This is a genomic window from Pseudomonas parasichuanensis (assembly GCF_021601385.1).
Taxonomy (GTDB): domain Bacteria; phylum Pseudomonadota; class Gammaproteobacteria; order Pseudomonadales; family Pseudomonadaceae; genus Aquipseudomonas; species Aquipseudomonas parasichuanensis.
The window spans coordinates 1-56,369 of record NZ_BQHO01000003.1; the positions used below are offsets into that span (position 1 = coordinate 1).

At 64.0% G+C, this 56,369-nt stretch carries 51 protein-coding genes and 1 pseudogene (1 of these 52 running past the window's edge); 20 read left to right on the forward strand and 32 right to left on the reverse strand.

What is annotated here, in order from left to right:
- Positions 1–2,281, reverse strand: a 2,281-nt coding sequence (locus L6D77_RS02990) for a retention module-containing protein (RefSeq protein ID WP_236169965.1), incomplete at its 3' end; no start/stop codon positions are given.
- Positions 2,282–2,766: 485 nt separating this feature from the next.
- Between L6D77_RS02990 and L6D77_RS02995 the strand changes: the two genes are divergently transcribed.
- The 3 genes from L6D77_RS02995 (at position 2,767) to L6D77_RS03005 (ending at position 7,833) form a co-directional block, all read left to right on the forward strand.
- The gene (locus L6D77_RS02995) at positions 2,767–4,140 is read left to right on the forward strand and encodes a TolC family outer membrane protein (protein WP_232881015.1); all 1,374 of its coding nucleotides are present in this window, start codon (positions 2,767–2,769) and stop codon (positions 4,138–4,140) included.
- Between the two features lie 77 nt (positions 4,141–4,217).
- Positions 4,218–6,353, forward strand: a complete 2,136-nt coding sequence (locus L6D77_RS03000; RefSeq protein ID WP_232881072.1) for a type I secretion system permease/ATPase — start codon at positions 4,218–4,220, stop codon at positions 6,351–6,353.
- Between the two features lie 124 nt (positions 6,354–6,477).
- Positions 6,478–7,833 (forward strand): HlyD family type I secretion periplasmic adaptor subunit, encoded by a 1,356-nt coding sequence (locus tag L6D77_RS03005; protein WP_232881004.1) that lies wholly within the window; start codon positions 6,478–6,480, stop codon positions 7,831–7,833.
- A 14-nt stretch (positions 7,834–7,847) separates the two neighbouring features.
- On the opposite strand, the gene L6D77_RS03010 is transcribed toward L6D77_RS03005, so the two are convergent.
- The 6 genes and pseudogenes from L6D77_RS03010 to L6D77_RS03030 form a co-directional block, all read right to left on the reverse strand.
- Positions 7,848–8,366, reverse strand: coding sequence for a hypothetical protein (locus L6D77_RS03010; RefSeq protein ID WP_232881003.1), 519 nt, complete (start codon positions 8,364–8,366; stop codon positions 7,848–7,850).
- A 401-nt stretch (positions 8,367–8,767) separates the two neighbouring features.
- Entirely contained in the window at positions 8,768–8,995 is a 228-nt protein-coding gene (locus L6D77_RS03015; protein WP_232881002.1) for a hypothetical protein, read from the reverse strand.
- 464 nt (positions 8,996–9,459) lie between these two features.
- The gene (locus L6D77_RS03020; protein WP_232881000.1) at positions 9,460–10,065 is read right to left on the reverse strand and encodes a tRNA-uridine aminocarboxypropyltransferase; all 606 of its coding nucleotides are present in this window, start codon (positions 10,063–10,065) and stop codon (positions 9,460–9,462) included.
- Between the two features lie 236 nt (positions 10,066–10,301).
- Positions 10,302–11,330 (reverse strand): methyl-accepting chemotaxis protein, encoded by a 1,029-nt coding sequence (locus tag L6D77_RS03025; RefSeq protein WP_373870566.1) that lies wholly within the window; start codon positions 11,328–11,330, stop codon positions 10,302–10,304.
- A 234-nt stretch (positions 11,331–11,564) separates the two neighbouring features.
- Positions 11,565–11,909: pseudogene (locus tag L6D77_RS27460) on the reverse strand (PAS domain-containing protein); the annotation flags it as partial.
- 98 nt (positions 11,910–12,007) lie between these two features.
- Positions 12,008–12,901: a LysR family transcriptional regulator gene (locus L6D77_RS03030; protein WP_232880996.1), complete on the reverse strand. Its 894-nt coding sequence runs from the start codon at positions 12,899–12,901 to the stop codon at positions 12,008–12,010.
- A 226-nt stretch (positions 12,902–13,127) separates the two neighbouring features.
- On the opposite strand from L6D77_RS03030, the gene speB reads away from it, so the two are divergent.
- Both speB and L6D77_RS03040 read left to right on the forward strand, forming a co-directional pair.
- Positions 13,128–14,078, forward strand: coding sequence for an agmatinase (gene speB, locus L6D77_RS03035; RefSeq protein WP_110996363.1), 951 nt, complete (start codon positions 13,128–13,130; stop codon positions 14,076–14,078).
- A gap of 233 nt (positions 14,079–14,311) precedes the next feature.
- The gene (locus L6D77_RS03040; RefSeq protein WP_232880994.1) at positions 14,312–15,691 is read left to right on the forward strand and encodes a sodium:solute symporter family protein; all 1,380 of its coding nucleotides are present in this window, start codon (positions 14,312–14,314) and stop codon (positions 15,689–15,691) included.
- A 73-nt stretch (positions 15,692–15,764) separates the two neighbouring features.
- Here the strand turns inward: L6D77_RS03040 and L6D77_RS27265 are convergent, their stop codons facing one another.
- Entirely contained in the window at positions 15,765–15,893 is a 129-nt protein-coding gene (locus L6D77_RS27265; RefSeq protein ID WP_269807354.1) for a PA1414 family protein, read from the reverse strand.
- Positions 15,894–16,019: 126 nt separating this feature from the next.
- On the reverse strand, positions 16,020–16,913 hold the full coding sequence (ptrR, locus tag L6D77_RS03045; protein ID WP_232880992.1) for a putrescine utilization regulator PtrR: 894 nt from the start codon (positions 16,911–16,913) through the stop codon (positions 16,020–16,022).
- A gap of 107 nt (positions 16,914–17,020) precedes the next feature.
- Between ptrR and L6D77_RS03050 the strand changes: the two genes are divergently transcribed.
- Complete coding sequence (locus L6D77_RS03050; RefSeq protein WP_232880979.1) at positions 17,021–18,205, forward strand: MFS transporter; 1,185 nt, start codon at positions 17,021–17,023, stop codon at positions 18,203–18,205.
- Here the strand turns inward: L6D77_RS03050 and L6D77_RS03055 are convergent.
- Entirely contained in the window at positions 18,156–19,082 is a 927-nt protein-coding gene (locus tag L6D77_RS03055; protein WP_232880977.1) for a DMT family transporter, read from the reverse strand. The two genes, L6D77_RS03050 and L6D77_RS03055, sit on opposite strands and share 50 nt — an antisense overlap.
- Before the next feature lie 106 nt (positions 19,083–19,188).
- Entirely contained in the window at positions 19,189–19,581 is a 393-nt protein-coding gene (locus tag L6D77_RS03060) for a transcriptional regulator (RefSeq protein WP_232880975.1), read from the reverse strand.
- A gap of 159 nt (positions 19,582–19,740) precedes the next feature.
- Here L6D77_RS03060 and L6D77_RS03065 point away from each other — a divergent pair, with 159 nt between their 5' ends.
- The gene (locus tag L6D77_RS03065; protein WP_232881070.1) at positions 19,741–20,010 is read left to right on the forward strand and encodes a hypothetical protein; all 270 of its coding nucleotides are present in this window, start codon (positions 19,741–19,743) and stop codon (positions 20,008–20,010) included.
- Positions 20,011–20,022: 12 nt separating this feature from the next.
- On the opposite strand, the gene L6D77_RS03070 is transcribed toward L6D77_RS03065, so the two are convergent.
- The 3 genes from L6D77_RS03070 to L6D77_RS03080 all read right to left on the reverse strand — a co-directional run bounded on the left by L6D77_RS03070 (position 20,023) and on the right by L6D77_RS03080 (position 22,030).
- Positions 20,023–20,265, reverse strand: coding sequence for a BrnA antitoxin family protein (locus tag L6D77_RS03070; protein WP_232880973.1), 243 nt, complete (start codon positions 20,263–20,265; stop codon positions 20,023–20,025).
- Positions 20,237–20,521: a BrnT family toxin gene (locus L6D77_RS03075; protein ID WP_232880971.1), complete on the reverse strand. Its 285-nt coding sequence runs from the start codon at positions 20,519–20,521 to the stop codon at positions 20,237–20,239. Before L6D77_RS03075 ends, L6D77_RS03070 begins: the two co-directional genes overlap by 29 nt.
- A 186-nt stretch (positions 20,522–20,707) precedes the next feature.
- Positions 20,708–22,030 (reverse strand): DEAD/DEAH box helicase, encoded by a 1,323-nt coding sequence (locus tag L6D77_RS03080; protein WP_232880969.1) that lies wholly within the window; start codon positions 22,028–22,030, stop codon positions 20,708–20,710.
- Positions 22,031–22,174: 144 nt separating this feature from the next.
- On the opposite strand from L6D77_RS03080, the gene L6D77_RS03085 reads away from it, so the two are divergent.
- On the forward strand, positions 22,175–23,449 hold the full coding sequence (locus L6D77_RS03085) for a mechanosensitive ion channel family protein (RefSeq protein WP_232880961.1): 1,275 nt from the start codon (positions 22,175–22,177) through the stop codon (positions 23,447–23,449).
- A gap of 89 nt (positions 23,450–23,538) precedes the next feature.
- On the opposite strand, the gene L6D77_RS03090 is transcribed toward L6D77_RS03085, so the two are convergent.
- The 3 genes from L6D77_RS03090 to L6D77_RS03100 all read right to left on the reverse strand — a co-directional run bounded on the left by L6D77_RS03090 (position 23,539) and on the right by L6D77_RS03100 (position 25,666).
- Complete coding sequence (locus tag L6D77_RS03090) at positions 23,539–24,411, reverse strand: carboxylate/amino acid/amine transporter (RefSeq protein WP_232880959.1); 873 nt, start codon at positions 24,409–24,411, stop codon at positions 23,539–23,541.
- A 229-nt stretch (positions 24,412–24,640) separates the two neighbouring features.
- Entirely contained in the window at positions 24,641–25,240 is a 600-nt protein-coding gene (locus L6D77_RS03095) for an FMN-dependent NADH-azoreductase (RefSeq protein ID WP_232880957.1), read from the reverse strand.
- A gap of 111 nt (positions 25,241–25,351) precedes the next feature.
- Entirely contained in the window at positions 25,352–25,666 is a 315-nt protein-coding gene (locus tag L6D77_RS03100) for a 3-phosphoglycerate kinase (protein ID WP_232880955.1), read from the reverse strand.
- Between the two features lie 50 nt (positions 25,667–25,716).
- Here L6D77_RS03100 and L6D77_RS03105 point away from each other — a divergent pair, with 50 nt between their 5' ends.
- The 4 genes from L6D77_RS03105 to L6D77_RS03120 all read left to right on the forward strand — a co-directional run bounded on the left by L6D77_RS03105 (position 25,717) and on the right by L6D77_RS03120 (position 29,912).
- Positions 25,717–26,640 (forward strand): LysR family transcriptional regulator, encoded by a 924-nt coding sequence (locus L6D77_RS03105; protein ID WP_110995903.1) that lies wholly within the window; start codon positions 25,717–25,719, stop codon positions 26,638–26,640.
- 13 nt (positions 26,641–26,653) lie between these two features.
- Positions 26,654–27,466: an alpha/beta fold hydrolase gene (locus tag L6D77_RS03110; RefSeq protein WP_232880953.1), complete on the forward strand. Its 813-nt coding sequence runs from the start codon at positions 26,654–26,656 to the stop codon at positions 27,464–27,466.
- Positions 27,460–28,017 carry a peptidylprolyl isomerase gene (locus L6D77_RS03115; protein ID WP_125859592.1) on the forward strand — a complete coding sequence of 186 codons (558 nt, stop codon included), beginning with the start codon at positions 27,460–27,462 and terminating at the stop codon, positions 28,015–28,017. Before L6D77_RS03110 ends, L6D77_RS03115 begins: the two co-directional genes overlap by 7 nt.
- 62 nt (positions 28,018–28,079) lie before the next feature.
- Positions 28,080–29,912 (forward strand): ABC transporter ATP-binding protein, encoded by a 1,833-nt coding sequence (locus L6D77_RS03120; RefSeq protein WP_232880952.1) that lies wholly within the window; start codon positions 28,080–28,082, stop codon positions 29,910–29,912.
- Between the two features lie 50 nt (positions 29,913–29,962).
- Here the strand turns inward: L6D77_RS03120 and L6D77_RS03125 are convergent, their stop codons facing one another.
- Positions 29,963–31,090 (reverse strand): GNAT family N-acetyltransferase, encoded by a 1,128-nt coding sequence (locus tag L6D77_RS03125; RefSeq protein ID WP_232880950.1) that lies wholly within the window; start codon positions 31,088–31,090, stop codon positions 29,963–29,965.
- Positions 31,091–31,330: 240 nt separating this feature from the next.
- Between L6D77_RS03125 and L6D77_RS03130 the strand changes: the two genes are divergently transcribed.
- Entirely contained in the window at positions 31,331–32,575 is a 1,245-nt protein-coding gene (locus tag L6D77_RS03130) for a putative porin (protein WP_232880948.1), read from the forward strand.
- A gap of 185 nt (positions 32,576–32,760) precedes the next feature.
- On the opposite strand, the gene L6D77_RS03135 is transcribed toward L6D77_RS03130, so the two are convergent.
- Positions 32,761–33,882, reverse strand: coding sequence for a beta-ketoacyl-ACP synthase III (locus tag L6D77_RS03135; protein ID WP_125465084.1), 1,122 nt, complete (start codon positions 33,880–33,882; stop codon positions 32,761–32,763).
- A gap of 207 nt (positions 33,883–34,089) precedes the next feature.
- On the reverse strand, positions 34,090–37,995 hold the full coding sequence (gene hrpA / locus L6D77_RS03140; protein WP_232880946.1) for an ATP-dependent RNA helicase HrpA: 3,906 nt from the start codon (positions 37,993–37,995) through the stop codon (positions 34,090–34,092).
- A 502-nt stretch (positions 37,996–38,497) separates the two neighbouring features.
- Here hrpA and L6D77_RS03145 point away from each other — a divergent pair.
- Positions 38,498–39,862 carry a glutamine synthetase family protein gene (locus L6D77_RS03145; protein WP_232880932.1) on the forward strand — a complete coding sequence of 455 codons (1,365 nt, stop codon included), beginning with the start codon at positions 38,498–38,500 and terminating at the stop codon, positions 39,860–39,862.
- Positions 39,863–39,888: 26 nt separating this feature from the next.
- Positions 39,889–41,196, forward strand: coding sequence for an NAD(P)/FAD-dependent oxidoreductase (locus L6D77_RS03150; protein ID WP_232880930.1), 1,308 nt, complete (start codon positions 39,889–39,891; stop codon positions 41,194–41,196).
- Between the two features lie 95 nt (positions 41,197–41,291).
- Here L6D77_RS03150 and fadD1 read toward each other — a convergent pair whose 3' ends face one another.
- A complete protein-coding gene (fadD1, locus tag L6D77_RS03155; RefSeq protein WP_232880928.1) occupies positions 41,292–42,989 on the reverse strand; it encodes a long-chain-fatty-acid--CoA ligase FadD1 in 1,698 nt (565 codons plus the stop codon).
- Positions 42,990–43,412: 423 nt separating this feature from the next.
- Complete coding sequence (gene fadD2 / locus L6D77_RS03160; protein WP_232880914.1) at positions 43,413–45,101, reverse strand: long-chain-fatty-acid--CoA ligase FadD2; 1,689 nt, start codon at positions 45,099–45,101, stop codon at positions 43,413–43,415.
- A 202-nt stretch (positions 45,102–45,303) separates the two neighbouring features.
- On the opposite strand from fadD2, the gene L6D77_RS03165 reads away from it, so the two are divergent.
- Together L6D77_RS03165 and L6D77_RS03170 are read left to right on the forward strand one after the other, a co-directional pair.
- The gene (locus L6D77_RS03165; protein WP_232880902.1) at positions 45,304–46,248 is read left to right on the forward strand and encodes an alpha/beta hydrolase; all 945 of its coding nucleotides are present in this window, start codon (positions 45,304–45,306) and stop codon (positions 46,246–46,248) included.
- A 34-nt stretch (positions 46,249–46,282) separates the two neighbouring features.
- On the forward strand, positions 46,283–46,753 hold the full coding sequence (locus tag L6D77_RS03170) for a MaoC family dehydratase (protein WP_232880900.1): 471 nt from the start codon (positions 46,283–46,285) through the stop codon (positions 46,751–46,753).
- A gap of 68 nt (positions 46,754–46,821) precedes the next feature.
- Here L6D77_RS03170 and L6D77_RS03175 read toward each other — a convergent pair whose 3' ends face one another.
- The 5 genes from L6D77_RS03175 to L6D77_RS03195 form a co-directional block, all read right to left on the reverse strand.
- The gene (locus L6D77_RS03175) at positions 46,822–48,093 is read right to left on the reverse strand and encodes an RNA polymerase sigma factor (RefSeq protein WP_232880898.1); all 1,272 of its coding nucleotides are present in this window, start codon (positions 48,091–48,093) and stop codon (positions 46,822–46,824) included.
- Positions 48,093–48,578 carry an SRPBCC family protein gene (locus tag L6D77_RS03180; RefSeq protein WP_232880896.1) on the reverse strand — a complete coding sequence of 162 codons (486 nt, stop codon included), beginning with the start codon at positions 48,576–48,578 and terminating at the stop codon, positions 48,093–48,095. Before L6D77_RS03180 ends, L6D77_RS03175 begins: the two co-directional genes overlap by 1 nt.
- A gap of 15 nt (positions 48,579–48,593) precedes the next feature.
- Entirely contained in the window at positions 48,594–48,938 is a 345-nt protein-coding gene (locus tag L6D77_RS03185) for a YciI family protein (protein WP_232880894.1), read from the reverse strand.
- Between the two features lie 42 nt (positions 48,939–48,980).
- The gene (locus tag L6D77_RS03190; protein WP_232880892.1) at positions 48,981–49,406 is read right to left on the reverse strand and encodes a YybH family protein; all 426 of its coding nucleotides are present in this window, start codon (positions 49,404–49,406) and stop codon (positions 48,981–48,983) included.
- 105 nt (positions 49,407–49,511) lie between these two features.
- Positions 49,512–49,991, reverse strand: coding sequence for a GyrI-like domain-containing protein (locus L6D77_RS03195; protein WP_232880891.1), 480 nt, complete (start codon positions 49,989–49,991; stop codon positions 49,512–49,514).
- Between the two features lie 93 nt (positions 49,992–50,084).
- On the opposite strand from L6D77_RS03195, the gene L6D77_RS03200 reads away from it, so the two are divergent.
- Positions 50,085–50,894, forward strand: a complete 810-nt coding sequence (locus tag L6D77_RS03200) for a helix-turn-helix transcriptional regulator (RefSeq protein WP_232880889.1) — start codon at positions 50,085–50,087, stop codon at positions 50,892–50,894.
- Here L6D77_RS03200 and L6D77_RS03205 read toward each other — a convergent pair.
- Positions 50,858–51,502 carry a LysE family translocator gene (locus L6D77_RS03205; RefSeq protein WP_232880887.1) on the reverse strand — a complete coding sequence of 215 codons (645 nt, stop codon included), beginning with the start codon at positions 51,500–51,502 and terminating at the stop codon, positions 50,858–50,860. The two genes, L6D77_RS03200 and L6D77_RS03205, sit on opposite strands and share 37 nt — an antisense overlap.
- 78 nt (positions 51,503–51,580) lie before the next feature.
- Complete coding sequence (locus tag L6D77_RS03210) at positions 51,581–52,564, reverse strand: threonine dehydratase (protein ID WP_232880884.1); 984 nt, start codon at positions 52,562–52,564, stop codon at positions 51,581–51,583.
- A gap of 76 nt (positions 52,565–52,640) precedes the next feature.
- Between L6D77_RS03210 and L6D77_RS03215 the strand changes: the two genes are divergently transcribed.
- Positions 52,641–54,005: an aminotransferase-like domain-containing protein gene (locus L6D77_RS03215; RefSeq protein WP_232880882.1), complete on the forward strand. Its 1,365-nt coding sequence runs from the start codon at positions 52,641–52,643 to the stop codon at positions 54,003–54,005.
- A 188-nt stretch (positions 54,006–54,193) separates the two neighbouring features.
- On the opposite strand, the gene L6D77_RS03220 is transcribed toward L6D77_RS03215, so the two are convergent.
- Positions 54,194–54,451, reverse strand: a complete 258-nt coding sequence (locus tag L6D77_RS03220; protein ID WP_232880880.1) for a DUF2790 domain-containing protein — start codon at positions 54,449–54,451, stop codon at positions 54,194–54,196.
- A 258-nt stretch (positions 54,452–54,709) separates the two neighbouring features.
- Between L6D77_RS03220 and L6D77_RS03225 the strand changes: the two genes are divergently transcribed.
- Entirely contained in the window at positions 54,710–55,159 is a 450-nt protein-coding gene (locus tag L6D77_RS03225) for a GNAT family N-acetyltransferase (RefSeq protein WP_232880868.1), read from the forward strand.
- Here the strand turns inward: L6D77_RS03225 and def are convergent.
- The gene (gene def, locus L6D77_RS03230; protein WP_232880866.1) at positions 55,114–55,650 is read right to left on the reverse strand and encodes a peptide deformylase; all 537 of its coding nucleotides are present in this window, start codon (positions 55,648–55,650) and stop codon (positions 55,114–55,116) included. The two genes, L6D77_RS03225 and def, sit on opposite strands and share 46 nt — an antisense overlap.
- A protein-coding gene (locus L6D77_RS03235; protein WP_153785857.1) for a YihY/virulence factor BrkB family protein crosses the window boundary here: on the reverse strand, positions 55,647–56,369 show its 3' portion. Its footprint extends 237 nt past the window's final position; the window shows 723 of its 960 coding nt (coding positions 238–960); its start codon lies beyond the right edge, outside the window; the stop codon is at positions 55,647–55,649. Before L6D77_RS03235 ends, def begins: the two co-directional genes overlap by 4 nt.

Sequence of the window (56,369 nt, forward strand, 5' to 3'; positions counted from 1 at the left end):
CAGCATTGCCGACCAGGGTGAAGGTCAATGCGCCTACGCCACCGGTGACCGCATCGGTCAATGAACCCGACGCCGTCTCGGTGTTGGCGTGCGGGTCACTCCCCACCACGTTGCCACCGGCCAGGTCGTTGCCGTCCTTGCTCAAATCCAGGGCTTTCTCGTAGACCGTCACTTCACTGTCAGGGCCGGCGATCAGCTTGCTATCCAGCACGTTGATGGTGATGGTGGTGGTGCTCTCGTCGCCGTCAGCGTCACGGATGGTGTAGACGAAGGTATCGGTCGCCGACTGCGGCAGGTCGAGGTTCGGGGTGGCGTGATAGGTCGCATTACCTTGGGCATCCAGTGTCAGATACCCGTACTGGCCTTGGATCTGCTCGCCGACATGACCTGCTGCCGAGGTCGAAATATCGCTGCCGGCACGCACGCCCACCACGTACTGGCCGTTGGCTCGCACATCGGCGCCGATCACATCGTTGGCCAGCACATTAGCGGTGACGCTGCCACCTTCGGTGGCATCGGCGGCGTCGAAATGGGCCTTGGGCACATCGTCGACGATAGTGACCTGCAGGTTGCCGCTGACAGTGCTGCCATCGCTGTCTGTGGCGGTGACAACGAAGTGCTCCACCAGGTTATTGATGCCGTCGCCAGTGGCGTGGCTCTCGTTATCCAGCAGCGTGTAACTGTAACTGACCACCCCGCTGGCCGGGTCGTAGCCGGTAATGGTCAACGTATTGCCCAAGGGCGTAGTGATGGACTGCGGGAAGCCAGCCACCACCCCACCGCTGACCAGCGCAATGCCGCCCACGGTGAGCGTCTGCAAGCCATCCAGCGCGGTCACGCTGAAGCTTGAGCCCTGAGTCAACGCCGCCGGGTTCGGCGCGCTGCCATCAACCAGGTGCTTCTCGAACAGGGTCAGTTGGCCGCCTTGAGTGTCGAGACCACCCAGGGTTACCGGGTCGTTGATATTGCTGACGTTGAGGGTCAGGGTCGCACTGCTGGTATCGCCGTCGGCATCTTTGATGGTGTAGGTGAAGTGCTCCACCCCACTGCCACCACCCAGCAGGTTCTTGAAGTCCGGATCGCTGGTGTCGAGGGTGTAGGTGTAGGAGCCGTCCGCAGCCAGTACCAGCGTGCCGTAGGTACCTACGAACGTGCCGCCCTGCACGGGCCCGCCCGCGACGCGGTCGGCGCCTTGGGTGTCGTTGCTGAGCACGTTGCCGGTCAGTTCGGTGTGCTGCTCGGTGGCGGTGAAGGCATTGCTGTCGTTGACGGCCTTGGGCACGTCGTCGCGAATGACCACGTCCAGCGAACCACTGGCCACGTCGCCGTCACTGTCGCTGACCAGTACCGGGAAATGCTCGCCGAGGGTATTGCTGCCCGCGCCACCGGGGTGGTGCTCGGCGCCGTTGAGGGTATAGCTGTAACTGACCACACCCGTGGCCGGGTTGTAGCCGGTGATGGTGAGCGTGTTGCCAAGCGCGGTGATGATGGACTGGCCGACGCCGGTAACAGCCCCGGCGGTCACCACGTTGATCCCCCCGACACTGAGATTGAACACACCATCGGGCGCAACCACGGTGAAACTGCCGGCCTGGGTCAACGCCGCCGGGTTGCTGGCCGAGCCTTGCGCCAGGTGGGCTTCATCGAGCGTCAGTTCACCCGGCTGCAGATCGAGGCCATCGAGCGATACCGGGTGATCGGGCGGGGCAAGGGGCTCCGTTACAGGGGTATCCGGCGGGCTAACGGCGAAGGGCAAATTACCACGGTTACTGAGGTCCAGCTCACCGAGGTAGCGGTTGGCCAGTTCGGGGATGCCATTGAAGCCCGCCGTGGGGAAACCGATGGTGGGGTCGACCCGCGCAGCCACTTCGCTCAGCATCACGAAGCTGTGCCCGCCACCCAGTTCGCCCGACATGGCACCGTGCATGCCACCGGCCGCAGGCGCTTGCGCGACCTGGGTCGGGTCGGCACCGGCGGCGATGGCCTTCTGCAGATGCTCGACATCGGTGAGCTGGGCCGCGCTGGGTGTGGCACCTGGGCCCTGCCCAGTGGGCGCGTGGTGGGCCAGCAGGTCCGGGGTCATCGCCAGGCTGCTGTCGCGGCCCAATGTGAGCTCGGCGCCGTTGTGCAGCCTTACCGCCACGGCCCCGGCACTGCCAGTCTCCAGTTGCTCACCGGCAAACAGGCGATCGCCCTCCACCAACAAGCGGCGGTGACCGTCCCCCCCCACCGCGAATACCTGGCCTACCACCTTGCTGACCACGCCGATCAATTTGGCCATGAGCGCACGCCTCCCCTGCCGATGGGCTTTTCGCAGTCAGAAGCATGCTGGGTAAAACACACAACGCTCCATGTTCCCTGGCTGTCGGAACGTTGCTGTCACGCTCGTGAGAATCACGTTCCTTGTGACGGTTGCCGCGATAGCGGTTATGGGCAATGGCCATCAGTGCATGCCAATTTATTGTCGCCAAATTCCGCTTTCGCCTTCCTCCCCAGACTGCTTAGCCGCAAAAAATCTAAAACGTTATCCGAAGCCCGAAACCCGCGTCTCCCAGCCGGTTCGCCGAGCCACCTGTTTGCAACAATGTCGCGTATTCCTTAGACCTCATAAGTTTTTTTTCGCATATACCTTATGAAAAAATCTTCTTAGCTCGCGCGATAAATGTTCTTAGCTCTGATGTTACAAGCCTGAAACGGTTTGATTCTTATAAGTCGTCATTTTATTGACGGCAGCAGGAATTTTTTAAGACCAGGGAGAAGTACCCCATGCGCGTGTTAACCCCCATCACCAGTGCAATTTTATTGGCCATGGCGTGTGCCAATTCTCAGGCGATGTCGATCACCGAAGCCGTCCAGAACGCCGTGGACCAGCATCCCGAAATCGGCGCCAGCCGCAACAGCCGGCTGTCAGCCGATGAAGATGTGAAGTTTGCCCGCGGAGGGTACTACCCAACGGTCGACCTGGTAGCCGGCTACGGCCGCCAGCGCTCGGACAACACCAATACCCGTGGTTTCAATCCGGACGGCACCCGTAACCACAACAAGGAAACCCTCAACTACACCCAATCCGAGCTGCGTCTGCGGCAGATGCTGTTCGACGGTTTCAACACCGCCAACGAAGTCGGCCGTACCGAAGCGGTGGCCACTTCGCGCGCCTACTACACCCAGGCCACCGCCGAAACCGTGGCCCTGCGCACCGTCGAGGTGTACCTCGAAGTACTCAAGCGCCGCGAGCTGGTGACCCTGGCCAAGAACAACCTGCAGGCCCACCTGAGGGTCAACGACCAGATCGGCCTGCGCAGCGAACGCGGCGTGGGCAGCACCGCCGACCTCGACCAGTCCCGCGCCCGCCGCGCCCTGGCCGAAAACAACCTGGACACCGCCGAGGTTGACCTGGCCGACGCCGAAGCCAACTTTTTCAGCGTGGTCGGGCGCATGCCCGACGAGCTGGAAACTCCTGTGACGATCAAAGGCGAGATACCGGGCAACCTGCAGGATGCCCGCCAGGGCATGCTGGAAAACAATCCCTACCTCAAGTCGGCGCAGGCCGACGTGCAGTCCGCCGAGCAGCAGTACGAAGTGGCCAAGTCGCCCTTCTACCCACGCCTGGATGCGGTGCTGGCCACCGGCGCCAACAACAACCTCGGCGGCCAGAAAGGCCACGACAACAACGACTGGCAGGCCGGCGTCGAACTCAGCTACAACCTGTTCCGCGGTGGCAGCGACAAGGCCCGCCTGCAGTCCGACGCGCACAAGATCAACCAGGCCATGGACATCCGCAACAACGCCCTGCGCCAGCTCAACGAAAACCTGAGCCTGGCCTGGAACGCCATGACCAACGCGCGCAAGCAGACCCCGAGCGCCCGCGAATACGCCGAAACCACCCAACGCGTGCGGGCCGCCTACCAGGACCAGTTCGGCCTGGGCCAGCGCACCCTGCTCGACGTGCTCGACAGCGAAAACGAGCTGTACAACGCCAACCGGCGCTATACCGAGGTGCGCTATACCGAGGAGTTCTCGATGTACCGGCTGCTGGCGAACATGGGCGAGCTGCTGAACAAGCAGCGCATCTCGCTGCCGCCTGAAGCCATCGCCAAGACCGAAGTGCGCAACGAAGCCCGGCTGCCCGACATGCGCTAGGGCCTGACTTCACGCGGGGCGCCCTTGCCGGCGCCCTTTCCCGTCCAACGCGGCAGGGAGTGGCCATCGTGACCAGTATGCAAAGCGCGCAACCGCGCCTGGATGTGGATGATCCGTTGCTCGATGGCCTGCTGATCCTGTGCAAGCTGCATGGCTGCCCGGCCAGCCGCGCCAGCTTGTGCAGCGGCCTGCCCTTGGCCGAGCAGCGCCTGGGGCTCGCTCTGCTACCGCGCGCCGCCGCCCGTGCCGGGTTACAGGCACGCGTACTGCCACGCGAGCTGGGTGCCATCTCGGCACTCAACCTACCGGTCCTGCTGATCCTCAATGACGGCCGCAGCGCCGTGCTGCAACGCTGGGGCGAGAATGGCCGGGCGTTGCTGCTGCCCTGCGAAGCCGAGGGCGGCGAACAATGGGTCGAACGCGAGGCGCTGGCAGAGGCCTACAGCGGCCAGGCATTGTTCGCCCGCCCCCGGCATACCCTGGAAGACATTCGCGCACCGCTGCTACCCAGGGTCAACGCCTGGTTCCGCGATACGTTGCGCCACTCCCGTTGGTTGTATGGCGATGCGCTGCTGGCCAGCCTGCTGATCAACCTGTTGGGGCTGATGGTGCCGTTGTTCGTCATGCAGACCTATGACCGGGTGGTGCCCAACCAGGCGCTGTCGACCTTGTGGGTGCTGGTTGCCGGGCTGTTCATCGGCACCGCTTTCGAGCTGGCGCTGCGCATGGTCCGTGCCCATCTGCTGGACCAGGCCGGCAAGAAGACCGACCTGATTCTCTCCGCCACGCTGTTCGAACGCATCACCGGCATGAGCATGAAAGCCCGCCCGGCCACCATCGGGGGCTTCGCGCAAAGCATCCACGACTTCCAGGGGCTGCGCGAATTCCTCACCGCGGTCACCCTGACCAGCATCATCGACCTACCGTTCGTTGCCCTGATGTTGCTGGTGATCGGCATGCTTGGCGGATGGCTGGTGGTGATCCCGTTGGTTGCCTTCCCGGTTGCCGTGGGGCTGGCACTGTTCATTCAGGTGCGCCTGCGCGACACCGTGCAGAAAAGCCTGAGCCTGGGCGCCGTGCGCCAGGCCCTGCTGATCGAGACCCTCGGTGGCCTGGAAACCCTCAAGGCCTGTGGTGCCGAAAGCGAGCGCCAATACCAGTGGGAGCACACCAACGGCGCCATCGCCCGCCTTGATGCCCATGCCCGCAACCTGTCGTCGCTGGCTACCAACGGCACGCTGTTCATCCAGCAGTTCTGCGGCATGGCCACCATCGTCGCCGGGGTATACAGCATCATCGCCGGCAACCTCAGCGTCGGCGCACTGGTGGCCAGCTACATGTTGGGCAGCCGCGTGCTTGCCCCGCTCGGCCAGATTGCCGGGCTGATCACCCGCTATCAACAAGCGCAACTGACCATGCAGAGCACCGACGCGCTGATGAGCCTGCCGCAAGAGCGCCAGGCGCAACAGCAGGCGCTGGAACATACGGCACTGCACGGCGGCGTGAGCATCAACCACGCCAGCTTCCGCTACCCAGGGCAGGCTGCAGCGGCGCTCAACGACGTGAGCTTTACCCTCAAGCCGGGCGAACGCATCGGCATCATTGGCCGTAGTGGCTCGGGTAAAAGCACCCTGGCGCGGTTGCTGATGGGCTTCCATCACCCCGACGAAGGCCAGGTGCTGCTGGACAACCTGGACCTGCGCCAGCTGGATATCGCCGACCTGCGCAATCAGATCGGCTACGTCGCCCACGACCTGCCATTGCTGGCCGGCAGTCTGCGCGACAACCTCACCCTGGGTGCCCGCCATGTCAGCGATGCGCGCATGCTCGAAGTGGCCGAGCTGACCGGCGTCAGCGAACTGGCCCGGCAGCACCCGCAAGGCTTCGATCGCCCGGTGGGCGAGCGTGGCCAACTGCTGTCTGGCGGTCAACGCCAGGCCGTGTTGCTGGCCCGCGCACTGCTGCTGGAACCGCCGATTGTGATTCTCGACGAACCCACCAGCCACATGGACAACAGCAGCGAGGAACAACTGCGCCAGCGGCTGCTTGCCTGGGTGCCGGGCAAGACCTTGCTGCTGGTCACCCACCGCACGTCGATGCTCAGCCTGGTGGACCGGCTGCTGGTGCTGGACAACGGCAAGATCGTTGCCGACGGGCCGAAGGATGCGGTCATCGATGCGCTGCGCAAGGGGCGGATTGGCGCGGCGTTGTAGATCAGCAAGCGCGGCATCGTCTGTGTGGGAGCGGGTTTACCCGCGAAAGCGTCGGCAGGGCCACTGCCGCATTCGCGGGTAAACCCGCTCCCACAGGCTCACCACTCTCAATCGGAGGCAGCAGATGTCCATTAGCCACAGCATACGCAGCTACCTCCATGGCACCGACAAACGCGCCGAACGCGACTACCTGCCGGAACTCGCCAGTGCCACCTTGCAGGAAACACCGAGCCTGTCACGTCTGACCGTGTGGCTGGCCGCGATCCTGCTGCTGGTTGCCTTGATCTGGGCCAACTTCGCCGTGCTCGACGAGGTCACGGTCGGCGAAGGCAAGGCCATCCCCTCGAGCAAGGTTCAGGTGATACAGAACCTGGAGGGCGGGATCGTCACCGAGATCTTCGTGCGCGAGGGCCAGATGGTCGACAAGGGCGCCACCCTGCTGCGCCTGGACGACACTCGGTTCAAATCCAACAAGGGCGAAAGCGAGGCTGACCGGTATGCCCTCACCGCCCAGGTCGAGCGTTTGTCCGCAGAGGCCGAAGGCAAGCCGTTCGTGGTGTCCGACGAAGTGCGCGCAAAGGCACCCCAGGTAGCCGAAGACGAGACCTCGTTGTACGAATCACGCCAGCGTCGCCTGGCCAGTGAAAAACAGACCCTTAACGAGCAGCTGCGACAGAAGACTCAGGAGCTGGCCGAGTTTCGCTCCAAGGCCGACCAATACCGCTCGGCCGTGGGCCTGTTACAGCAAGAGCTGGACATGTCGTCACCCTTGGTGAGTAAAGGGGCAATCTCGCCGGTGGAAATCCTGCGCCTCAAGCAACGCAGCGTCGAAGCCCGCGGTCAGCTCAATGCCACCAACCTGGCCATACCCCGCGCCGAAGCGGCCATCGCCGAAATCCGCAGCAAGGTCCAGGAGTCCGATGCCAGCTTCCGCTCGGACGCGGCAAAAGACCTCAATGACAAGCGCACCGAGCTGTCGAAGATCACCGCCACCAGCATCGCCATCGACGACCGGGTCAACCGCACCACCGTGGTGTCGCCGGTGCGCGGCATCGTCAAGCTGCTCAAGGTCAACACCATTGGCGGCGTGGTGCAGCCCGGCAGCGACCTGGTGGAAATCGTGCCGATCGAGGACAACCTGCTGATCGAAGCCAAGGTGCGGCCACAGGATGTGGCCTTCCTGCACCCGGGGCAGACGGCGATGGTCAAGTTCAGTGCTTATGACTACACCATCTACGGCGGGCTCAAGGCCAAGCTGGAACTGATCGGTGCGGACACCGTCACCGACGACAAGGGCAATGCGTTCTACCTGATCCAGGTACGCACCGACAAGAATCACCTGGGTGGGGATAACAAGCCGTTGCTGATCATCCCGGGGATGGTGGCCACGGTGGACATCATCACCGGGCAGAAGAGTGTGCTGGATTACCTGCTCAAGCCGGTGTTGAAGGCCAGGACGGAAGCGTTGCGCGAACGCTGATCGAAATGTGCGACCTACATGGGTATAGGATCAGCCAGTAAGCCGTCGGGCGGGGACTGCAGATCGATGATCCTGACATTGAAGACCTGCTCGATAACTTGCCTAGGCCCCTGGTTCAAGCTCCAGGTGAACATCACCAACAACCCCAGCAGCAATACAAAGATCACCGAGGCAACCACGCCCTGTGAAACACCCGTCCAGTAGTTCGGCCTGTACCGCCTGATTTCCTCGCTCGCCTGCCCCGCCAGTCGATGCTCCAACTCTTGCGCCTGCCCCTCGAGCGAGGTGTTGAGGAAATCCTCTGCCAACTTGCCTGCCTGGTCCCGGTAAGTTTCCTGCTGGAAGCGGGAGTTGCTGATCGCGTGAAAATGCACGAGATCCGCCTCGTCGGGATCTTTGCCCTGCCGGTCCCGCCAGCCCTGAATGAATTCGATCTTTTGCCGCTTGTATACCGCGTAGGCAATCATTCCCAGAAGATCGACATCACTTTCCACCAGGTCCGTGTAGATGAAGTTGTAGCGTTCCGTCGCCATATTTCTTCAATCCTGATTCAACCTTCTCATTGCTGCTTCAAGTGCCGCCCTGATTTCTTCCCGGCTATGGCGCGTGTTGTAAAGAATGTCCTCCACGGCCCGTGGCCACCGACGCTCCCGCCCTGGCCATCTACCGGCCCGCCTCTCGCCAAGCCTGGCGTTGGCTTCGGCGATAAGGCGTTGTGAAAATATGACTTTGGAACTCACGGCATCACCCTCCTGGCCTATCACTGGAGGGCAACCTTAGCGCATCGGGTCGGCTGGGCATGTGCTGCGTGGTTTCAAGGGATTTCACGCACGTTTCGAGGTCGATGCGGCCCAATCGTTGAACAAGCCAGCGCCCATGGATCATGAGCTAATCCTGTGGAGCGGGCTTGCCCGCGATAGGGCCGTTACAGCTATCAATCGGGTACAGACATACCCTTCAGTTCATCCAGCTTCCCACACTGCTCACTGGCCAATCGGCTGATGATCCGAATGGCCTGGTGGATACCCGCCGTGCTCCGAAAGCTCAGCTGAGGGTTATGCTCACACTCCAACACCTCGTCATGCTGCACCAGCGCTTCACCCAGCAATTCAAGCGTGCAGATATAGCTCTGGATGTTCGACAAGCGTTCACGATCAATCATGGGGACACCTCCGGTTTCACGCGGTTGGCGAGTGCCTGACTATTGATGAGGTAGAAGTGATGGGCCGAGGCTGGTGCAACAGCCGGCCGGCGGAGAGCGGATGCGAGGATCCTGTACAGACGTTTGAAAGTCATGCATGAGACTCCAAGTTTTCAGGTTGGAGCTGCCGCAATGCTTCCTACGGGATTAGGTGGCAGCCATGTGTGGGGTAGGAATACCGGCAAACTTGGAAACCGGCCAGGCCGAAGCCTGCCCACACACAGCCGCCATGACACAGCACAGCAGGCACAAAAAAGCGCCTGCTGCAATGACGGCGCTTGATGCGTGCGCCAAGTTTACCAGCGGGTTCCTACACCCGGTCACGGTTTTCGCCGCGACTCAGGAAATCTATCCGTGGAAGTTGGCTATCACAAGCGGCGGAACAGTGGGAAAAATCTCTGAATCCAGTAGGAATTAAACTCGAATTAGTCTGATCCCGTGTTGTGATTGCGCTCGAATGTCTCCATCCCCATCGCCCTGATCTGGCCCTCGATAAGGGCCTCGAAGGGTCGCAACACTGGATCGAACCGGCCCGTGCCCTCCAGCACATTCAAAGCCTGCACCACCGCCTCGATGGTCGACAACGCCCCCGGCTCCGGCGCCTTGCGCAACCGGTAGCGTGAGGGCGCCACATCACCGAGCGTCACCCGCGGCAGCGCCTCCAGCAGCGGGTTCAGGTACAGCATCTTGCGTGCCTTGCGCCAGGTGCCATCGGGGACGATCAACAGCAGCGGCAGGTCGCTGCCTTCGCCATAGGCTCGCAGAACTTCGGCACCCTCACCGGGGAACAGCAGCGCTGGGCGGTACCCCGGTGTCGTCAGCAGCGCTTCGAGGTCATCGAAAACTTCCCCCACCCGCAGCTCGGCATTGATCAGCCCGAGGGCTGCCAGACGCGCAGTATTCAGGGCATGCGACGTTTCGCTGGGGTGCTGCAACACGACCACGCGCGTGCGGCTGTCGAGGCTGGGAATCAGCGGGCAGAGGCAGTGGGCGATCGGGCGCTGGCAGCGTTCGCAGCGAGGTCTGGGCATGGTGGGCTCCTTGGGGCGCGCAGTGTGCCACAGGGGTGAAGCGATGGGGCAAAGTCACCCAAGCTTACAACCCATCGCAGGTTGTCACCTCACGGGATTACACCGAGCTGAAAACCTGCACATGACCTGTGGGAGCGGGCTTGCCCGCGAACACCGGCAACGCCGGTGCCATCCACCGCGTCGCTTACATTCGCGGGCAAGCCCGCTCCCACAGGTTCAGCGGGCGCTCTCCGATTTCAGCGGTTGAACCGCTCCGCCAGGCTATGCAGGTACTCCGCCATGCGCTCCAGGTCCTGGCTGATCTCGGCGCCCTGCCTGGCCTGCCCGGCACTTTCGTCACACAGGTGGGCAATGCGCACGATCTGCTGGTTGATGTCTTCGGCCACATGGCTCTGCTGCTCGGACGCCGTGGCCATCTGCTGGCTCATGCCGGTGATGCGGCTGACCGCCTGGGCGATGCCGGACAACGCTTCCTGCACCGCCTCGACACTGTGCACGCTGTCACTGGAGATCTGCTGGCCGCGGCTGGCACTGGCCACCGCACGGTCGGCCCCGGTGCGCAGGCCGGCGATGATGTGGTGAATCTCCTCGGTGGAGGCGCGGGTACGCTGGGCCAGCGAGCGGACCTCATCGGCGACCACGGCAAACCCCCTGCCCTGCTCGCCGGCGCGGGCGGCTTCGATCGCGGCGTTGAGCGCCAAGAGGTTGGTCTGCTCGGCAATCGAGGTGATCACGTCCACCACGCTGCCGATCGATTGGGTTTGCTCGGCCAGGGCATTGACCGCCTGGCCGATATCGCTCACCGCCTCGCTCATGCTGCCCATGGCGCGCAGGCTTTGCTGGGCCAGGTCGCTGCCCTGCTGGGCCAGCTGATCGGCGTCGCTGGCGGCATGGGCGGTGCTCTGCACGTTGTGGGTAACTTGTTGGATGGTCGCGGCCATCTGCGCGATGGCGGTGGCTGACTGGTCGGTTTCGCTGCGCTGGCGGTCGAGCATCTGCGCCTGGGCGTCGGACAGGTCGGCGGACTGCGCGGCCCGTGACTTGACCCCGACCCCGGCGTCCACCAGGCGGGTCAGCGCGGTCTGCAGCCGTGCCTCTTCACTGAGGATCGCCAGGTCGAGCTGGCCTTGCAGGCCAGGGTTGTCGCTGTAGGTCAGGGCCACCAGCGGGCTGGTGAACGCTTTGGGATGCTCCTGCAGGGTGCGGCGGATGGCCTGGTTCTGCCGGTGCTCGACCAGGTACCAGGCCGCCAGCAGGCTGGCCATCAGCACCCCCAGTGCGGCGTACTGGGGCAACCACAGGTAGCCGGCGGCCGATAGCAGCCCGGCACCGATCAACGGCCAGCCGTGACCGATGCCATGGCCCAGGCGCGCGGCCAACGCCACTGGCGAGCGGCCGGCGCGCAGGCGGGCGTAGAGCGCTTCGGCACGGCGGATCTGTTCGCGGGTGGGCACCGAACGCACCGACTCGTAGCCACTGATGCGGCCGTTCTCGTAGATCGCCGTGACATAGGCGCTGACCCAGTAGAAATCGCCGTTCTTGGCGCGGTTCTTGACCACGCCCATCCAGGGTTTGCCTTGCTTGATGGTGTCCCACATATGGCCGAAGACCGACGGCGGCATGTCCGGGTGACGCACCAGGTTGTGCGTCTGCCCGACCAGTTCGTCGTAGGTGAAACCGCTGATGGCCACGAATGCGTCGTTGCAATAGGTGATGCGGCTGTTGAGGTCGGTGGTGGAAATCAGCCGCTGGTGGTTGGGAAAGGTTCTTTCGTGTTCGGTGACGGGCAAATTCATGCGCATCGTTGGCGGTCCCTTGCTTATCCAGATGAGTGGGAAATTCATCAAAGCAAGTAGATGTTTAGCAGAAGGCCATTACGTCAGTGGTCAAGTTTTGCAGGATTTTTTACCGACCTGACGGAATGAGCTGAAAACGACATGGATCAGCCCACGTTGAGCTGGCTTTTGAGCAGGTCGCGGAACGTCTGGATCAAGGGTTCCCGGCTGCGCCCCCGGCGAATGATCAACGAGAACGGCGCCTGGTAACCGAAGGTGGCCGGCGACAATACCCGCAAGTCGCCCTTGTCGACCCAGGCCTGGGCGTAATGCTCGGGCAGGTAGCCGATGTAGGCGCCGGAGAGAATCAGGATCAGCTGCGCCTCCATGCTCTCCACCGTCGCCGCGCTGTGCTTGAAGCCGTGTCGGGCCAGCTCGGCCTGGCTCCAGTAGCCGCGCCCGACCATGCGCTGCTGGGTGATCACCGGCTCCGGGATGCGTCGTTCAACGAACAGCGGGTGGCGGCTGCTGCAATACAGCCAGTGCTGTTCGCGGTACAGCGGCTGGTACACCAGGCCGCTCATGCGTGAAGAGAAGGCGCCGATGGCCAGGTCCAGGCGGTTGTCCTGCACGCCCAGCTGCAATTCGTAGGGGCTGGAGACCGACAGGTGCAGGTGCACCCCCGGGTGCTCCTGGCTGTAGGCACCGATGGCCTCGGCCAGCGGCAGGGCGCGATCGCCCACCGTGGAGTCGATCACCCCGAGGTTGAGGGTGCCGCGCAATTCGCCCTTGAGCGCCGCCGCGTACTGCTCGAAGCCGTCCAGTTCGCCGAGCAGGCGCAGGGTCTCCTGATGGAACAGCTCGCCCTTGCTGGTCAGGCTGAAACCGCCACGGCCACGGTGGCACAGGACGATACCCAGGGCGCCCTCCAACTGGCTCATGTAGGTGCTGATGGCCGAGGTCGACAGGTTGAGGTCGCGCTGGGCGTTGGCGAACCCCTGGTGGCGCACCACGCTGGCGAAGATACGCAGCAGTTTCAGGTCGGGCAGCGATGAGGCCATGGGGCGAGGGTTCCGCGGGCTGGAAATCGCCTGAGTCTAACGCGCCTTCAAGCGGATAGTTCAGAAATTCCTGAAGTAAGTATTTGTCGGTAGCGATTCTTCCGCCGCACTACCTTGCGCAGACTGCGGCGAAATGTCCCTGCCCGCCGGCCCCCATCGTGCCTGGAGGCGCGCGGCGGTACAGGTTCGAACAAACATAACAATCGACCGACTGATGAGGCCCACCGTGGACAAGACTCTCCACCAACCACTGGGCGGCAACGAAATGCCGCGTTTCGGCGGCATCGCCACCATGCTTCGCCTGCCCCACCTGCAAAGCGCCCAAGGCCTGGACGCCGCCTTCATCGGCGTGCCGCTGGACATCGGCACCTCGCTGCGCTCGGGCACCCGCTTCGGCCCACGGCAGATCCGCGCCGAGTCGGTGATGATCCGCCCGTACAACATGGCCACTGGCGCGGCCCCGTTCGACTCGCTGTCGGTGGCCGACATCGGTGACGTGGCGATCAACACCTTCAACCTGCTCGATGCCGTGCGCATCATCGAAGAAGCCTACGACGAGATCGTCGAGCACAATGTCATCCCGCTGACCCTGGGCGGCGACCACACCATCACCCTGCCGATCCTGCGCGCGCTGCACAAGAAGCACGGCAAGATCGGCCTGGTGCACATCGATGCCCACGCCGACGTCAACGACCACATGTTCGGCGAGAAGATCGCCCACGGCACCACCTTCCGCCGCGCCGTGGAAGAAGGCCTGCTCGATTGCGACCGCGTGGTGCAGATCGGCCTGCGCGCCCAGGGCTACACCGCCGACGACTTCAACTGGAGCCGTCGCCAGGGCTTCCGGGTCGTCCAGGCCGAAGAGTGCTGGCACAAGTCGCTGGAGCCGCTGATGGCCGAAGTGCGTGAGAAAGTCGGTGGTGGCCCGGTCTACCTGTCCTTCGACATCGACGGCATCGACCCCGCCTGGGCACCCGGCACCGGCACCCCGGAGATCGGCGGCTTGACCACCATCCAGGCGATGGAGATCATCCGCGGCTGCCACGGCCTGGACCTGATCGGCTGTGACCTGGTCGAAGTCTCCCCACCTTACGACACCACCGGCAACACCTCGCTGCTGGGCGCCAACCTGTTGTTCGAAATGCTCTGCGTGCTGCCGGGCGTGGTACGCCGCTGACCTGAGCAAATACCTGAGGCGGCCTCATCGCTGGCAAGCCAGCCCCCACACCTCAACCTGTGGGAGCCGGCTTGCCGGTGATGGGATCGACACCATTGCAAAGATGAAACACCCCCGGCAGGAGCCATTCGGGAGGGCCATAGAGGCCCGCCAACACAAGACAGAACCGCCGGGCGCGTGAACCCGCCCGGACGGCCGATCTCGCCATAATAAAGATAATCGGGAGACCCCCAATGGCCTTGGACATCATCGTTGTACTGATCTATGCCGCCGGCATGCTTGCGCTTGGCTGGTACGGCATGCGACGTGCGAAGACCCACGAAGACTACCTGGTGGCCGGGCGCAACCTCGGCCCGACCCTGTACATGGGCACCATGGCCACCACCGTGCTCGGCGGTGCGTCCACCGTTGGCACCGTGCGCCTGGGTTACGTGCATGGCATCTCGGGCTTCTGGCTGTGCGCCGCACTGGGCCTGGGCATCATCGCGCTGAACCTGTTCCTCGCCAAACCGCTGCTGCGCCTGAAGATCTTCACCGTCACCCAGGTGCTGGAGCGCCGTTACAACCCGATGGCGCGCCAGGCCAGTGCGGCGATCATGCTGGCCTACGCGCTGATGATCGGCGTGACCTCGACCCTGGCCATGGGCACCGTGCTGCAGGTACTGCTCGACGTGCCGTTCTGGATGGCGCTGCTGTTCGGCGGCGGCGTGGTGGTGGTGTACTCGACCATCGGCGGCATGTGGTCGCTGACCCTGACCGACATCGTCCAGTTCGTGATCAAGACCGTAGGCCTGATGTTCATCCTGCTGCCGGTGTGCCTGTACAAGGCTGGTGGCTGGGACGCTCTGGTGGCCAAGCTGCCGGCGGCCAGCTTCAGCTGGACCACCATCGGCTGGGACACCATCATCACCTACTTCCTGATCTACTTCTTCGGCATCCTGATCGGCCAGGACATCTGGCAGCGGGTGTTCACCGCCCGTGACGAGAAGGTCTGCCAGCGCGCCGGCACCACCGCGGGCGTCTATTGCGTGCTGTACGGCCTGGCCTGCGCCTTGATCGGCATGTCCGCCCATGTGCTGATGCCGGACCTTGCCAACCCGAACAACGCCTTTGCCGAGATGATCAAGGGCCAGTTGCCAGAAGGTATCCGTGGCCTGCTGATGGCCGCCGCCCTGGCCGCGATGATGTCCACCGCCAGTGCCGGCCTGTTGGCCGCCTCGACCACCCTGACCGAAGACCTGCTGCCCAAGCTGCGCGGCGGCAAGCAGTCGAGCCTGGGCATCAACCGCCTGTTCACCCTGCTGACCGGCCTGGTGGTACTGGGCATCGCCCTGGCGGTGAACGATGTGATCAGCGCCCTGACCCTGGCCTACAACCTGCTGGTGGGCGGCATGTTGATCCCGCTGATGGGCGCGATCTTCTGGAAGCGCGCGACCACCGCCGGGGCCATCGCCAGCATGTCGCTGGGCTTTGTCACCGCGCTGTTCTTCATGTTCAAGGATGGCCTGGATGCCAACTCGCCGATCTACTACAGCCTGGCCATCGGCCTGGTGAGCTTCGTGGTGGTCAGCCTGGCGTCGCGCAAGCCGGCTGCGGCAGTCAACCTGGCCTGACCCGCGCTTCACAGCTCCATTAACGCCAAAGGCCGCCGCATCTTGTCGATGCGGCGGCCTTTGGCTGCGTGTATCAGCGACGACGCGGCTGGCGCTTGCGCTGTTCTTCGTCGGTAGGGATCGGCACCGGCTGTAGGGGTGGCGGGAGCAAGCCCAGAGCGACGGCTAGGTCGTGGAGCCAGTTGTACATGCGTTCTTTCATAATGCCCCCTTTGACGGGTTCAGCCTCACGGTCAATCAATCCTGCGATGCGTCATACAGATCATAGTCCGATGTCCTGTATTGCGCATGCCTCTGTTCTTACAGATATGGGCGATTTTGACCCGGATCAAGCGCAGGCGACAGCTTCCGACGGTCGGTCAATCGTTTCGCTTTGTTGCAGTTCGATCCACGCCTGCAGATTGGCCCCGCGCATGCCCTCGCGCCACATCAACCAGGTGAACGCCTGGTCGAACGGCTTTTGCAGGCGGTGGGCACGCACCCGGTCGCGCCCCGTCAGGCTGTCGAGCGTCGATCGCGCCATCAGCGCCACGCCGGCGCCCGCGATCACGCAGGCGAGCATGCTCTGGTACGACTCGATTTCCATCACCCGCCCCATCGGCGTGCGGGCATGGGCATACCAGGCCTCCAGGCGCACGCGGTAAGAGCAGCCCTGGCGGAAGGTGAACACCGCCTCGCCGGCCACATCCCGGGCAGTGTTCACCGGTGGATGCTGAGGGCTGGTAATCAGCACCAACTCCTCCTCGCACAGGGGCACGCCATCCAGCCCTGCCAGGCTCGGCGGCCCGTCCACCAAAGCCGCATCGAGCCGATGGTTGAGCAGCCCCTCCAGCAACTCGCCGCTGGGGCGAGCCTGGACTTGCAGGTTCACCGCCGGGTAGGCCTGGTGATAGCGCGCCAACAGCGCCGGCAAATGGACTGCCGCCGTGCTGTACATGGTGCCCAGCACGAAATCGCCGCCCGGCTGCCCGCCGTGCACCGCAGCAACCGCTTCGTCACGCAGGGCTGTCAGGCGGTTGGCGTACTCCAGCAGCACCTTGCCCGCAGGCGACAGCAGCAGGCGCTGGCGCTCACGCAGGAACAGCTCGACGCCCAGTTGCTCTTCGAGCTGGCGCAGGCGCGTCGACAGGTTCGACGGCACCCGATGCATGCGTTCTGCGGCACGGGTGATGGAACCCTCCTCGGCCACAGCCTGGAAGATGCGCAGTTGGCTGAACTCCATGACATTCTCCAAAACAGAATAACTTGATCATCATTATTCAATTTTATTGAAAGTCAATGCGCCCTACCCTGCCATCCATCGCAACCTTTCGAGCAGGAGACGCCTCCATGTCGCCCTTCGTGCAACTGCTGGCCAGCGCCGTGGCCCTGATGATGGCCATGGGCATCGGCCGTTTTTCCCTCACCCCGCAACTGCCCCGGCTGATCGCCGAGGGCCAGTTCGACCTGACGGCAGGCGGCCTGGTCGCTGCCGCCAATTACCTGGGTTATTTCCTCGGCGCGGTGGACGGCATGTTCGCCCGCCAGCCGGCCCAGGTGCGCCTGCGCCTGCACGGCGGCCTGTGGCTGTGCGTGTTGCTCACCCTCGCCTCGGCGGCCGCCGATGGTTTCTGGAGCCACCTGTTGCTGCGCTTCGGCACGGGCGTAGCCAGTGCCTGGGTATTGGTGATGATCACCAGCCTCAGCCAGCAACTGGCCAACGCGCATGGCCGTCAGCGCCTCGGTGCCCTGGTGTTCGCCGGGCCCGGTGCCGGGATCGCCGCCACCGGCCTGCTGGCACTGGGCGCGCACCTGCTGGGGCTCGGCTCGGCGGCGCTGTGGCTGATCTACGCGATGGCCGCGCTGGTGATGCTGCTGGCCGTGCTGCGGTGGTTGCCACGGGCCCAGGAGCCTGCGCCTGTCGCGGCCACCAGCAACAGTGGCCCGACACAGGGCAACGGTATCGGTCGCCTGGGCCTGGTGTATGGGCTGTACGGCATCGGCTATATCCTGCCGGCCACCTTCCTGTCACAGATGGCCAACCAGCAGTTCCAAGGGCAGTGGATGGCCGATCTGTTCTGGCCTGCATTCGGCCTGTCGGCGGCGCTGGGCGTGGTCGTGGTCAGCCTGCGTCGCCCAGGGCGCACCTCGGCTTGGCTGACCGCCACGCTCTGGCTGCAAGGCCTGGGGGTGCTGGCCTGCCTGCAAGGCGGCGGTATCGGGCTGGGCCTGGGGGTAGTGCTCTGCGGGGGGCCGTTCCTGGCCTGTATGCAACTGGTGATGCAGCGTTCGCGGGAACTGGCGCCCCATGCGACCCAGCGCAATGCCGGGCTGCTGACCGCGTGCTTTGCCCTTGGGCAATTGAGCGGGCCGCTGCTGGCGGCCTTGAGCAGCCACTTCAGTGGTGGCTTGCAACCGGCGCTGGTGATGGCAGCTGCCGGGCTGGGGCTGGCTGGGGCGCTGGCATTGACGGGGCGTGCGCCGTCTATCCCAAGACCCTGCGCAGTTGCCGTCGCACCCACGCCTCGGCGCTGACCATGATCACCCCCACCAGCACCAGCACAGCGCCAAGTACGAAGTTCAGGCTCAGCGGTTCGTCCAGCAGCACGACGCCAAAGGTCACCCCAAACAGCGGCGTGATGAAGGAGAACACCGCCAGGTTGGAAGCCAGGTACTTGCGCAGCAACCAGAACCAGGTCAGGTAGCTGACGAACGACACCACGATGCCCTGGAACAACACGCTGCCGACCGCCAGCGGGGTCAACGAGAAATCGGCGATCTGGCCGCTCACCAGGGCCATCAACAGCAGCCCGGCGAAGCCAACCGCCAACTGGTAGAACAGCGTCAGGGTTGCCGGCGCCTCGGACAACCGCGAGCACCGCACCACCACCGTGGTCGCGCCCCAGGCCAAGCCGCCCAGGATAGCCAGGGCGTCACCCAGCAACATGCGGCCATCGAGCTGCTCGAGCGAGACACCCCCGGCGAATGCCACGGCGATGCCCGCAAACGCCAGCAGGATGCCGAGCCACTGCAACAGGCGCAGGCGCTCGCTGGGGATCATGAAATGCAGCCCTAACGCGGTGAAGATCGGCGCGGTGTAGAGGAATACCGACATGTGCGCCGCCGAGGTCAACTTGAGCCCCTCGGCGATGAACAGAAACTCCAGCCCGAACAGCGCACCGGCCAACACACCGGCACGCCAGGTGCTACCCACCTGCCCCCAGCCACCTTTGAAGCAGACCAGCAACCCGACCAGTACCGCGGCGATGCCATTACGGAACGCCGCCTGCATCACCGGGGCGATGTCGACGGCGGCCGACTTGATCAGCACTTGCTGGCAGCCCCAGATCAGGCACAGCCCCAGCATGACCTGCAGGGCAAAGGCGTCAGGGTTCTTGCGGGCCTCGCTCATGAGCAGGCCGCCTTGTTTTCTACAGACATGATCGAGGGCTCGGCAGTGGCAGACGAACGGCGATTATCAGCCGTTCAGCCCGCCAGTTGCCAGCCTCAATACGACTTCAAGCGATCTGCGCGTTTGCCGAGACCTGATCGAAAGCGTGCTCGTCCAGCGCGTCCTCCTGCTGGTCAAGGATTTCTCGCGGGTGCCCGAAACCCGGGATGCTGCTGTCGATCAGGCTGAGCAGGCGTGAGCCACGCTCGGTCAGCACGAAGTTCTCGCCGTTGCCGCCGTCCTCTTCAGGCCGGCTGGCGATGAAGCCACGTTCGAAGAGAAGCTTTTCGTACTCGCAGGCACGGGTTTTCAGATGGTCCAGGTCGCCCGGTGCCTGGCCATTTGCAGCGAGCGCTGCGGCGTGCTGTTCGGCATAGGGGCGTGGCGTGAAGCTATGACCGGCGCCGTTCTGCACCTCGTGCAGCAAGCGCTCGATCAGGTCCCAGTCGTAGCGGCTCATGGAATGGCCTCCTGCTATGAACGGATGGGTTACACAAGCTGGGACCGACAGAAGCAGACCAGCGTTCAGATCGGCAAGCTGCCCATGGCATCCCAGGCAATCTGAACTTTCAAATTGCCCCGCCCCTCACACGTAGCAGGATCACCAGAGGCCAAGATGATGAAAACCCTCTACCGCGCCGCAATGCTTGCCAGCCTGGTGTGCGCCTTGCCCGCCTGGGCCTGCACGCCGGAAGAAGCCACGCACAAACGCGAGGAACTGGCCGGGCTGGTTGCCCGGCTGACCGAGCAGAATCCGCAGAAAGCCAAAGAGATAAACGACGAACTGCAAGGCATGGAGCTCGGGACGGCGAGCAAGGACTTGCCTGACAAGTGCCAACTGATCGACAAGCGGATCATGGAGTTGAAAGAAGCCGAGAAAAAGACCTGAGCCGCACCTGATTCAGCGGCGCTGCTGGGCCAGCATGTATTGGCGCAGCAGCTGGTTGATACGCGTCTGGTAGCCACTGCCTTGGTCCTTGAACCAGGCCAGCACGTCAGCGTCGAGGCGTATGGTCACGGTTTGCTTGGCCGGTAAGCGAAGCTCGGCCTGGCGGAAGAAGTCGTCGCCTAACTCGGGGATATCCGAGGTGTCGATCGCCCCGCGACCGGCGTGTTCATCGCTGTTCCTGGATGGTTTCGACATAGCGCATTTCCTCGCGTCGGGTAGCTCTTCTGGCGGAGATGACTCGGATCACACCCCCTTGCCGTTCGGTGTAGGCGACCACGCTGACGCAGGCGTTGATCCAGCCCATGCTGATCCAGCGTGCCTCTTCGTAATCAAACCGCTCATCCTTGAGCACCAGCATCGGGTGCCGGAACATGTCGGGCACTTCGTTGAAGTCGATACCGTGCTTGCGAATGTTCAGCTGATTCTTTTCCTCGTCCCATTCAAAACGCATGGGACTTTCGTATTTACAGTTGTACATACGCTACTCCTGCCAGCGAAAACATGCCAGAGGGAGTCTGGAAGCCAGGCAGCAAAATGCCTGGGCTGAGGAGCAGTTTGGGAAATGGGCTACGCACGCTTGGGGAAAGCGCGAAATCACCCGCCACCGTTGCAGTGGCGGGCTTGCATCAGATAGCGCTTACTCAGCCGCTGGCTTGCGCTTCTTCAGCGGCGCCAGGCCATCGGCGCTGGCCAATGGCGCATTGGCCTTTGGCTTGGCGGTCGGCTTGCGCTTGGCGGTGCCCTTCTTGTCACCGGCTTTTTTCTCGGTCTTTTTCTTCTTGGTGCCAGCCGCCTTGCCCGAGGCCTTGACCTTCTTCGGCCCGCTGTAGGTCCCCTTGACCTCCTTGATGACGCGGCGCTCGAACTGCTGCTTGAGGTAGCGTTCGATGCTCGACATCAGGTTCCAGTCGTTGTGGGTGATCAGCGAGATCGCCAGGCCTTCGCCACCGGCACGGCCGGTACGGCCAATACGGTGCACGTACTCGTCGCCGCTGCGTGGCATGTCGAAGTTGATCACCAGGTCCAGCCCGTCGATGTCCAGGCCACGGGCAGCCACATCAGTGGCTACCAGCACCTTGGAGCCGCCTTCCTTGAAGCGGTCGATGGCCAGTTTGCGGTCCTTCTGGTCCTTGTCGCCGTGCAGCACGAAGGCTTTCACGTCCTTGGCCACCAGATGGCCGTAAATGCGGTCGGCCAGTACGCGGGTATTGGTGAAGATGATCGCCTTCTGGAAGGTCTCGTTGGCCAGCAGCCACTGCACGATCTGCTCTTTGTGCTGGTCGTGGTCTGCGGTGATGACTTGCTGGCGGGTGCCTTCGGCGAGCTGCGAAACGCTGTTGAGCATCAGGTGCTCAGGGTCTTTGAGCACCTTGCCGATGATGTCGCGCAGGGCTGCGCCGCCGGTGGTGGCGGAGAACAGCAGGGTCTGCTTGCGGTTCTCGCACTCTTTGCACAGGCGCTCCATGTCTTCGGCAAAGCCCATGTCGAGCATACGGTCGGCTTCGTCGAGGATCAGCACGTCCACGTGGGACAGGTCGAGGTTGCCGGCATTGAGCTGCTCGAGCAGGCGGCCCGGGGTGCCGATCAGCACGTCCGGCACCTTGCGCAGCATGGCGGCCTGTTCCTTGAAGTCTTCACCGCCGGTGATCAGGCCCGACTTGATATAGGTGAACTGGGAGAACAGCTTCACCTGCTTGAGGGTCTGCTGGGCCAGCTCGCGGGTCGGCAGCAGGATCAGCGCGCGGATTTCCACGCTCGGGCCGCTGCGATCGACCAGGCGGTTGAGCAGTGGCAGGACGAATGCAGCGGTCTTGCCGCTGCCGGTCTGTGCCGTCACCCGCAGGTCACGCCCTTGCAGGGCCAGGGGAATGGCCGCTGCCTGCACCGGGGTCGGCTCGACAAATTTCAGCTCGGCCACGGCTTTGAGCAGGCGTTCGTGCAGGGCGAATTGGGAAAACACGGGGGTAACCTCGGGCAAGTGCGAAAAATTCAAGTTGCATAGGGTAACGTTTTCCGCCGCCAGAACCGAATTTCTTTTGGCAACTTTGCGCCGATCCACGCTCTAATGCCGCTTCGTACCGCAACACAGACCGCTTCTACGCTTATGGACCTTCAACGATTCTGGCGCGATGCCCTCGACCTCTGGGGCACCCTCGACCAACACCCGCTGCTGCACGCCGCCCTTGGCCTGGCCGTGCTGCTGCTCGTCTCGCTGCTGATCGGCCGCCTGGCGCGCTTTTTGATCCTGCACGCCAGCCGCCTGCTGGCCCGGCAACCGGCGCTCAAATGGCTGGACGACCTGCGCCACAACAAGGTGCTGCACCGCCTGGCCCAGACTACCCCGTCGCTGGTGGTGCAGTTCGGCCTGAAACTGGTGCCGGAACTCTCGTCCACCGCCCAGCACTTTCTCGGCAACCTCGCCCTGGCCATCACCCTGCTGTTCATGACCCGCGCGTTGTCGTGCCTGCTCGACGCGCTGCTGGACATCTATGCTCGCACCGAGCATGCCCGCACCCGCTCGATCAAGGGCTACATGCAACTGGCCAAGATGATGCTGTGGATCTTCGCCGCCATCGTCATCGTCGCCACCCTGATCGACCGCTCGCCACTGTTGCTGCTGTCGGGTCTGGGTGCCATGTCGGCGGTGCTGCTGTTGGTGTACAAGGACACCCTGCTGTCGTTCGTCGCCAGCGTGCAGTTGACCAGCAACGACATGCTCCACGTCGGCGACTGGATCGAGATGCCCCAGGCCGGGGCCGACGGCGATGTGGTGGACATCACCCTGCACACGGTCAAAGTGCAGAACTTCGACAAGACCATCGTCTCCATCCCCACCTGGCGCCTGATGAGCGAGTCGTTTCGCAACTACCGCGGCATGCAGCAATCCGGCGGGCGGCGGATCAAGCGCAGCCTGTTCATCGACGCCGCGGGCGTGCGCTTCCTGACCCAGGAAGAAGAACAGCGCCTGGGCCAGGTGCGCCTGCTCGGCGACTACCTGGCTGGCAAGCGCCAGGAGCTGCGCGAATGGAACGAGGCCCAGGGCCACAACGCCGGGTTGTCGGCCAACCGCCGGCAGCTGACCAATATCGGCACCTTCCGCGCCTTTGCCCTGGCGTACCTGAAAAGCCACCCCAACGTACACCCGAACATGACCCGCATGGTGCGCCAGCTGCAGACCACTGCCGAAGGCGTGCCGCTGGAGATCTACTGCTTCACCACCACCACGGTATGGGCCGAGTACGAGCGCATCCAGGGCGACATCTTCGACTATCTGCTGGCGGTGCTGCCGGAGTTCGGCCTGAGCCTGTACCAGCAGCCGAGCGGCAACGACATGCGTGCCGGGCTGGCGGCCAGGGCCAGCCATCGCGAAACGGCTTGAAAACGCAATCGCGGGGCAAGCCCGCTCCCACAGGTGGCGCCTTCGTGGGAGCGGGCTTGCCCCGCGATGAGGCCGCTGGATTTACCGCTTCAACGTGACACTGGCAATGCCTTGCCCTGTACGCCCAACCGGCTCAGCCACACCGACGCAAGAATGATCGAGCCGCCTATCGCCAAGCGCCCCAGCGGCTCGTGCTGATTCCAGATCAGCAGGTTCAGCAGCAGGCCCACGGGCACATGCAGGTTGTTCATCACCGCCAGGGTGCCGCCGGAAACCAGGCAGGCGCCCTTGTTCCACCAGTACAGGCCAAGCGCCGTCGGGCACAGCCCAAGGAACAGCAGCACCAGCCATTGGGTGTCGGTGCTTGGCAGGTGCTGAGCATTGCCGAACAGCAGGAACGCCGGCAGCACGACAATCAACGCGCCCAGGTAGAAGTAGCCGAAACGCTTGTAGTGCGGCAGGTCGCTAGGGTGACGGGCAACCAGATGGCGGTACAGCACCTGCCCGGCGGCATAGGTGAAGTTGGCCAGCTGCAACAGCAAGAAGCCCACGAAGAACTCACCCGTGACACTGTCGAAACGGATCACCGCCGCACCGGCCACGGCCACCAGCGCAGCCAGCAACGCCCAGGGGTTGAAGCGGCGGTTCAGGGCATCCTCGATCAGGGTGACGTGCAGCGGCGTGAGGATGGTGAACAGCAACACCTCAGGCACGGTCAACACGCGAAAGCTCAGGTACAGGCACACGTAGGTAATGCCGTACTGCAGCGCGCCGATCAGCAGCATCGAGCGCATGAAGCGCGGCTCGACCTGGCGCCAGCGCGTCAACGGCAGGAACACCAGCCCGGCCAGCACCACCCGGGCCAGCACGGCAAAGTAGCTGTCGACGTGGCCGGCCAGGTATTCGCCGATCAGGTTGAAGGAGTACGCCTGGATCAGCGCGACGATTATCAGGTAGCCCATGGTGGCCTCTCGGGGGTCAAGGCGGCGACCTTAGCGGGTTGGGTCCGGGCAGTTCAACCATGAGGTTTGTATGGGTTGTGCCGGCCTCTTCGCCGCTGCGATCCACCCGCGAAGAGGCCGGCATAGCTACTTGCTGTGTCCCAGCCATAAAAAAGCCCGGCCATCGCAATGACCGGGCAGGCACACCCAAAGGAGCAACAAGGTGTCAGGGTTGGGAATCCGTTGAGCCTCAGGCCACCGCGGCCAGCTTGGCCTTGGCCTGGTTCAGGCCCTTCTCGTGGAACTCGCCGCTCATGTTCAGGCCCTCGGCGTGGATGAAGTCCACCTCATGGATGCCGATGAAGGCCATCACCTGGCGCAGGTAAGGTTCCTGGTGATCGCTGCTGGCGCCGGCATGGATGCCGCCACGGGCGGTCAGGACGATGGCGCGCTTGCCGGTCAGCAGGCCTTGTGGGCCGGTCGGGGTGTACTTGAAGGTGATACCGGCGCGCAGCACGTGGTCGAGCCAGGCCTTGAGCGTGCTGGGGATGGTGAAGTTGTACATCGGTGCCGCCATTACCAGGACGTCGGCGGCCAGCAGTTCGTCGGTCAGCGCATTGGAGCGGGCCAGGGCCTCCAGTTCAGCGGCGCTGCGCTGTTCTTCAGGCTTCATCCAGCCGCCCAGCAGGTTGGCATCCAGATGCGGCACCGGGGCCACGGCCAGATCACGGACCTTGATCTCGTCAGCAGGGTGCGCCGCTTGCCATTGCTGGATGAAATCCTGGGTCAGTTGACGGGAAACGGAATCCTGCTGGCGGGCGCTGCTTTCGATGATCAGTACGCGGGACATGGGGTGCCTCCATCGGCGGTAAAGGGTGGCGATTCGATGGAGGTGAGATTAAGGGTTGACCTATCGATAAAAAAGCGTAAAAAGTGGGACCAACCTATCGACTAATCCGTTTTATTCCGCTTTGCAGTCCACCTGGATGCGCAATTTGAGAATTTCGCGGTTGAACTTCGCCGTCACATCGGCGCGTTTGCCCGCCGGCACGTTGACCCGGCGTACACGCGGCGCCTCGGGGCCATTGCGGAACGTTACCTTGCACGCCGCCGGCACCTGCCCATAGTTGTTGAGGGTGATAGAGCCGATGTCGTAGGCAGTGTCATAGGCGGTGTAGTCGACCTTGACCCCGTCCGTCTCTTTCTCCACATCGATGGGGTAAGCCATGGCCACGAGGGGCAGGCACAGCAGCACAGCCGCACAACATTTCTTCATACCGGCGCTCTCCTTGAGAAGAGCGCAGCTTAGGACAACAGGAGCCCTGGATGAAAGCGCCGCGCGTAACCCTGGATCAGTGGCGGACCCTGCAGGCGGTGGTCGATCACGGCGGTTTCGCCCAGGCTGCCGAGGCGCTGCACCGCTCGCAGTCGTCGGTAAGCTACACCGTGGCGCGCATGCAGGAGCAACTGGGCGTGCCGCTGCTGCGCATCGACGGGCGCAAGGCGGTGCTGACCGAGGCCGGCAGCGTGCTGCTGCGCCGCTCGCGGCAGCTGGTCAAGCAGGCCAGCCAGCTGGAAGACCTGGCCCACCACATGGAACAGGGCTGGGAGGCCGAAGTGCGCCTGGTGGTGGACGCGGCCTACCCCAGCGCCCGCCTGGTGCGCGCCCTCAGTGCGTTCATGCCGCAGAGCCGCGGCTGCCGGGTGCGGCTGCGTGAAGAAGTGCTGTCCGGGGTCGAGGAGGTGCTGCACGAAGGCATCGCCGACCTGGCCATCAGCAGCTTCAACATCGGCGGTTACCTGGGCACCGAGCTCAGCCCGGTGGAGTTCGTCGCCGTCGCCCACCCCGAGCACGCCCTGCACCGCATGGGCCGTGAGATCACCTTCCAGGACCTGGAAAGCCAGCTGCAGGTGGTGATCCGCGACTCCGGCCGCGCCCAACCGCGCGACGTCGGCTGGCTGGGCGCCGAGCAGCGCTGGACGGTGGGCAGCCTGGGCACGGCCACCACCTTCGTCAGCAGCGGCCTGGGCTTTGCCTGGCTGCCCCGGCACATGATCGAGCGCGAGCTGCGCGATGGCGTGCTCAAGCCCTTGCCACTGGATCAGGGTGGCAGCCGCCACCCGCTGTTCTACCTTTATTCGAGCAAGGAAAAGACCCTGGGCCCGGCCACGCAGATCCTCATCGAGTTGCTGCGCAACTTCGACACCGCGCCGCTGGACGTGCCCTTCGCAGCCCCCCCGCAAGCCTGAGAGGACCGCGCCCATGGCCTGTTTCGAACATGACGGATGCCTGTTGCATTACGAGGAACACGGCCAGGGCGAACCCCTGGTGCTGCTGCATGGGCTGGGCTCGAGCAGCCAGGACTGGGAACTGCAGGTTCCCGAGTTCAGCCGCCATTACCGGGTCATCCTCATGGACATCCGCGGCCACGGCCAATCCTCCAAGCCGCGGCGTGGCTACCACATCAAGACCTTCAGCGACGACCTGCTGGCCCTGCTCCAGCACCTTGGCACCGGCCCCGTGCACTTCGTGGGCCTGTCGATGGGCGGCATGGTCGGTTTCCAGTTCGCCGTCGACCACCCCGCCTGGCTGCGCAGCCTGTGCATCGTCAACAGTGCGCCCGAAGTGAAACGCCGCACCCGCAGCGACTGGGTCTGGTGGCTCAAGCGCTGGGGCCTGGCGCGCCTGCTCAGCGTCGAAACGGTGGGCAAGGGCCTGGCCGCCAGGTTGTTCCCCAAACCCCAGCAGGCCGAACTGCGGCGCAAGATGGCCGAACGCTGGGCACGCAACGACAAACGCGCGTACCTCAAAAGCTTCGACGCCATCGTCGACTGGGGCGTACAGGAACGCATCGGGCAGATCACCTGTCCTACCCTGGTAATCGCCGCCGACCACGATTACACACCGATACAACTCAAGGAGCGCTACGTCGCCCTGATGCCGCAAGCCCGGCTGGCGGTCATCGAGGATTCCCGGCACGCTACGCCCCTGGACCAACCCGCAGTCTTCAACCGTACCCTGCTGCCCTTTCTGGCAGCCGCTTCCACCTCTCAAGGATCTTTGAGCCCATGCTGAAAAAACTCCTGCTGACCGCCTGCTCGGTCGCCTTCGCCACCAGCGTCATGGCCTCCGACAAGACGCCACACGTGTTGCTGGATACCAGCTTCGGCCAGGTCGAGATCGAGCTGAATGCTGAAAAAGCACCAATCAGCACGAAGAATTTCCTTCAATACGTCGACAGCGGTTTCTACAACAATACGATCTTCCACCGCGTGATCCCGGGCTTCATGGTCCAGGGCGGCGGCTTCACCGACCAGATGGTGCAGAAGAGCACCAAAGACCCGATCCGCAACGAAGCCAGCAATGGCCTGCAGAACACCCGTGGCACCTTGTCCATGGCCCGCACCTCCGACCCGAATTCGGCCACCAGCCAGTTCTTCATCAACGTGGCCGACAACGACTTCCTCAACCCGGGGCGTGACCGTGGCTACGCGGTGTTCGGCAAGGTCACCAAGGGCATGGAAGTGGTCGACCAGATCGTCAACTCGCCGACCACCGTCAAGAAAGGCATGCGCGACGTGCCAGCCGACCCGGTGTACATCAAGTCAGCCAAACGCATCGACTGACCGCAGGCTTCACAAGGATGTGAACCGCCTGAGGGTCGGATGGAACAGGAGTTATCTCACCCATGCTGTACCGTCGTTTCGAGCAATTGATCGACATCTTCCGCGAGGCGCCGAGCGAGGCGCCCCCCGGCAAGGTCTGGCCCTTCTACCTCTATTACCTGCGCCAGGTGTGGCCGAGCTTCCTCGCCCTGCTGATCGTCGGCCTGTTCGCCTCGCTGATCGAGGTGGCGATGTTCAGCTACCTGAGCCGGATCATCGACCTGGCCCAGGGCACGCCCAACGCCAACTTCTTCAGCGCTCACGCCGGTGAGCTGGCCTGGATGCTGGTGGTCATCCTGCTGCTGCGGCCGCTGTTCTTCGGCCTGCACGACCTGCTGGTGCACCAGACCATCAGCCCGGGCATGACCAGCCTGATCCGCTGGCAGAACCACACCTACGTGCTCAAGCAGAGCCTGAATTTCTTCCAGAGCGACTTCGCCGGGCGCATCGCCCAACGCATCATGCAAACCGGCAACTCGCTACGCGACTCGGCGGTGCAGGCGGTGGACGCGCTGTGGCACGTGCTGATCTACGCCATCAGTTCGCTGGTGCTGTTCGCCGAAGCCGACTGGCGGCTGATGCTGCCGCTGCTGGTGTGGATCGCCTGCTACATCGCTGCGCTGTACTACTTCGTGCCCCGGGTGAAAGAGCGCTCGGTGATCTCCTCCGATGCCCGCTCCAAACTGATGGGCCGCATCGTCGACGGCTACACCAACATCGCCACCCTCAAGCTGTTCGCCCACACCGACTACGAACAGCAGTACGCCCGTGAAGCGATCCGCGAGCAGACCGAAAAAACCCAACTGGCCGCACGGGTCGTCACCAGCATGGACGTGGTCATTACCTCGCTCAACGGCCTGTTGGTGGTCACCACCACCGGGTTGGCGCTGTGGCTGTGGAGCCAGTCGCTGATCACCGTCGGCGCCATTGCCCTGGCCACGGGCCTGGTGATCCGCATCGTCAACATGTCGGGCTGGATCATGTGGGTGGTCAACGGCATCTTCGAAAACATCGGCATGGTCCAGGACGGCCTGCAGACCATTGCCCAGCCGGTAACGGTCAGCGACAAGCCCGATGCGCCGACGCTGAAGGTCAGCCAGGGCGCGGTCCGTTTCGAGCACGTGGACTTTCACTATGGCAAGGGCAGCCAGGTCATCGATGCACTGAACCTGGACATCCGCCCCGGCGAGAAGATCGGCCTGATCGGCCCGTCCGGTGCAGGCAAGTCGACCCTGGTCAACCTGCTGCTACGCCTGTACGACGTGCAGGCCGGGCGCATCCTCATCGACGGCCAGGACATCGCCGAGGTCAACCAGGCCAGCCTGCGCGCGCAGATCGGCATGATCACCCAGGACACCTCGCTGCTGCACCGCTCGATCCGCGACAACCTGCTGTACGGTCGCCCGGATGCCACCGACGAGGAGGTCTGGGAGGCGGTGCGCCGGGCCCGGGCCGACGAGTTCATCCCGCAACTGTCGGATGCCCAGGGCCGCACCGGCTTCGATGCCCATGTCGGCGAGCGCGGGGTCAAGCTCTCCGGCGGCCAACGCCAGCGCATCGCCATTGCCCGGGTGCTGCTGAAGAACGCACCGATCCTGATCATGGACGAAGCCACTTCGGCGCTGGACTCGGAGGTCGAGGCGGCAATTCAGGAAAGCCTGGAGACATTGATGCAGGGCAAGACCGTAATCGCCATCGCTCACCGCCTGTCGACCATCGCCCGCATGGACCGCCTGGTGGTGCTGGACAAAGGGCACATCGTCGAAAGCGGCAGCCACAGTGAGCTGCTGGCCCAGCGCGGGTTGTATGCGCGGTTGTGGCATCACCAGACCGGTGGGTTTGTCGGGGTGGATTGAGTCTGCCGCTCCTACAGGAATAGCGCGTGCTATTTCTATCGCCAGTTACTTCAAATCTGGCGATACGGCAACATCTCACGCGCCTCCTCGGCATAGGCCCTGACCCCCGCCCGTTCCTGCTGCAGGAAATCCTCCACCGCCCGCCGCAACCCCGGATGCAGCAGGTAGTGCCACGAACGGGTAATCACCGGCTCGAACCCACGAATCAATTTGTGCTCGCCCTGTGCCCCGGCATCGAAACGCTGCAGCCCTTCGCCAATGGCAAAGTCCATGCCCTGGTAGAAACAGGTCTCGAAGTGCAGCCGGTCGAACTCATCCAGGCAACCCCAGTAGCGTCCATAAAGGCTGTCGCCCCCGATCAAACTCAGGGCCATGGCCACCTCGCGGCCACCCTGCCGAGCGATCACCACCCGGATCGCCTCGGGCATGCGTGCGCCAATCAGGCTGAAGAACTCACGGGTCAGGTAGGGTGAACGGCGGCGCACGGTATAGGTGTTGGCGTAGCACAAGTAGACGAAGTCCCACTGCGCCTCACTCAGTTGATCGCCCCGGTACCACTCGAACTCGATGCCATGCGCCGCCACCTGCTCGCGCTCCTTGCGCATCTGCTTGCGCTTGCGCGAGCTGAGCGTGTCGAGGAAGTCCTGGAAGTCGCGGTACCCTTGGTTGCGCCAGTGGAACTGGCACCCCAGGCGCTCCATCCAGCCCGGCAGGCCCGCCACCGCCTGGTCCAGCGCGCTGTCGGTGAAGTTGATATGCGCCCCGGACAACCCACCCTTGCCCAGGTATTCCGGAAGCGCCTGCAACAACAGCAGGGCGTCGCCGGGCTCGGCGCTCAACAGGCGCGGCCCGCTGACCGGGCTGAACGGCACAGCCCCAAGCAGCTTGGGGTAATAGGCGATGCCAGCCCGCTCACAGGCATCGGCCCAACCATGGTCGAACACGTACTCGCCGAACGAATGCCACTTGCGGTAGGCCGGCAGCAGTGCGCGCACCTCACCGTCGCGTTCCAGCACCAGGTGTTCGGCGGCCCAGCCGTTGCCCGGCGCGACACTGCCGCTGTCTTCCATGGCACTGAGAAAGGCATGGCGCAGGAAGGGTTGGCCATCGGGCACCAGTGCATCCCAGGTGGTCGCCGGCAGGTCACGTAGATGGGCAAGGCTGTGAAGACTGATCACGGTTCCGACTCGCTGTATTGAGGCAGGCAGTATTGCCAAACCCGCCGCGACACTCAATTGAACTGCTGTTCACTTAACAACAGTGCCACTAATTAGACATTATTCTGTCATTCCTCCCCGCAATACTTGCGCCTGTTTTCCGGAACCCCAGAACCTGTCTAGTCAGGCCTTTTCCGAAGACATGCCAACTCGGGGGCGGGCGCTTTAAGCCTCCCCACTTTATTCAACAGGGAGAACCTTATGCGTCTTGTTTCTACACTTACTGGAGTGAGCCTCACCGGCATGATGCTGGCTCTGAGTACTCCAGCCAGTGCTGCTGTCGACGCCAAGCTGCTCGAAATGCTCCGCGCCAACGGTTCGATCAACCAGGCGCAGTACAACGAACTGCAGGGCGACCTGGCAAAAGAAACCAAGGAAAAGGCCGACCAGAAAGCTCAGTCCGAACGTATGAGCTCCTTTGAACAAAAAGTGGCATGGGCCGCCAAGACCCAGATCAAGGGTGATGTGCGCCTGCGTTACGAAGACGTCAACGTCGACAACCCGATCTCGCGCAGCCCTAACCAGGACCGTGAGCGCGTGCGTGCCCGTGTCGGCTTCTACAGCGAGATCAACCCGCAGGTCGACGCCGGCGTGCGTGTGGCCACCGGCAGCAGCGCCGATGCCCGCTCGACCAACCAGAGCCTGGACAACTACTTCGAGAAGAAATCGCTGTGGGTCGACCTGGCCTACCTCGACTGGCACCCGACTGCGGTGCCGAACCTGCACCTGATCGGCGGCAAGATGCTGCAGCCGTGGGTGAGCATGGGCGACATCATCTGGGACAGCGACATCAACCCGGAAGGCCTGGCCGTTACCTACAAGACCAACCTGGGCCCTGCCGAAGTGTTCGGCAGCCTCGGTCACTACAACCTGAAGGACAACGTCGACGGCGACGGCGTGCAGTTCAAGCACGACGCACAGCTGTACCACGGCCAGTTGGGTACCAAGTTCAATGCCGCCGACACCCTCAAGGTTACCGTGGGTGGTAGCGTCTACGGCTACGACAACGACAAGGAATCGGCGCCACTGCGCTCGCTGGGCAACACCACCAACGAGTTCAACCTGGTGGAAGGCTTCGGCCAGCTGGACTTCACCGGCTTCGCCATCCCACTGTCGGCCTACGGCCAGTTCGTCAAGAACACCGAGAGCACCGATGGCAAGGACAAGGCCTGGCTGGCCGGCCTGAAGACCAAAGTGGGTGCCTGGAGCATGGACTACAACTACCGCGACGTGCAGCGTAACGCCGTGGTCAGCCTGTTCACCGACTCCGACTTCGGCAACGGCTTCACGGGTTCGCGTGGCCACAAGTTCAAGGTCGGCTACGAGATCGACAAGAACTTCGCCCTGGGCGCGGCCTACATGATGGCCAAGACCGACTACTCCAACCTGCCCAACAGCGATGCTGACGTAGACACGCTGCAGGTGGACCTGGAAGCCAAGTTCTAAGCGACACGCGCCTTTCGTTTCACCCTGAGGCGGGAAATGCTGACCCCATCCAGCATTTCCTGCATTTTTTTGCCTGTCAGAAATGCGTCGGCCCTATCGCCGGCAAGCCGGCTCCCACAGGGTAAGTCTCACCCCTGTGGGAGCCGGCTTGCCGGCGATAGGGCCGATACAGGCGAACCCGAAGATCAGCGCTTGCGCAGAATCACGCTACCAATCGAGTACCCCGCACCAAACGAACTCAACACCCCCAGCGAACCCGGGGCCAGGTCATCCTGGTACAGGTGGAAGGCAATCACCGAGCCTGCCGAACTGGTGTTGGCATAGCGGTCCAGAATCACCGGTGCCTCTTCCTCGGCCACCTCGCGCCCCAGCAGCTTCTTGACGATCAGGTGGTTCATGCTCAGGTTGGCCTGGTGCAGCCAGAAGCGCTTGACGTCGTTGGGCTGCAGATCGTTCTCTTCGAGGTGCTGGCCAACGATCTCGGCCACCTTCGGGCACACCTCACGGAACACCTTGCGGCCTTCCTGGATGAACAGTTTGTCCGCTGCGCCCTCGCCCTCCTCCGCCGCACGGTTGAGGAAACCGAAGTTGTTGCGGATGTTGTTGGAGAACTCGGTCCACAGCTTGCTGCTGACGATGTCGAACTGGTGCTTCGAGGTGGCCTGGTCGGCACGCTCGATCAGCACGGCCGTGGCGGCGTCGCCGAAAATGAAGTGGCTGTCGCGGTCGCGGAAGTTCAGGTGGCCAGTGCAGACTTCTGGGTTGACCATCAGCACCGCACGCGCCTGGCCCAGCTGCACGCTGTTGGCGGCGGTCTGGATGCCGAAGGTGGCCGAGGAACAGGCCACGTTCATGTCGAAGGCGAAGCCCTGGATACCCAGTGCCTGCTGCACTTCGATGGCGATGGCCGGGTACGGGCGCTGCAGGTTGGAACAGGCGACGATCACCCCGTCGACATCGGCGGCGGTGCGGCCGGCGCGCTCCAGCGCCTGGCGGGCGGCGGCCACGGCCATTTCGCACAGCACCGAAGGCTCGTCGTTGCTGCGTTCGGCCAGGCGCGGCTTCATGCGCTGTGGGTCGAGGATGCCGGCCTTGTCCATCACGAAGCGGCTCTTGATGCCCGAGGCCTTCTCGATGAAGGCCGCGTCGGACAAAGGCGCCGCCTCGATTTCGCCGCGCTCGATGGCCGCGGCGTTGTCCTGGTTGAACTGCTGCGACCAGGTGTTGAAGGATTCCACCAGTTCTTCGTTGGAAATGCTCTGGGCCGGGGTATACAGGCCGGTGCCGCTGATCACGACGTTGTGCACGGTCGTTCCTCTGGTCAAAGGCCATCGCCATGCGGCGCAGGCCGGGAAAAGGGCAACATAATGGCACCTTGGTGCCAATTTACAGGCGAGGGCTGCGCCCTCGATCACTGGCAAGCCAGCTCCCACAGTTCATGTGGGAGCGGGTTTACCCGCGAACGGCCGCACAGCGGCCGCAAATTCCGTCAAGTTTGCCACAACTTGCAATGGTTAGGCTTCCACCTGACTCCACTGCTTGCTCAGTCGTTTGTCGGAAACCGGCACCTTGGTCCCCAACTGCTGGGCGAACAACGACACCCGGTACTCCTCCAGGAGCCAGCGGTACATCACCAACTGCTCGTCACGCTTGCCCTCCTGGGCATGCTTGTCGGCACGGGCCTTGTACTGCGCCCAGCAATTGGCCAGTTCACCGCTCCACACGCGGTCCTTCTGCACCTGCGACCCCAGTTTCTCCAGGCGCAGCTCCACCGCCTTGAGATAACGCGGCAACTCCTTGAACCAAACCCCGGGCGTCTCACGCACGAACCCCGGATAGACCAGGTTGGCCAGTTGCTGCTTGATGTCGTTCAGCGCCACCGCCTGGCTCAGGTCGATCTTGCCCTTGAAGCGCTTCTGCAGGCCATGCCACAACTTCAGCACCTCAAGGGTCAGGCGCGCCAGACGCTCGGCATGCTCGGCCCAGCTGCCGCGCTTGCGCTCGGCCAGCGAGGCCAGGCCGGCACCGTCGCGGGGCAGTGGCGCTTCACCTTCGAGGATGCAACTGTCTAGGCTGGCCAGCAGGATGTCCTCCACCAACGCCTCGACCCGCCCCAGCTCACGGTACAGCAAGCCCAGCTCGGTCAGCCCCGGCAGCTTGCCGCGCAGGAACTTGGCCGGCTCGGCCAGCTGCTGCAGCAACAGGCGCTGCAACGCGCGGCGGTGCTGGAACTCGGCTTCGGCCTGGGTGGAGAAACGCCCCTCGCGCACAGTGCCGTTGTCCTCGACCAACGCCGGGTAGACGGTCATCGACAGCCCGGCAATCTTCTGCTGAGCGGTCTGCGCCACCTGGGTGAAGGCCTTGGCCTGCACCGGCTGCTCGGCCTTCTCGTTGCGCGGCAAGGCCAACGCGGCCTGGCTGGCGGCGGCGAAGCGCGCGGTCAGCTCGGCCAGGTCACGGCCCTCACCGAGGAACTTGCCCTGCGCGTCGACCACTTCGATGTTCATGCGCAGGTGGCCTTCCACTGACTCGGCAGCTTCAGCCCAAGCCTCGTCGGACACCCGTGCTCCCGTCATGCGCAGCAACTCCTGCCCCAGCGCCTGGGGCAGGCCGCCCTGGCCGAAGGTCATGCGCGACAGCGCCGCCTTGACGAAGTCCGGCACCGGCACGAAGTTCTTGCGCAGGGCCTTGGGCAGGTTGCGCACCAGGGCAATGCACTTGGCCTCCAGCAGCCCCGGCACCAACCATTCCAGGCGCTCGCCCGACAAGTTCGGCAAGAGCGGCGCCGGCACCCGCACGGTCACGCCGTCACGCGGGTGATTGGGCTCGAAGTGATAGCTCAGCGACAGGCGCAGCTCGCCCACTTGCAGGTGGTCCGGGTATTGCGCGGCGGTCACCTCGCTGGCCTCGCGGGCCAGCACATCTTCCTCGCGCATGATCAGCAGGTTGGCATCCTTCTGGCTGGTCATCCGATACCAGGCATCGAAGGTCGCAGTCTGGTGAATCTCTTGCGGCAGGCGCGCCTCGTAGAAGGCGTACAGCGTCTCTTCATCGGCAAGAATGTCGCGCCGACGGGCCTTGGCTTCCAGCTCGTCGAGCTGCTCGAGCAAGCGTTTGTTGGCCGCCAGGCACTTGGCCCGCGACTGGATTTCGCCGCCGACCAGGCCTTCGCGGATGAACAGCTCCCGTGAGGTGGCCGGGTCGATCGGGCCGAAGTGCACCGGCCGGCGGCCGACCACGATCAGCCCGTACAGGGTGATCTGCTCGTAAGCCACCACCTGGCCGCGCTTCTTCTCCCAATGGGGCTCGAAGTGATTCTTCTTGACCAGGTGGGTGGCCAGCGGCTCGATCCAGTCCGGCTCGATCTTGGCCACCATGCGCGCGTACAGCTTGGTGGTTTCCACCAGTTCCGCGGCCATCACCCACTGCGGGCGCTTGCGGCCAATGCCGGACGAGGGGTGAATCCAGAAGCGACGCTGACGCGCGCCCTGGTAGTCGCCCTCTTCGGCCTTGTGGCCGATCTGGCTGAGCAGGCCGCTGAGGATCGCCTTGTGCATGCGCGGGTAATCGCAGGGATCTTTGTTCACCGTAAGCTGCAGGTCGCGGCAGATCAGCGCCAACTGACGGTGAGCGTCACGCCACTCGCGCAGGCGCAGGTAGTTGAGGAAGTTCTTCCGGCACCAGTTGCGCAGCGGGTTGGCAGTCAGCGCCTGGCGCTGTTCCTCGAAACCGCGCCACAGGTTGACCAAGGCGGCGAAGTCGGAATCGACGTCCTTCCACTGGGCGTGGGCCTGGTCGGCCGCCTGCTGGCGCTCCGGCGGGCGTTCGCGTGGGTCCTGCACCGACAGCGCACTGGCAACGATCAACACCTCTTGCAGGCTGCCCAGGCGGGCGCCTTCAAGGAGCATGCGGCCCAGCCGTGGGTCGATCGGCAGGCGCGCCAGCTGGCGGCCCAGCGGCGTGAGCTGGTTTTCGCGGTTGACCGCCGACAGCTCCTGCAACAGGTTGAAGCCGTCGCTGATGGCCTTGCCATCCGGCGGTTCGATGAACGGGAAAGCGTCGATGGCCCCCAGGCGCAGGTGCAGCATCTGCAGGATCACCGCCGCCAGGTTGGTACGCAGGATTTCCGGATCGGTGAACGCCGGCCGACCGTTGAAGTCCTCTTCGCTGTACAGGCGGATGCAGATGCCCGGTTCGACCCGGCCGCAACGCCCCTTGCGCTGGTTGGCGCTGGCCTGGGACACCGCCTCGATCGGCAGGCGCTGGACCTTGGCGCGGTAGCTGTAGCGGCTGATGCGTGCGGTGCCGCTGTCGATCACGTAGCGGATGCCCGGCACGGTCAGCGAGGTTTCGGCGACGTTGGTCGCCAGCACCACGCGGCGGCCGCTGTGGGACTGGAAGATCCGCTGTTGCTCGGCCGGCGACAGGCGCGCATACAGCGGCAGGATCTCGGTATGGCGCAGTTGCGCCTTGCGCAGGATCTCGGCGGCGTCGCGGATCTCGCGCTCGCCGGGCAGGAACACCAGCACATCGCCCGGGCCCTTGCCCTGGCTACGTTCGTGCTGGGCAATTTCGTCGAGGGTGGCGAGGATCGCCTGGTCGACCGAGAGGTCGTCCTCGATCTGGTTGCCCTCCTCGTCCTGCTCGCTGGTCAACGGGCGGTACCAGGTGTCCACCGGGTAGGTGCGCCCGGACACCTCGATGATCGGCGCGCCGTCGAAGTGCTTGGAGAAGCGCTCCAGGTCGATGGTCGCCGAGGTGATGATGAGCTTGAGCTCCGGGCGACGGTGCAGCAGGGTCTTGAGGTAGCCGAGCAGGAAATCGATGTTCAGGCTGCGCTCGTGAGCCTCGTCGACGATGATCGTGTCGTAGCGTTCGAGGAAGCGGTCGTGCTGGGTTTCGGCCAGCAGGATGCCGTCGGTCATCAGCTTGACCAGGGTGTTCGAGTCACTCTGGTCCTCGAAACGCACCTGGTAACCGACCAGCGCGCCCAGCGGCGTGCCGAGTTCTTCGGCAACCCGCGCCGCCACGCTGCGCGCGGCGATCCGCCGGGGCTGGGTGTGGGCGATCAGGCCATGGCTGCCGCGCCCCAGCTCCAGGCAGATCTTCGGCAACTGGGTGGTCTTGCCCGAACCGGTCTCGCCGGCAATCACCAGCACCTGGTGTTCGGCCAGGGCTTTCTTGATCTCGTCACGCTTGGCGGCAATCGGCAGGCTGTCGTCGTAACGGATGCTCGGCACGCTCTGCTGGCGCGCGGTGACCTGGGCGAAAGAGGCCTGGACCTTCTCCACCCACTGCGCAAGCCTGGCCTCGTCGGGGCGCTTGCGCAGCTCATGCAGCTGCCGCCGCAGGCGATGGCGGTCGGCGATCATGGCGTGGTCGAGGTTGTTCAGCAGTTGGTCGATGGCGTGGTCTGTCATGGGGCTTTTTAATGATGCAGCGGGCGCTGCTTATTCATGATCGGCATTCGAAGGGGCGGGATTGTCGCAGATTTGCCGGGTTTTTGCTGTCTGCGCAGGCCCTTTCGCGGGTAAACCCGCCCCCACAGGGCCCTGTGGGAGCGGGTTCACCCGCGAAGAAGCCAGCACCAATGTTTAGCCAAGCACGGAATGAACGTCGCCATTCACTGCTTTAATCAACCTTACGCGCCATGTGAGTATCCAGAGCATGCTCCCCGACCCGCTTATCGCCCGCCCGCTGCCAAACCCTTCGCTGCCGAAGGCCAGGGCCCGTGCCGGCGAGAATCCGCTGGTGCATATCATCCTCGCCTTCTGGGCCCTGTGGCATTGCCGCCACGCGCGCCCACCGGACACCTCGCTCGTTACCCACTGACCCGTTGCGGCATGACTGCCGACCTTTTCAGTACAGCCGACCGTATCCGCACGGCGGCCCTGTGCGCCCATGGGCGCGAGCGAATCCACCATGCACTTTGCACCCGCAGAGCAAGCCAGGCGTTTCCTGGCCGACAACCCCGATATCGACCTGATCGAACTGTTCATCCTCGACGCCAACGGCGTGCCACGCGGCAAGTTGCTGCACCGCGATGAACTGCTGGCGGTGTTTGAAACCGGTCGCCCGCTGCCCAGCACCATCCTCGGCCTCACCCTCAACGGCGACGACGTGGAAAACTCCGGGCTGGTCTGGGACGTCGGCGACATCGACTGCCGCGCCTACCCCCTGGACGGCAGCCTGGTACGCCTGCCCTGGCGCCGGGTACCGACCGCGGCGGTGCAGGTCAGCATGCACCCCAGCGAAGGCATGCCCGCCAGCATCGCCGACCCGCGTCACGTACTGCTGCGCACCATCGATGCGCTCAAGGCCGACGGCTACCACCCGGTGATGGCCTGCGAGCTGGAGTTCTACCTGCTCGACCAGCAGCGCGACGCCCAGGGTCGTCCGCAACCGGCGCTGGACAACGACGGCGGGCGACCGCGCACGACGCAGGTGTATGGCCTGCGCGAACTGGAGCAGATCGAACCCTTCCTCGCCGACCTGTATGCCGCCTGCAAGGCCCAGGGCATCCCGGCACGCACGGCGATCTCCGAATATGCCCCGGGGCAGGTCGAAATCACCCTGGAGCATGGCGATGCGCTGGAGGCGATGGACCAGGCCGTGCGCTATAAACGCCTGGTCAAAGGCGTGGCCCACGCCCACGGCATGCAGGCCTGCTTCATGGCCAAGCCCTTCGCCCAACTGGCCGGCACCGGCATGCACATGCACCTGAGCCTGGCCGATGCCGATGGCAACAACCTGTTCGCCAGCGAGGACAAGGCCGGCACACCGCTGCTGCGCCAGGCGGTCGCCGGCATGCTGCGCCACCTGCGCGAATCGCTGCTGCTGTTCTGCCCCAACGCCAACTCGTACCGCCGTTTCCAGGCCAACAGCTATGCGCCGCTGGCACCGACCTGGGGCGTCGACAACCGCACCGTCAGCCTGCGTGTGCCGGGCGGCCCGGCCAACAGCCGGCATGTGGAGCACCGCATCTGCGGCGCCGACGCCAACCCCTACCTGGCCGCCGCAGCGATTCTTGCCGCCACCCACCAGGGCATTCGCGAGCAGCTCGACCCGGGCGCACCGGTCGAAGGCAACGGCTATGCCCAGGCCACCGAACACCTGCCCACCGACTGGCTCACCACCCTGGATGCCGTGGAGCGTTCGACCTGGGCCCGGGAAGCACTCGGCGATGCCTTCCTCGGTGTCTACCTGAAGGTCAAGCGCGCCGAATACCGCCAGTTCATGGCCGAGGTGGGCGAGCAGGACTGGCGCTGGTACCTGCACCAGGCCTGACCGACGAATTACAACAAGGAACACTCATGAACGCAGCAGTGAACAAGGGCCCGGCCCAGCGCGCGCCGTCCTACTACAGCGCCACCCTCAACGACCATACCGAATACCCCACCCTCAAGGGCACGGTGCAGGTCGACGTGGCGATCATCGGCGGCGGCTTCACTGGCGTGGCCACCGCCGTGGAACTGGCCGAGCGTGGCCTGAAGGTGGCCATCGTCGAGACCAATCGCATCGGCTGGGGCGCCAGCGGGCGTAACGGCGGGCAAGTCACCGGCAGCCTGTCGGGCGACGAGGCCATGCGCACGCAGATGCGTGACCGGCTGGGTGCCGACGTGGACGACTTCATCTGGCACCTGCGCTGGCGCGGGCACCAGATCATCGAGCAGCGGGTTGAGCGCTATGGCATCGCCTGCGACCTCAAGCGTGGCCACCTGCATGCAGCGATGAAACCCTCGCACCTGAACGAACTGCGCGCCTTCGAGGCCGAGGCCCAGCGCCGCGGCATGGGCGACCAGGTGCAATTGCTCGACCGCGCCGCCATGGCGGAGCACCTGCAAAGCCCGCTGTATATCGGCGCGCTGAAGAACCGCCGCAACCTGCACCTGCACCCGCTCAATCTGTGCCTGGGCGAGGCCCGCGCGGCCCACGGCCTGGGCGCACTGATCTTCGAAAACTCCGAGGTGCTGGACATCGTCCACGGCCCGCGCCCGGCGGTGGTCACCGCCCAGGGCCGGATCGAGGCGCGCCAGGTGATGCTGGCGGGTGACGTGTACCACAAGCTGGAAAAGCGCCAGCTCAAGGGCAAGATTTTCCCGGCCATGGGCGGCATCGTCACCACCGCGCCACTGGGTGAGCTGGCCGCGCAGATCAACCCCCAGGACCTGGCGGTGTACGACTGCCGCTTCGTCCTCGACTACTACCGCCTGACCGCCGACAAGCGCCTGCTGTTCGGCGGTGGCGCCAACTATTCCGGGCGTGATTCGCGGGATATCGAGGCCGAGCTGCGCCCGTGCATCGAACGCACCTTCCCGGCGCTCAAGGGCGTGCCGATCGAGTTCCAATGGAGTTGCGCCATGGGCATCGTGGTCAACCGCATCCCGCAGCTGGGCAAGCTGTCGGACAACGTGTGGTACTGCCAGGGGTATTCCGGGCATGGCATCGCCACCAGCCACATCATGGGCGAGATCATGGCTGAGGCATTGACCGGGACGCTGGAGAAATTCGACACCTTTGCGGCGTGCAAGCACATCAAGGTGCCGATGGGGGACTTGCTGGGGAATCCGCTGCTGGCGGCGGGGATGTGGTACTACCAGATGCTTGAAAAGCTGCGCTGATTTTCACTGGCCCCTTCGCGGGTAAACCCGCTCCCACAGGTACGGTGCAGTACCTGTGGGAGCGGGTTTACCCGCGAAGGGGCAGGTGAAGGCAATCAGGCAATCTTCTTCAGGCCCTGCTTCTTCAGCTCTTCATCACGCAGCTCGCGGCGCAGGATCTTGCCGACGTTGGTGGTCGGCAGCGCATCGCGGAACTCGATGTAGCGCGGCACCTTGTAGCCGGTGACGTTGGCACGCATGTGCTCCATCACCTGCTCCTTGGTCAGGGTCATGCCCGGCTTGACCACGATGAACACCTTGATCACCTCGCCGGATTTTTCGTCAGGCACGCCGATGGCCGCGCACTGCAGCACGCCCGGCAAGGCGACGAGCACGTCTTCAAGCTCGTTGGGGTACACGTTGAAGCCCGAGACCAGGATCATGTCCTTCTTGCGGTCGACGATGCGCATGTAGCCGTCCGGCTGGATCACGGCAATGTCGCCGGTCTTCAGCCAGCCGTTGCTGTCGAGGATCTCGGCGGTGGCCTCTTCGCGCTGCCAATAGCCCTTCATCACCTGCGGGCCCTTGATGCACAGCTCGCCCACTTCGCCCAACGGCAGTTCCTGGCCGTTGTCGTCGATGACCTTGCACAGGGTCGAAGGCACCGGGATACCGATAGTGCCGACCTGGTTTGCTTCGGACGGGTTGACCGATGCTACCGGGCTGGTCTCGGTCATGCCGTAGCCTTCACAGATGGCGCAGCCAGTCACCGTGCGCCAGCGCTCTGCAACGCTCTGTTGCAGGGCCATGCCACCGGACAGGGTGATCTTCAGCCCCGAGAAGTCCAGGTTGCGGAAGGTTTCGTTGTTGCACAGGGCGACGAACAGGGTGTTCAGGCCGACGAAGCCGCTGAACTTCCACTTGCCCAGCTCTTTGACCATGGCCGGCAGGTCGCGCGGGTTGCTGATGAGGATGTTGTGGTTACCGATCAGCATCATGGCCATGCAATGGAAGGTGAAGGCGTAGATGTGGTACAGCGGCAGCGGGGTGATGAGGATCTCGCAGCCTTCATGCAGGTTCGAGCCCATCAGCGCGCGGCACTGCAGCATGTTGGCCACCAGGTTGCGGTGGGTGAGCATCGCGCCCTTGGCCACGCCGGTGGTGCCGCCGGTGTACTGCAGCACTGCCACATCGTTGGCCTGCGGGTTGGCCTCGGTCACAGCACCGCCTTTGCCCAGGGCCAGCGCATCGTTGAAGCGCACGGCGTTCGGCAGGTTGTAGGCCGGCACCATTTTCTTCACGTACTTGATGACGCTGTTGACCAGCAGGCGCTTGAGCGGTGGCAACAGGTCGGCCACTTCGGTGACAATGACGTGCTTGACCTGGGTCTTGGGCACGACTTTTTCGGCCAGGTGCGCCATGTTGGCCAGGCACACCAGCGCCTTGGCGCCGGAATCGTTGAACTGGTGTTCCAGCTCCCGCGCGGTGTACAGCGGGTTGGTGTTGACCACGATCAGCCCGGCACGCATGGCGCCAAACACGGCGACAGGGTATTGCAGGACGTTGGGCAGCTGGACGGCGATACGGTCGCCCGGTTTCAGGTCGGTATGCTGCTGCAGCCAGGCGGCAAAGGCACCGGACAGCGCATACAGCTCGCCGTAGGTGAGGGTCTTGCCCAGGTTGCTAAAGGCTGGTTTGTCGGCAAAGCGTTGGCAGGATTGCTTGAGAACCGCCTGGATATTGGGGAATTCGTCAGGATTGATGTCCGCCGTGACCCCGGCTGGGTACTTATCCTTCCAAAAATGTTCGATCATGGAAGCCCGCTCCTTCAGCAACAGCGAATTCGGTACGCGTCGATGCGCTTATTATTGATATGCGAAGCCGGTTCATTGCAAACCGGATCCTCGGAAAGCGCGCCGAGAGTAACAGCTTTGCCAGGGGTCGCCTAGAGGCCGAAACAGGCCTCATGGTCACAAAAATGACTCAAAGAAATATACAGGTCATTTTTAGAGTATTTAGCCAAAATGTCGCAAATTCGGCTGAATGCACCGGGCTAGAGCGTTACATCCACCCTGTAGGAGCGGCCATGTGTCGCGAATGGGCCGCACAGCGGCCCCGGCGATTGAGGGGTGTACTTCCAGATCCTGGGGGCGCTGCGCTCCCCTTTCGCGACACAAGGCCGCTCCTACAGGAATAGCGCTGCTTTTAAGAGCTGCTCCCACAGGACCTTCAAAGCCTCAGGCGATGTCGCGCAACTCCCGGCGCAGGATCTTGCCCACTGGCGTCATCGGCAATGAATCGCGCAGCACGATGTGCTTGGGCACCTTGTAACCGGTGAAGTTGGCCTTGCAGTAAGCCTTGAGCTCATCGACGCTCACCCCCCCGGCACGCGGCACCACGAACAGCTTGACCGCTTCGCCAGAGCGCTCGTCCGGCACGCCGATGACCGCACAGCTGGCCACCTGCGGGTGATTCATCACCACGTCCTCGATTTCGTTGGGGTACACGTTGAAACCCGAGACGATGATCATGTCCTTCTTGCGGTCGACGATACGGGTGAAACCGTCCGGGTCGATGATGGCGATGTCGCCGGTCTTGAACCAGCCTTCGGCATCCAGCGCCTGGGCCGTGGCTTCCGGTTGCTGCCAGTAGCCCTTCATCACCTGCGGCCCCTTGATGCACAACTCGCCGCGCTCGCCCAACGGCTGCTCGTTGCCCTCGTCGTCGATCACCTTGAACGCCGTGCCAACCACCGGGATGCCCACGGTACCCAGGCGCGCCTGCTGGCCATAAGGGTTGGTGCTGGCCACCGGGGACGTCTCGGTGAGGCCGTAGCCTTCGACGATGCGACAGCCGGTCAAGGTTTCCCAACGTTCGGCGGTGGCCTTGACCAGCGCCGTACCACCGGAGTTGGTGACCTTGAGTGCGGAAAAATCCAGCGATTTGAAGCCGGGGTGGTCCATCAAGGCGACGAACAGTGTGTTCAACCCCAGCAGCGCCGAGAACCGCCACTTGCCCAGCTCCTTGATGAAGCCCGAGATATCGCGGGGGTTGGTGATCAGCACGTTGTGGTTGCCGGTGACCATCATGCACATGCAGTTCGCGGTGAACGCATAGATGTGATAAAGCGGCAGCGGCGCGATCATCACCTCCTGGCCTTCCTTGATCAGCGGCTGGCCATCGGGGCCGTGCTGGGCAAAGCAAGCCAGTACCTGCAGCATGTTGGCCACCAGGTTGCCGTGGCTGAGCATCGCGCCCTTGGCCAGGCCAGTGGTACCGCCGGTGTACTGCAGCACGGCGATATCGTCGTGCACTTGCGGCACCGGCTTGTAGGTCAGCCCACGCCCCTGGCGCAGCACCTGCTTGAACGACACCGCCTGGGGCAGTTGATAGGCAGGCACCATCTTCTTCACTTTGTCGACCACGGTATTGATCAACCAACCCTTGGCAGCGGGCAGCAGGTCGCCCATCTTCGCCTCGATCAGGTACTCGATGCCGGTGTCGGGCAACACTTCCTGCACGCGGCTGCCGAACATGTTCAGGTACACCAGCGCGCGGGCCCCGGAGTCCTTGAACTGGTGGCGCATCTCGCGTGCGGTGTACAACGGGTTGGTATTGACCACCACCAGCCCGGCACGCAGGGCACCGAACACGGCGATGGGGTACTGCAGCACGTTGGGCATCTGCACCGCGATGCGCTCGCCCGGTACCAGGTCGGTATGCTGCTGCAGCCAGGCGGCGAAGGCCGCGGAGTGGCGTTCGAGCTCTGCATAGCTGAGCGTCACGCCCAGGTTGCTGAACGCCGGGCGGTCGGCGAAGCGCTTGCAGGAGCGCTCGAAGACATCGACGACCGACGCATAGGCCGTCAAATCCAGTGTGGAAGGCACGCCCGCCGGGCGCTTGTCGTTCCAGAAATCGGCTTGCATTTATTGTTGTTCCTCTGCCGGGACCTTCCCTGACCTTGATGCCAGGTGGCAAAAAGGCGTTCTGCCGACGTTAGCAGTTCGGCCCGAGGTGGCAAATACGCCAAGTGCTGCCATTAACATTGTGAATCTTATTTATGCCCTTCCTGCAATTGTGGCCTTTGCGCATACACTGTCCTTCGAACTCTGCGCGCAAGGACCCGCCATGCCCCATGACGCCTTCTGGCTGCCCGCCAGCGAGCATTGCAGCCTGTACGTGCACCAATGGTTGCCGGCCACACCGGTCAAGGCCGTGGTGTTGCTGGCCCATGGCATGGCCGAGCATGCCGGGCGCTACCAGCGCCTTGGTCATGCTCTGAATGACGCCGGTTACGCCCTGTTCGCGCCAGACCTGCGCGGCCACGGGCGTACCGCCGAGCTGGGCCACCTCGGCCTGTTCGCCAGCCACAATGGCTGGAATGCCGTAGTCAACGACCTGGGTTTGCTGGCCCAGCACATCGGCCAGCAGTTTCCCGGCACGCCGCTGTTCCTGTTCGGCCACAGCATGGGCAGCTACATCGCCCAGGCCTACCTGCTGCACCACAGTGCCAGCCTGCAGGGCGCGATCCTCAGCGGCTCGAACTTCCAGCCGGCAGCGTTGTACCGCAGCGCGCGCCTGATTGCCCGGCTCGAAGCCTGGCGCCAGGGGCCGCTGGGCAAGAGCGCGCTGATCGACTGGCTGTCGTTCGGCGCGTTCAACAAGGCGTTCAAACCCAACCGCACCGCCTTCGACTGGCTCAGCCGCGACCCGGACGAGGTGGACAAGTACATTGCCGACCCACTGTGCGGCTTTCGCTGCAGCAACCAACTGTGGCTGGACCTGCTCCAGGGCCTGACGCAGATCAGCCAGGCGAAGCACCTCGCCCAGATCGATCCGAACCTGCCGTTGCTGGTAATTGGCGGCGAATGTGATCCGGTGAGTGCCGGCAAGCGTCTCACGGTTCTGGCCGACGCCCTGCGCGCGACCGGCAACCGCCATGTGCAGTTGCGCGTCTATCCTGGCGCACGGCACGAAGTGCTCAATGAAACCCATCGCGACGAGGTCTGTGCCGATATCATCGGCTGGCTGGAGCAGGCGCTGGCCCTTGGCCGCCCTGCCCGCAGTGAATGATAGGCACCCTCGCCCGCCCCACAAGGAAGCCCCGATGACCCAGGTCAGCAACACGCCTTACGAAGCCCTCGAAGTCGGCCAGAAAGCTGAGTACAAGAAGGCCGTGGAAGAACGCGACATCCAGCTGTTCGCCGCCATGTCCGGTGACCACAACCCGGTGCACCTGGACGCCGAGTTCGCCGCCAAGAGCATGTTCAAGGAGCGTATCGCCCACGGCATGTTCAGCGGTGCGCTGATCAGCGCTGCGGTGGCCTGCACCCTGCCTGGCCCCGGCACCATCTACCTGGGCCAGCAGATGAGCTTCCAGAAGCCGGTGAAGATCGGCGATACCCTGACCGTGCGCCTGGAAATTCTCGAAAAACTGCCCAAGTTCAAGGTGCGCATCGCCACCAATGTGTACAACCAGAACGATGAGCTGGTAGTCCAGGGTGAGGCCGAGATCCTCGCGCCGCGCAAACAGCAGACGGTCGAACTGGTGAGCCCGCCGAATTTCGTCGCCAGCTGATTTCAGTGCTGGCTTTTTCGCGGGTAACCCCCCCTCCCACAGGTTCTGCGCCACGTTGAAAGCAACGCTTAACCTGTGGGAGCGGGTTTACCCGCGAAGCGTCCTCCCAACCTGCTCAAGCGCCGTTCGATGTGCCGCCGCTCCGGCCCCTGCCGGGTCAGCGCAAGCGCCTGCTGCCAAGCCTCCCGCGCCTGCTCCTCATTACCCAGCTGCCAATGCAGCTCGCCCCGCGCGGCATGCGCCAGGTGATAATCACCCAGCTCGCCCCGCGCCAGAATCGCCTCCACCGCCTGCAAGCCCACCTGCGCGCCATCCCGACGGGCCAGCGCTGCCGCACGGTTGAGCTCGACCACCGGTGACGGCCAATGCCGTTGCAGCACCTCGTACAAACCGACAATCTCGCCCCAGTCCGTCTCTTCGGCGCTGGGCGCCTCGGCATGTACTGCGGCAATCGCCGCCTGCAAGCTGTAGGGCCCGAACGCCCGGCTGCGCAGCGCCTGCTGCACCAACTGGCAACCTTCCTCGATCTGCGCGCGATCCCACAGGCCGCGGTCCTGCTCATCGAGCACCACCAGTTCGCCATCGGCATCGCTGCGCGCCTGCTGCCGCGAAGCCTGCAACAGCATCAGCGCCAGCAGCCCGAGCACCTCGGCATCCGGCAGCAACTGCCCAACCAGCCGGCCCAGGCGAATAGCTTCGTCGGTCAACGCCTGGGTCACCACGTCTTCGCCCGTTGACGCCGAATAGCCTTCGTTGAACACCAGGTAAATCACCCGCAACACACTTTCCAGGCGCTCGGGCAGCTCGTTCAGGGCGGGCACCTGGTAGGGGATGCTGGCATCGCGGATCTTCGCCTTGGCGCGCACGATGCGCTGGGCGATGGTCGTCGGGCTCTGCAGGAAGGCCCGGGCGATCTGCTCGGTGGTGAGGTCGCACACCTCGCGCAGGGTCAACGCCACCTGGGCATCGAAGGCCAGCGACGGGTGGCAGCAGGTGAAGATCAGGCGCAGACGATCGTCGGCCAGCAGCTCTTCGTCACCCGGGTCGTGGGCCTCGGCTTCCAACAGCATGATCAGGTCGGCCTGAGAACGGTCGAAACGGGCACGTCGGCGCAGGGCATCGATGGCCTTGAAGCGCCCCGTCGAGACCAGCCAGGCCCGCGGATTGTCAGGGATGCCGTCACGCTGCCAGCGCTCGACGGCAATGAAGAAGGCATCGTGCAGGGCCTCCTCGGCCAGGTCGAAATCCCCCAGCAGGCGAATCAGGGTCGCCAGGATGCGCCGAGAGTCGCGGCGGTAGACCGCCTCTACCTCCTCGCGCACCTGCGCCGGCACGGCCATCAGTCCGGCATCCGCTGGGTCACTACCTCCACCAGGCGGTCCAGGCTTTCTCCCCAGCCCTGATGAAAGCCCATTTCTTCATGGGCGCGGCAATCGGCGGCGCTCCAGTGCCAGGCGCGCGCGGTGTAGCGGGTCTTGCCATGCTCCTCGTCGAAGGTAACCACGGCGGTCATGAAGGCTTTGTCCGACGGCACCCAGCCTGGGCGGAAGGCGTCGGTGAAGACCAGCCGGTGCGGTGGGTGGATTTCCAGGAACACGCCCTGATGCGGGTACTCGCTGCCGTCAGGCGCACGCATTAAGGTGCGGAATAGCCCGCCGGCCCACAGTTGCATCTCGCATTCCGGGGTGGTCATGCCATGCGGCCCCCACCACTGCATCAGCCATTGGGGTTCGGTCCAGGCCCGGAACACCTTGGCCGGCGGGGCGTCGATCAGGCGGCTGATCGACAGTTCGTGCTGGGCCTGTAGCGGTTGCGCCAGTGTCATTATTGTTGTTCTCCGTCAGGGTTGCAGTTCGCGTACGGGTCGCACTTCAACACTGCCGACCCGCGCCGCCGGGATGCCCTTGGCGATATTCAGCGCCTCGTTGAGGTCGCGGGCATCGACCAGGTAGAAGCCCGCCAGTTGCTCCTTGGTTTCAGCAAACGGGCCGTCGGTGAGGCTCATCTGCCCACCGCGCACGCGCACCGTGGTCGCGGTCTGCACAGGCTTGAGCGCCTCGGCGGCGAGCATGCGCCCGGAACCCTGGATGGACTCGGCGTAGGCCATGCATTCGGCGTCTTCGGGGCTGTCGGGCAGGCTGTGCAGCAGCCCTTCATCACAGTAGACCAGGCACAGGTATTTCATGATCGTCTCCAGCGTGAGGTGGCGATGGGCGGTCGACAGGGGTCAGGGTTTGAGGTCGAACAGGGCTTTTTGCGTTTCCATGTCGAACGGTGCCGACCAATGCTCATGGATGACCTGCCATTGACCCGCCTGGCGCCGATACCCCACCGTGGCCCGCATGAAGCCACACTGGCTTTCATCGTCAGAAGGCCCGCAGCGGTTGAGCCAGTGGGCCAGGCCCAGGTCGCCATCGGCGTGCACGGTCAGTTGCGCCACTTCGAACACCATGGGGCCGGTGCAAAAGCCCATGCACATTTCCCAGTGCGCGCGGTAGGCGGCCTTGCCCTTGAACTGCAGGGCCTGGATCGCATCGAAGGCGAGGATGTCGTCGGCATAGGGCGCGACGATCTTGTCGACATCGCGATCACGCACGGCCTGGACCCAGTGCTCGATCAGTTGACGGATTTCATGTTCGGCTGCGCTGTTCATCGATATTTCCTCCGGACCTTGGGGCGACGGCATTGATGTTGCGTTCACCCTTGGTCGAACGGGAATCGGGCAAATCGACAGCGCCCAGAAGAATTTCCCACCGCCTCATCGGCGCTCGAGTGGAATCCAGATTTCCATCATCGCATGAGGGTCGGCAGGGTCGAACCCGGCCGGGTAACGTTCGAACACCGCGGCATTGGCCGAACGCTCGCCAGAAGCTGGCAGCCACTGCTGGAAGATGCCGTCGAAGGTCGCCTTGAGCGCCTGCAGGCTGCCGTGGTGTTCAAACACCGCATAGTGCTGGGGCGAAAGCGTCAGGTGAGTGAAGCCGGTGGGCAACCCGGCAGTCGCACCCACCTCAACGCCGGCCAGATAGTCGAAGCCACCCTGGTCGTCGGGGTTGTAGCACACACCATAACTGTCATGGCCATGGGCGCCGGGCACCTGCCCGATATGCGGCCCGAAGCGCTGCCACAGGCGCGGCAGCCCGCTGAGGTCGGCCATGTTGAAGCGCTCGGCGAGGCCGGCGAGGGTCAGCGCCCGGCCATCTTCGTAGCGAGCGGGGGTCACCGAAAGCGTATTCATGGTCGTAGGCCTCACAAAATTGGCTGGCGGGCCATTGCAGCGGCCCATGCTGGTCCGATAGCGTAGCGCAGATCCGCCAGAGGGAAGCGCCCCATGCCGTTGACCAGCCAACCCCTGCTCGCCTGCGCACAGCTGGAGTTGTCGTGGGTGCACGCGCAGGGCAGTGCGCGTTTTGCTCGCCATACCCACGACGAATACGTGCTGGGTGCCAATTTGCGCGGTGCTGAACACATCTGGCTGGACGGTCGCGAACTGGCGGTACCCGCCCGGCGCGTAACCTTGTACAACCCATTGGCCGTACAGGCCTCGACGTTCGGCCCCGACGGCGTGGAATACATCAGCCTGCACCTGGCGACCGACACCCTGCGCCAGGTGATCGGTGACAACAACCTGCGCTCAACCGACCAGCCCCCGACATTCGAGCAGGGCATCCTCGAACACCCCGGCCTGTTTGCAGCCCTGGTCGAGCTAGCCCGGGCCGACGCTGGCGAACGCGAACAGGCCTTGCTGTTGCTGGTGGCGCAGCTGCTCGAGCAACCCACGGCCACGCCCGGCGAGCAATCGGCCGCTGTCAGCCGCAGCCTGGCCGCGATGAACGCGTCCCTCGACAGCCGCCTGGGCCTTGAGCAGTTGGCGCAGCTGGCCGGGCTGAGCAAATACCACTACGCGCGCTGCTTCAAGAAAGCCACCGGCCTTGGGCCGCTGCAGTACCACATGCAACTGCGCCTGATCGAGGCGCGGCGCCGATTGCGCGGCGGCCAACACCCGCAGGACGTGGCGTTCGACCTGGGCTTTTATGACCAGAGCCACTTCATCGGCGCCTTCCGTCGCGTGCACGGGGTGACCCCGCAGCACTATGCGAGCCACTACAAAGGTGGCGCGGCCAGGATGAACTCGCGGTAGCCGGAAAGCACCACATACACCGCGAAGTAACAGAAGATCGCCGCCGACAGCAGGTAGGACCAGGTCAGCAGCCGATCCCCAAGCAGGCGCCCGCCATGACTGGCGATGCCGCACAGCGACAGGCACCAGAGCAAGCCGGCAGCGAAGAAGCCGGCGAGGAACATCCCGGCCTCCAACAGGCTGCCGCCACCCGAGCGGGAGATCAGCACCCCGCCCACCGCGGCGAACCAGAGGATCGCACTGGGCGAGGACATGGCCAGGAAAATCCCGCGCAGGAACTCGCGCCAGCCCGACTCCACCACCACCTGCCCACGCCCCTCCAGGTGCCCGCCGCGCCAGGCCGCCAGCAGCATCTTCACGGCAAACCACACCAGCAGTACCGAACCGCCCAGCCACAAGGTCCAGCGCACCGCTTCGAACTGCAGCAGCACGGTCATCCCGGCCAGCGCCGCCAGGGCGTAGATCAGGTCACCGACGCAAGTGCCCAGGCCCAGCCAGAAGCCCTGGAGAAAGCCGCGCTGCATGGCCAGGGTGATCATGGCGATGTTGGCCACACCGATGTCCAGGCACAGGGACAGGCTGAGGAGGAAACCGTTGGAAAAAGGCATGGCGCACTCGGTGCAGTAAGGAAGTTGGCTATTGAACACTGAGCGAGGTGCGCCGGTATTGGAAAAAATTGCGCCTGCTCAATTCCCAGGGTTCATTGACAACACCTCATCACCCGCCAACACCCGCGCATAGCGCTCCCGATCCACATTCGCCCCACTCAACACCACCGCCACCCGCTTACCTTCTTGGCGTCCGCGCTCCTGCATGAGCGCAGCCAGCGCGGCGGCCCCTGCCCCTTCGGCAGTGTTGTGGGTGGTTTCGTGATACAGGCGCATGGCGGCGGCGATCTCGTCATCGCTCACACGCACGATGCGTGCGGCATGCTCGCGCACCAGCGCAAAAGCCTCAGGGTGCGGGACCCGACAGGCCATGCCGTCGGCAAAGGTATTGGCGCTGGTGGTGGTGACGATGCGGCCTTGCTCGAAGCTTTGCGCATAGGCATCCGCCGCGCTGGAGACCACACCGACAATCTCGGTGCGCAGCCCCAGCAGGTTGCGCGCCTGGATCAGCCCGCATATGCCCGAACCCATGCCAATCGGCACATACACGCAATCCAGGTCGGCGACCGCCTCGAACAGCTCCAGGGCGTAAGTGGCGACGCCCTTCACCAGTTCCGGGTGGAACGACGGCACCATGGCATAACCACGCACATCAGCCAGGCGGGCCGCCTCTTCACGCGCCACGTCGAAGTCGACGCCATGTTCCACCAGCTCGGCGCCGAGGGCGCGCATGGCGGCGTTCTTCTCCCGCGAGTTGCCTTCGGGCACCACGATCACCAGGGGCAGGCCGGCCTGGCGCGCCGCCAAGGCCATGCTCTGGCCATGGTTGCCACGGGTGGCGGTGACCAGCCCACGCGGCAACACAGGCTGCGCCAACAGCGAGCGCACATAGACCAGCCCACCGCGCACCTTGAAAGCGCCGGTGGGTGCATGGTTCTCATGCTTGACCCACAGCTGGCAGCCAAGCCGTTCGGCCAGCAGCGGCCAGGCGTGCTGAGGGGTCGGCGGAACGTGCTGATGGACGTAAGTGGCCGCTTCGCGCAGCGCGGGCAGGTCGAACATGACGATCATCCTTCATCGGTACGAGGTTGAACCGATCCTAAGCGCCGGGCATTGTATGGGTCCAAAGTTATATTGCATGGGTGGCAATATCGTGTGGACTCCAACCCTGGCCGATGACGGCCAGCCGCGTTACCTGGCACTGGTGGCAGCCATTGCCGAGGCCATCGAACGCGGCGAACTCAAAGTGGGCGAGCGCCTGCCGCCCCAGCGCCGGCTGGCCTGGGCCCTCGGCCTCAACCCCAGCACCACGCAGCAGGCCTACCGTGAGGCGGCGGCGCGGCACCTGGTGTCCGGTGAAGTCGGGCGCGGCACTTATGTGCTGGCGGGGAGCAAGGAAGCGACACTGTTCCGCCTCAAGCAACAGGATGACCGCAGGGTTGTGATCGACCTGTCGACCAACGTGCCGGTGGCCGACCCGCATAACCAGGACCTGCAACACAGCCTGCATGCCCTGCTCGGCCAAGGTGAAACCGCCCTGCTCGAACACTACCTGGGCCCCGAGCAATTGCTGCTCGGCCGTATACAGGGAGCGGCCTGGCTGGCCAACCGCGGCCTTGCGCTCATGCCGGATGAGCTGATGCTCTGTGGCGGTGCCCAGCAAGGCCTGACCACGGTGTTGCAGTCGCTGTGCCAGGCCGGTGAGCCGGTGATGGTCGAGGCGCTGACCGCCCCGGGCATCAAGGCCGCCTGTCGCCAACTGCGCCTGCCGGTGCACGGTGTGGCCTTGGATGAGCAGGGCCTGAGCCCAGAGCAACTGGATCGGGTAGCCCGCGCCAGCGGTGCTCGGGTGCTGGTGACCAGCCCAACCCTGCACAACCCGACCGGTGCCTGTCCGAGCGACGCACGGCGCCAGGCCCTGGCCGACGTGGTCAGGCGCCATCAGCTTTTGGTCATCGAGGATGATGTGTATGGGGCACTGGCAGACAGCCCGCCGCTCTATCCGCTGCTCGAAGGCCGCGGCATCCTGATCAGCAGCCTGTCCAAGACGGTCGCCGCCGGGCTGCGCCTGGGCTGGATAGCCGCCCGCCCGCAGTGGCTCGAACAGATCGACCCCCATGCCCAGGCCACCCACTGGCCGGTTTCGCCGTTGAGTCTGCACATCGCCTGCCAGTGGATTGCCGACGGCACCGCCGCACGGCGGCTGGCCTGGCAAAAGCAGGAGATCGGCGAACGCTGGCGCCTGGCGCGGGCGATATTGGGTGATCGGCTGGTGGCCGGTGTAGTGCCTGCGCCGCATGCCTGGGTCGCCACGCCTGGCGATGCCGAAACGCTGGTGGTGCGCTGCCGCGCGCAGGGTGTCGAGGTGGTGCCGGCGAGTGTGTTCGCGATTGGCACACAGACGCTGCAGGCGGTGCGGATCAGCCTGTCGGCGGCACTGGGCCGCGCCCAGTTGAAGCAGGGGCTGGAAATCGTTGCCCGGGTGATGGCGGAACAGGGATAAGAGGCCGCTGGGTTGTATTGCCATACGGGCCTCATCGCCGGCAAGCCGGCTCCCACAAGTACAGTGCTGCCCTTGAGGAGGGTGCAATCCCTGTGGGAGCCGGCTTGCCGGCGATGAGGCCCGTGCAGGTAACACAGGACAGTTGCTCCTGCAGGGGAAGCGGCTTGCCGCAGATGAAGCAGCCCGGCTCAACCCTGCTTGCAACCCTCACCCATGGCACGGTACTGCAGCGTGTGCACCTGGCCTTGATGGTCCTCGTAGGTCATGGTGGCGGGTACCACTTCACAGACGTTGGGGATGGTCGACAGGTTGATCACGCGCTTGATGTCGAGGTTGGTGGAGTAGTCGTACTGCTCGACCACAGGCTGGTTGGCAGCGGGCTTGGCCTCGTCTGCCAGGGCGAACGAGGACATACCGACCAATGCAAGAATCAGTAAGGCTTTCATGGGTAACGACCTTGATGGCTATCAAGCTGATCGAGTGACTTCTGATGCCGTCAATGGCGCGGAGAAGTTGTCATCGGCGATGCCGATGGCACGAAGTACCGATCCCGCTGTGTCGTACTGCTGGAGGGATGAAGAAAAGTCTACTCCCCGCCCGGAATAGTTGAACCCCGAAGTAGGACAATCACCCTTGCCGGTTTTGCAACAATCTGCGACAAAGCCAGGCCCTGATGGTTACCCGCCCTTGCATCGCCTTCGACCATGCCCACACTGACCTTCACCCTGCTCCCTCACCTGCAACGCCGCCTGCTGGACCATTTCTACCGCCAGCACGGCTCACGCATGCGCGCTGCCGGCGAGGGCGAGCAGTGGGTGGCACGTGCAGGCGACATGATCGCCGGGATGAACCTGATCCCCATGGCGGGTGGCCGCTGGCTGACCGGGCTGTTCGTCGCACCGCACTGGCGCGGCCAGCGGGTGGCGGCACGGCTGATCGAAGCAGGCCTGCAAGGCACTGCAGGCCCGACCTGGCTGTTCTGTGAGCCGCAACTGACACCGTTCTATGAGCGCCTGGGTTTTTGCGTTACCGAGCAGTTGCCCGAAGCCCTGGCCTCGCGCCTGGCCCGCTACCGGCGCAGCAAGCCATTGGTGGCGCTGGTATCGGCTCAGTCCTCGGCCACATCAAGCCCGGGGAACAGCACCTCGGTGTAGCCGAACTTGCTGAAGTCCTGGATGCGCGAGGGGTAGAGCCGGCCGATCAGGTGGTCGCATTCATGCTGCACCACCCGGGCATGGAAGCCGTCGGCGAAGCGGTTGATCGGGTTGCCCTGCGGGTCGATGCCCGAATAGCTGATGTGCTTGTAGCGCGGCACTACCCCGCGCAGGCCAGGCACCGACAGGCAGCCTTCCCAACCGTCCTCGACCTCCGTGGCCAGCGGCGTGATCACCGGGTTCAACAGGATGGTCGATGGCACAGGCTCGGCGTCCGGGTAGCGCTCGCTGCGCTCGAAACCGAAGATCACCAGCTGCAGGTCGATACCGATCTGCGGTGCCGCCAGCCCCACACCACCGACGTGGCGCATGGTCTCGAACATGTCGTCGATCAACTGTTGCAGCTCGGCGCTGCCGAGCATGTGCTCGGGCACCGGTGGCGCAATGCGCAGCAGGCGTTCGTCGCCCATCTTGAGGATGTCACGGATCATCGGGTGTTCGACTCGTGGGGGTGGGGTTCGGGTGTCACCGGGTGTTCATGGCCCAGCACGGTGATGGTTTCCTGCGGGTTGTCATGGGCAAAGTCCTTCTCGCCAGGGTTCTTGCCCTCGCTCGACATATGCTCGATCACCGCATTCATCTCCGCACCCAGCAGCAGCACCGCGGCAGAAATGTAGAAATACAGCAAGAGCACGATGATCGCACCAATGCTGCCGTACATGGCGTTGTAGTCGGCGAAGGTCTTCACGTAATAGGCAAAGCCCAACGACGCGATGATCCACACCACCACCGCCAGTACCGAGCCTGGGGTGATGAAGCGAAACTTCTGCTTCACGTCGGGCATCACGAAATAGATCAGCGCCACCGCCACCATCATCAGGATGATGATCGCCGGCCAGCGCAGCACGGTCCAGACGATGACCACCGCCTCCTGCAGGCCCACCTGGGCGGCGATCCACTCCATCACCTGCGGCCCGAGCACCATCAGCGCAGCGGCGGCCAGCAGCATGCCGGCGATGCCGATGGTGTAGATCACCGACAGCGGAATACGCTTCCACAGCGGCCGACCCTCGGGCACGTCATACGCGGCGTTCATTGCGCTCATCATCAGGCGCACGCCCGCCGACGCGGTCCACAGGGCAATCACGATACCCACCGAGAGCAAGCCGCCCTTGGACTGCTGCAACTGGTCGATCACCGGGTTGACCTG

Bases quoted from the DNA above. Each gene is read 5' to 3' on its own strand.
- L6D77_RS03010 (WP_232881003.1), bottom strand. From the start codon at position 8,366: ATGGCGACGGAACGCTACAACTTCATCTACACGGACCTGGTGGAAAGT.
- L6D77_RS03210 (WP_232880884.1), bottom strand. From the start codon at position 52,564: ATGTTCGACCTGCCCGCGCTGCGCGAAGCGGCCACTTACGTCCATCAG.
- L6D77_RS03090 (WP_232880959.1), bottom strand. From the start codon at position 24,411: ATGGGCTACCTGATAATCGTCGCGCTGATCCAGGCGTACTCCTTCAAC.
- L6D77_RS03165 (WP_232880902.1), top strand. From the start codon at position 45,304: ATGCCCCATGACGCCTTCTGGCTGCCCGCCAGCGAGCATTGCAGCCTG.
- L6D77_RS03150 (WP_232880930.1), top strand. From the start codon at position 39,889: ATGAACGCAGCAGTGAACAAGGGCCCGGCCCAGCGCGCGCCGTCCTAC.
- L6D77_RS03205 (WP_232880887.1), bottom strand. From the start codon at position 51,502: ATGCCTTTTTCCAACGGTTTCCTCCTCAGCCTGTCCCTGTGCCTGGAC.
- L6D77_RS03175 (WP_232880898.1), bottom strand. From the start codon at position 48,093: ATGGCCGTGCCGGCGCAGGTGCGCGAGGAGGTAGAGGCGGTCTACCGC.
- L6D77_RS03220 (WP_232880880.1), bottom strand. From the start codon at position 54,451: ATGAAAGCCTTACTGATTCTTGCATTGGTCGGTATGTCCTCGTTCGCC.
- L6D77_RS03005 (WP_232881004.1), top strand. From the start codon at position 6,478: ATGTCCATTAGCCACAGCATACGCAGCTACCTCCATGGCACCGACAAA.
- L6D77_RS03130 (WP_232880948.1), top strand. From the start codon at position 31,331: ATGCGTCTTGTTTCTACACTTACTGGAGTGAGCCTCACCGGCATGATG.
- L6D77_RS03040 (WP_232880994.1), top strand. From the start codon at position 14,312: ATGGCCTTGGACATCATCGTTGTACTGATCTATGCCGCCGGCATGCTT.
- L6D77_RS03195 (WP_232880891.1), bottom strand. From the start codon at position 49,991: ATGAATACGCTTTCGGTGACCCCCGCTCGCTACGAAGATGGCCGGGCG.
- L6D77_RS03070 (WP_232880973.1), bottom strand. From the start codon at position 20,265: ATGTCGAAACCATCCAGGAACAGCGATGAACACGCCGGTCGCGGGGCG.
- L6D77_RS03115 (WP_125859592.1), top strand. From the start codon at position 27,460: ATGCTGAAAAAACTCCTGCTGACCGCCTGCTCGGTCGCCTTCGCCACC.
- L6D77_RS03060 (WP_232880975.1), bottom strand. From the start codon at position 19,581: ATGAGCCGCTACGACTGGGACCTGATCGAGCGCTTGCTGCACGAGGTG.
- L6D77_RS03180 (WP_232880896.1), bottom strand. From the start codon at position 48,578: ATGACACTGGCGCAACCGCTACAGGCCCAGCACGAACTGTCGATCAGC.
- L6D77_RS03225 (WP_232880868.1), top strand. From the start codon at position 54,710: ATGCCCACACTGACCTTCACCCTGCTCCCTCACCTGCAACGCCGCCTG.
- L6D77_RS03020 (WP_232881000.1), bottom strand. From the start codon at position 10,065: ATGCCCAGACCTCGCTGCGAACGCTGCCAGCGCCCGATCGCCCACTGC.
- hrpA (WP_232880946.1), bottom strand. From the start codon at position 37,995: ATGACAGACCACGCCATCGACCAACTGCTGAACAACCTCGACCACGCC.
- L6D77_RS27265 (WP_269807354.1), bottom strand. From the start codon at position 15,893: ATGAAAGAACGCATGTACAACTGGCTCCACGACCTAGCCGTCGCTCTG.
- L6D77_RS03030 (WP_232880996.1), bottom strand. From the start codon at position 12,901: ATGGCCTCATCGCTGCCCGACCTGAAACTGCTGCGTATCTTCGCCAGC.
- L6D77_RS03055 (WP_232880977.1), bottom strand. From the start codon at position 19,082: ATGAGCGAGGCCCGCAAGAACCCTGACGCCTTTGCCCTGCAGGTCATG.
- L6D77_RS02995 (WP_232881015.1), top strand. From the start codon at position 2,767: ATGCGCGTGTTAACCCCCATCACCAGTGCAATTTTATTGGCCATGGCG.
- L6D77_RS03025 (WP_373870566.1), bottom strand. From the start codon at position 11,330: ATGGCCAGCCTGCTGGCGGCCTGGTACCTGGTCGAGCACCGGCAGAAC.
- L6D77_RS03100 (WP_232880955.1), bottom strand. From the start codon at position 25,666: ATGAAGAAATGTTGTGCGGCTGTGCTGCTGTGCCTGCCCCTCGTGGCC.
- L6D77_RS03200 (WP_232880889.1), top strand. From the start codon at position 50,085: ATGCCGTTGACCAGCCAACCCCTGCTCGCCTGCGCACAGCTGGAGTTG.
- L6D77_RS03215 (WP_232880882.1), top strand. From the start codon at position 52,641: ATGGGTGGCAATATCGTGTGGACTCCAACCCTGGCCGATGACGGCCAG.
- def (WP_232880866.1), bottom strand. From the start codon at position 55,650: ATGATCCGTGACATCCTCAAGATGGGCGACGAACGCCTGCTGCGCATT.
- L6D77_RS03050 (WP_232880979.1), top strand. From the start codon at position 17,021: ATGTCGCCCTTCGTGCAACTGCTGGCCAGCGCCGTGGCCCTGATGATG.
- L6D77_RS03015 (WP_232881002.1), bottom strand. From the start codon at position 8,995: ATGATTGATCGTGAACGCTTGTCGAACATCCAGAGCTATATCTGCACG.
- L6D77_RS03085 (WP_232880961.1), top strand. From the start codon at position 22,175: ATGGACCTTCAACGATTCTGGCGCGATGCCCTCGACCTCTGGGGCACC.
- L6D77_RS03110 (WP_232880953.1), top strand. From the start codon at position 26,654: ATGGCCTGTTTCGAACATGACGGATGCCTGTTGCATTACGAGGAACAC.
- L6D77_RS03185 (WP_232880894.1), bottom strand. From the start codon at position 48,938: ATGAAATACCTGTGCCTGGTCTACTGTGATGAAGGGCTGCTGCACAGC.
- L6D77_RS03105 (WP_110995903.1), top strand. From the start codon at position 25,717: ATGAAAGCGCCGCGCGTAACCCTGGATCAGTGGCGGACCCTGCAGGCG.
- fadD2 (WP_232880914.1), bottom strand. From the start codon at position 45,101: ATGCAAGCCGATTTCTGGAACGACAAGCGCCCGGCGGGCGTGCCTTCC.
- L6D77_RS03000 (WP_232881072.1), top strand. From the start codon at position 4,218: ATGCAAAGCGCGCAACCGCGCCTGGATGTGGATGATCCGTTGCTCGAT.
- ptrR (WP_232880992.1), bottom strand. From the start codon at position 16,913: ATGGAGTTCAGCCAACTGCGCATCTTCCAGGCTGTGGCCGAGGAGGGT.
- fadD1 (WP_232880928.1), bottom strand. From the start codon at position 42,989: ATGATCGAACATTTTTGGAAGGATAAGTACCCAGCCGGGGTCACGGCG.
- L6D77_RS03065 (WP_232881070.1), top strand. From the start codon at position 19,741: ATGAAAACCCTCTACCGCGCCGCAATGCTTGCCAGCCTGGTGTGCGCC.
- L6D77_RS03120 (WP_232880952.1), top strand. From the start codon at position 28,080: ATGCTGTACCGTCGTTTCGAGCAATTGATCGACATCTTCCGCGAGGCG.
- L6D77_RS03145 (WP_232880932.1), top strand. From the start codon at position 38,498: ATGCACTTTGCACCCGCAGAGCAAGCCAGGCGTTTCCTGGCCGACAAC.
- L6D77_RS03190 (WP_232880892.1), bottom strand. From the start codon at position 49,406: ATGAACAGCGCAGCCGAACATGAAATCCGTCAACTGATCGAGCACTGG.
- L6D77_RS03170 (WP_232880900.1), top strand. From the start codon at position 46,283: ATGACCCAGGTCAGCAACACGCCTTACGAAGCCCTCGAAGTCGGCCAG.
- L6D77_RS03075 (WP_232880971.1), bottom strand. From the start codon at position 20,521: ATGCGTTTTGAATGGGACGAGGAAAAGAATCAGCTGAACATTCGCAAG.
- L6D77_RS03095 (WP_232880957.1), bottom strand. From the start codon at position 25,240: ATGTCCCGCGTACTGATCATCGAAAGCAGCGCCCGCCAGCAGGATTCC.